At 73.1% G+C, this 55,533-nt stretch carries 53 protein-coding genes and 2 pseudogenes (2 of these 55 running past the window's edge); 27 read left to right on the top strand and 28 right to left on the bottom strand.

Annotated elements, in window-relative coordinates:
* Positions 1–188: the 3' end of a histidine phosphatase family protein gene (locus ACYVAP_RS14995; protein WP_498861295.1), read on the top strand. 376 nt of this gene lie to the left of the window's left edge; 188 of the gene's 564 nt are visible here — the last part of the coding sequence; the start codon falls outside the window, past its left edge; it ends in the stop codon at positions 186–188.
* A gap of 13 nt (positions 189–201) precedes the next feature.
* Here ACYVAP_RS14995 and ACYVAP_RS15000 read toward each other — a convergent pair whose 3' ends face one another.
* The 6 genes from ACYVAP_RS15000 to ACYVAP_RS15025 all read right to left on the bottom strand — a co-directional run bounded on the left by ACYVAP_RS15000 (position 202) and on the right by ACYVAP_RS15025 (position 5,006).
* Positions 202–1,083, bottom strand: coding sequence for an aminoglycoside phosphotransferase family protein (locus ACYVAP_RS15000; RefSeq protein WP_498861296.1), 882 nt, complete (start codon positions 1,081–1,083; stop codon positions 202–204).
* Between the two features lie 31 nt (positions 1,084–1,114).
* Positions 1,115–2,359 carry an MFS transporter gene (locus ACYVAP_RS15005; RefSeq protein WP_498861297.1) on the bottom strand — a complete coding sequence of 415 codons (1,245 nt, stop codon included), beginning with the start codon at positions 2,357–2,359 and terminating at the stop codon, positions 1,115–1,117.
* Positions 2,360–2,412: 53 nt separating this feature from the next.
* A complete protein-coding gene (locus tag ACYVAP_RS15010) occupies positions 2,413–3,033 on the bottom strand; it encodes a histidine phosphatase family protein (protein WP_498861298.1) in 621 nt (206 codons plus the stop codon).
* Between the two features lie 61 nt (positions 3,034–3,094).
* Positions 3,095–3,607 (bottom strand): GNAT family N-acetyltransferase, encoded by a 513-nt coding sequence (locus tag ACYVAP_RS15015; RefSeq protein ID WP_498861299.1) that lies wholly within the window; start codon positions 3,605–3,607, stop codon positions 3,095–3,097.
* Positions 3,608–3,657: 50 nt separating this feature from the next.
* Positions 3,658–4,569: a phosphotransferase gene (locus ACYVAP_RS15020; protein ID WP_498861300.1), complete on the bottom strand. Its 912-nt coding sequence runs from the start codon at positions 4,567–4,569 to the stop codon at positions 3,658–3,660.
* Complete coding sequence (locus ACYVAP_RS15025) at positions 4,566–5,006, bottom strand: hypothetical protein (protein WP_498861301.1); 441 nt, start codon at positions 5,004–5,006, stop codon at positions 4,566–4,568. The genes ACYVAP_RS15020 and ACYVAP_RS15025 overlap by 4 nt, the downstream gene beginning before the upstream one ends.
* 157 nt (positions 5,007–5,163) lie before the next feature.
* On the opposite strand from ACYVAP_RS15025, the gene ACYVAP_RS15030 reads away from it, so the two are divergent.
* Entirely contained in the window at positions 5,164–5,628 is a 465-nt protein-coding gene (locus ACYVAP_RS15030) for a hypothetical protein (RefSeq protein WP_498861302.1), read from the top strand.
* Between the two features lie 144 nt (positions 5,629–5,772).
* Here ACYVAP_RS15030 and ACYVAP_RS15035 read toward each other — a convergent pair whose 3' ends face one another.
* The 5 genes from ACYVAP_RS15035 to ACYVAP_RS15055 are packed head-to-tail and all read right to left on the bottom strand — an operon-like array spanning position 5,773 to position 11,569.
* Complete coding sequence (locus tag ACYVAP_RS15035) at positions 5,773–6,108, bottom strand: hypothetical protein (RefSeq protein WP_498861303.1); 336 nt, start codon at positions 6,106–6,108, stop codon at positions 5,773–5,775.
* Positions 6,105–7,820 carry an ABC transporter ATP-binding protein gene (locus ACYVAP_RS15040; protein ID WP_498861304.1) on the bottom strand — a complete coding sequence of 572 codons (1,716 nt, stop codon included), beginning with the start codon at positions 7,818–7,820 and terminating at the stop codon, positions 6,105–6,107. Before ACYVAP_RS15040 ends, ACYVAP_RS15035 begins: the two co-directional genes overlap by 4 nt.
* Positions 7,817–8,842: an ABC transporter permease gene (locus ACYVAP_RS15045; RefSeq protein ID WP_498861305.1), complete on the bottom strand. Its 1,026-nt coding sequence runs from the start codon at positions 8,840–8,842 to the stop codon at positions 7,817–7,819. The genes ACYVAP_RS15040 and ACYVAP_RS15045 overlap by 4 nt, the downstream gene beginning before the upstream one ends.
* Position 8,843: 1 nt before the next feature.
* A complete protein-coding gene (locus tag ACYVAP_RS15050) occupies positions 8,844–9,935 on the bottom strand; it encodes an ABC transporter permease (RefSeq protein ID WP_498861306.1) in 1,092 nt (363 codons plus the stop codon).
* Entirely contained in the window at positions 9,932–11,569 is a 1,638-nt protein-coding gene (locus ACYVAP_RS15055) for a periplasmic substrate-binding domain-containing protein (RefSeq protein WP_498861307.1), read from the bottom strand. The genes ACYVAP_RS15050 and ACYVAP_RS15055 overlap by 4 nt, the downstream gene beginning before the upstream one ends.
* Before the next feature lie 341 nt (positions 11,570–11,910).
* On the opposite strand from ACYVAP_RS15055, the pseudogene ACYVAP_RS15060 reads away from it, so the two are divergent.
* Positions 11,911–13,059, top strand: a pseudogene (locus ACYVAP_RS15060) (IS3 family transposase).
* Between the two features lie 97 nt (positions 13,060–13,156).
* Here the strand turns inward: ACYVAP_RS15060 and ACYVAP_RS15065 are convergent.
* The gene (locus ACYVAP_RS15065; RefSeq protein WP_498861308.1) at positions 13,157–14,053 is read right to left on the bottom strand and encodes a helix-turn-helix domain-containing protein; all 897 of its coding nucleotides are present in this window, start codon (positions 14,051–14,053) and stop codon (positions 13,157–13,159) included.
* Between the two features lie 111 nt (positions 14,054–14,164).
* Here ACYVAP_RS15065 and ACYVAP_RS15070 point away from each other — a divergent pair, with 111 nt between their 5' ends.
* The 3 genes from ACYVAP_RS15070 to ACYVAP_RS15080 all read left to right on the top strand — a co-directional run bounded on the left by ACYVAP_RS15070 (position 14,165) and on the right by ACYVAP_RS15080 (position 16,773).
* Positions 14,165–15,160 (top strand): aldo-keto reductase family protein, encoded by a 996-nt coding sequence (locus ACYVAP_RS15070; protein ID WP_498861309.1) that lies wholly within the window; start codon positions 14,165–14,167, stop codon positions 15,158–15,160.
* A 96-nt stretch (positions 15,161–15,256) separates the two neighbouring features.
* Positions 15,257–15,922 carry a Rossmann-fold NAD(P)-binding domain-containing protein gene (locus ACYVAP_RS15075; RefSeq protein WP_498861310.1) on the top strand — a complete coding sequence of 222 codons (666 nt, stop codon included), beginning with the start codon at positions 15,257–15,259 and terminating at the stop codon, positions 15,920–15,922.
* Between the two features lie 23 nt (positions 15,923–15,945).
* A complete protein-coding gene (locus ACYVAP_RS15080) occupies positions 15,946–16,773 on the top strand; it encodes an SDR family oxidoreductase (protein ID WP_498861311.1) in 828 nt (275 codons plus the stop codon).
* A 128-nt stretch (positions 16,774–16,901) separates the two neighbouring features.
* On the opposite strand, the gene ACYVAP_RS15085 is transcribed toward ACYVAP_RS15080, so the two are convergent.
* Positions 16,902–17,204 carry a hypothetical protein gene (locus ACYVAP_RS15085; protein WP_498861312.1) on the bottom strand — a complete coding sequence of 101 codons (303 nt, stop codon included), beginning with the start codon at positions 17,202–17,204 and terminating at the stop codon, positions 16,902–16,904.
* Positions 17,205–17,209: 5 nt separating this feature from the next.
* Here ACYVAP_RS15085 and ACYVAP_RS15090 point away from each other — a divergent pair, with 5 nt between their 5' ends.
* Positions 17,210–18,178 (top strand): Rossmann-fold NAD(P)-binding domain-containing protein, encoded by a 969-nt coding sequence (locus ACYVAP_RS15090; RefSeq protein WP_498861313.1) that lies wholly within the window; start codon positions 17,210–17,212, stop codon positions 18,176–18,178.
* Between the two features lie 49 nt (positions 18,179–18,227).
* Positions 18,228–18,905, top strand: coding sequence for a pyridoxine/pyridoxamine 5'-phosphate oxidase (pdxH, locus tag ACYVAP_RS15095; RefSeq protein ID WP_498861314.1), 678 nt, complete (start codon positions 18,228–18,230; stop codon positions 18,903–18,905).
* Between the two features lie 10 nt (positions 18,906–18,915).
* Here pdxH and ACYVAP_RS15100 read toward each other — a convergent pair whose 3' ends face one another.
* A complete protein-coding gene (locus ACYVAP_RS15100) occupies positions 18,916–19,446 on the bottom strand; it encodes a GNAT family N-acetyltransferase (protein WP_498861315.1) in 531 nt (176 codons plus the stop codon).
* Positions 19,447–19,577: 131 nt separating this feature from the next.
* On the opposite strand from ACYVAP_RS15100, the gene ACYVAP_RS15105 reads away from it, so the two are divergent.
* Entirely contained in the window at positions 19,578–20,027 is a 450-nt protein-coding gene (locus tag ACYVAP_RS15105) for an SRPBCC family protein (RefSeq protein WP_259361278.1), read from the top strand.
* Between the two features lie 10 nt (positions 20,028–20,037).
* Here ACYVAP_RS15105 and ACYVAP_RS15110 read toward each other — a convergent pair whose 3' ends face one another.
* Entirely contained in the window at positions 20,038–20,925 is an 888-nt protein-coding gene (locus tag ACYVAP_RS15110) for a glycoside hydrolase family 25 domain-containing protein (RefSeq protein ID WP_498861316.1), read from the bottom strand.
* Positions 20,926–20,988: 63 nt separating this feature from the next.
* Positions 20,989–21,726, bottom strand: a complete 738-nt coding sequence (locus ACYVAP_RS15115) for a glutamine amidotransferase (RefSeq protein ID WP_498861317.1) — start codon at positions 21,724–21,726, stop codon at positions 20,989–20,991.
* Positions 21,727–21,813: 87 nt separating this feature from the next.
* On the opposite strand from ACYVAP_RS15115, the gene ACYVAP_RS15120 reads away from it, so the two are divergent.
* Positions 21,814–23,472: a serine hydrolase domain-containing protein gene (locus ACYVAP_RS15120; protein ID WP_498861318.1), complete on the top strand. Its 1,659-nt coding sequence runs from the start codon at positions 21,814–21,816 to the stop codon at positions 23,470–23,472.
* On the top strand, positions 23,469–24,389 hold the full coding sequence (locus ACYVAP_RS15125) for an aminoglycoside phosphotransferase family protein (protein ID WP_498861319.1): 921 nt from the start codon (positions 23,469–23,471) through the stop codon (positions 24,387–24,389). Before ACYVAP_RS15120 ends, ACYVAP_RS15125 begins: the two co-directional genes overlap by 4 nt.
* A gap of 193 nt (positions 24,390–24,582) precedes the next feature.
* Here the strand turns inward: ACYVAP_RS15125 and ACYVAP_RS15130 are convergent.
* A pseudogene (locus tag ACYVAP_RS15130) lies at positions 24,583–25,797 on the bottom strand (HNH endonuclease signature motif containing protein); the annotation flags it as partial.
* 93 nt (positions 25,798–25,890) lie between these two features.
* Positions 25,891–26,547, bottom strand: a complete 657-nt coding sequence (locus ACYVAP_RS15135) for a GNAT family N-acetyltransferase (protein WP_498861320.1) — start codon at positions 26,545–26,547, stop codon at positions 25,891–25,893.
* A gap of 65 nt (positions 26,548–26,612) precedes the next feature.
* On the opposite strand from ACYVAP_RS15135, the gene pcp reads away from it, so the two are divergent.
* A complete protein-coding gene (gene pcp, locus ACYVAP_RS15140; RefSeq protein WP_498861321.1) occupies positions 26,613–27,251 on the top strand; it encodes a C15 family peptidase in 639 nt (212 codons plus the stop codon).
* Positions 27,252–27,745: 494 nt separating this feature from the next.
* On the opposite strand, the gene ACYVAP_RS15145 is transcribed toward pcp, so the two are convergent.
* Positions 27,746–28,666 carry a rhomboid family intramembrane serine protease gene (locus ACYVAP_RS15145; protein WP_498861322.1) on the bottom strand — a complete coding sequence of 307 codons (921 nt, stop codon included), beginning with the start codon at positions 28,664–28,666 and terminating at the stop codon, positions 27,746–27,748.
* A 40-nt stretch (positions 28,667–28,706) separates the two neighbouring features.
* Positions 28,707–29,900 (bottom strand): winged helix DNA-binding domain-containing protein, encoded by a 1,194-nt coding sequence (locus ACYVAP_RS15150; protein WP_498861323.1) that lies wholly within the window; start codon positions 29,898–29,900, stop codon positions 28,707–28,709.
* Between the two features lie 134 nt (positions 29,901–30,034).
* Between ACYVAP_RS15150 and ACYVAP_RS15155 the strand changes: the two genes are divergently transcribed.
* Complete coding sequence (locus ACYVAP_RS15155; RefSeq protein WP_498861324.1) at positions 30,035–32,053, top strand: MMPL family transporter; 2,019 nt, start codon at positions 30,035–30,037, stop codon at positions 32,051–32,053.
* Between the two features lie 97 nt (positions 32,054–32,150).
* Positions 32,151–32,909, top strand: a complete 759-nt coding sequence (locus tag ACYVAP_RS15160; protein WP_498861325.1) for a VIT1/CCC1 transporter family protein — start codon at positions 32,151–32,153, stop codon at positions 32,907–32,909.
* Between the two features lie 80 nt (positions 32,910–32,989).
* Here the strand turns inward: ACYVAP_RS15160 and ACYVAP_RS15165 are convergent, their stop codons facing one another.
* The gene (locus ACYVAP_RS15165) at positions 32,990–33,526 is read right to left on the bottom strand and encodes a peptidylprolyl isomerase (RefSeq protein WP_137769255.1); all 537 of its coding nucleotides are present in this window, start codon (positions 33,524–33,526) and stop codon (positions 32,990–32,992) included.
* 203 nt (positions 33,527–33,729) lie between these two features.
* Between ACYVAP_RS15165 and ACYVAP_RS15170 the strand changes: the two genes are divergently transcribed.
* The 5 genes from ACYVAP_RS15170 (at position 33,730) to ACYVAP_RS15190 (ending at position 39,979) form a co-directional block, all read left to right on the top strand.
* Positions 33,730–34,497 carry a hypothetical protein gene (locus tag ACYVAP_RS15170; RefSeq protein ID WP_498861326.1) on the top strand — a complete coding sequence of 256 codons (768 nt, stop codon included), beginning with the start codon at positions 33,730–33,732 and terminating at the stop codon, positions 34,495–34,497.
* A gap of 17 nt (positions 34,498–34,514) precedes the next feature.
* On the top strand, positions 34,515–35,081 hold the full coding sequence (locus ACYVAP_RS15175; RefSeq protein WP_498861327.1) for a GNAT family N-acetyltransferase: 567 nt from the start codon (positions 34,515–34,517) through the stop codon (positions 35,079–35,081).
* 14 nt (positions 35,082–35,095) lie between these two features.
* Positions 35,096–36,007 (top strand): glutamyl-Q tRNA(Asp) synthetase, encoded by a 912-nt coding sequence (gene gluQRS, locus ACYVAP_RS15180; RefSeq protein ID WP_498861328.1) that lies wholly within the window; start codon positions 35,096–35,098, stop codon positions 36,005–36,007.
* A gap of 86 nt (positions 36,008–36,093) precedes the next feature.
* The gene (locus ACYVAP_RS15185) at positions 36,094–39,183 is read left to right on the top strand and encodes a YhgE/Pip family protein (RefSeq protein ID WP_498861329.1); all 3,090 of its coding nucleotides are present in this window, start codon (positions 36,094–36,096) and stop codon (positions 39,181–39,183) included.
* Positions 39,184–39,271: 88 nt separating this feature from the next.
* A complete protein-coding gene (locus tag ACYVAP_RS15190; RefSeq protein WP_498861330.1) occupies positions 39,272–39,979 on the top strand; it encodes a DsbA family oxidoreductase in 708 nt (235 codons plus the stop codon).
* A 5-nt stretch (positions 39,980–39,984) separates the two neighbouring features.
* Here ACYVAP_RS15190 and ACYVAP_RS15195 read toward each other — a convergent pair whose 3' ends face one another.
* The 4 genes from ACYVAP_RS15195 to ACYVAP_RS15210 all read right to left on the bottom strand — a co-directional run bounded on the left by ACYVAP_RS15195 (position 39,985) and on the right by ACYVAP_RS15210 (position 43,394).
* Positions 39,985–40,914 carry a VOC family protein gene (locus ACYVAP_RS15195; RefSeq protein ID WP_498861331.1) on the bottom strand — a complete coding sequence of 310 codons (930 nt, stop codon included), beginning with the start codon at positions 40,912–40,914 and terminating at the stop codon, positions 39,985–39,987.
* A 109-nt stretch (positions 40,915–41,023) separates the two neighbouring features.
* Positions 41,024–42,196 carry a M20 family metallopeptidase gene (locus ACYVAP_RS15200; RefSeq protein WP_498861332.1) on the bottom strand — a complete coding sequence of 391 codons (1,173 nt, stop codon included), beginning with the start codon at positions 42,194–42,196 and terminating at the stop codon, positions 41,024–41,026.
* On the bottom strand, positions 42,193–42,900 hold the full coding sequence (locus ACYVAP_RS15205; protein ID WP_498861333.1) for an NUDIX hydrolase: 708 nt from the start codon (positions 42,898–42,900) through the stop codon (positions 42,193–42,195). The genes ACYVAP_RS15200 and ACYVAP_RS15205 overlap by 4 nt, the downstream gene beginning before the upstream one ends.
* Before the next feature lie 23 nt (positions 42,901–42,923).
* Positions 42,924–43,394 (bottom strand): DUF2871 domain-containing protein, encoded by a 471-nt coding sequence (locus tag ACYVAP_RS15210; RefSeq protein ID WP_498861334.1) that lies wholly within the window; start codon positions 43,392–43,394, stop codon positions 42,924–42,926.
* 128 nt (positions 43,395–43,522) lie between these two features.
* Here ACYVAP_RS15210 and ACYVAP_RS15215 point away from each other — a divergent pair, with 128 nt between their 5' ends.
* Positions 43,523–44,458 carry an aldo/keto reductase gene (locus ACYVAP_RS15215; RefSeq protein ID WP_498861335.1) on the top strand — a complete coding sequence of 312 codons (936 nt, stop codon included), beginning with the start codon at positions 43,523–43,525 and terminating at the stop codon, positions 44,456–44,458.
* A 118-nt stretch (positions 44,459–44,576) separates the two neighbouring features.
* Complete coding sequence (locus tag ACYVAP_RS15220; RefSeq protein ID WP_498861336.1) at positions 44,577–45,629, top strand: Gfo/Idh/MocA family protein; 1,053 nt, start codon at positions 44,577–44,579, stop codon at positions 45,627–45,629.
* Here the strand turns inward: ACYVAP_RS15220 and ACYVAP_RS15225 are convergent.
* The 3 genes from ACYVAP_RS15225 to xylA all read right to left on the bottom strand — a co-directional run bounded on the left by ACYVAP_RS15225 (position 45,601) and on the right by xylA (position 49,929).
* Entirely contained in the window at positions 45,601–47,049 is a 1,449-nt protein-coding gene (locus tag ACYVAP_RS15225) for a BNR-4 repeat-containing protein (protein ID WP_498861337.1), read from the bottom strand. The genes ACYVAP_RS15220 and ACYVAP_RS15225 overlap by 29 nt on opposite strands.
* A gap of 258 nt (positions 47,050–47,307) precedes the next feature.
* Positions 47,308–48,696 (bottom strand): xylulokinase, encoded by a 1,389-nt coding sequence (xylB, locus tag ACYVAP_RS15230; protein ID WP_498861338.1) that lies wholly within the window; start codon positions 48,694–48,696, stop codon positions 47,308–47,310.
* A gap of 39 nt (positions 48,697–48,735) precedes the next feature.
* On the bottom strand, positions 48,736–49,929 hold the full coding sequence (xylA, locus tag ACYVAP_RS15235; RefSeq protein ID WP_498861339.1) for an apurinic/apyrimidinic endonuclease family protein: 1,194 nt from the start codon (positions 49,927–49,929) through the stop codon (positions 48,736–48,738).
* Between the two features lie 121 nt (positions 49,930–50,050).
* Between xylA and ACYVAP_RS15240 the strand changes: the two genes are divergently transcribed.
* The 6 genes from ACYVAP_RS15240 to ACYVAP_RS15265 form a co-directional block, all read left to right on the top strand.
* On the top strand, positions 50,051–51,229 hold the full coding sequence (locus ACYVAP_RS15240; RefSeq protein WP_498861340.1) for an ROK family protein: 1,179 nt from the start codon (positions 50,051–50,053) through the stop codon (positions 51,227–51,229).
* A 34-nt stretch (positions 51,230–51,263) separates the two neighbouring features.
* Positions 51,264–52,115, top strand: coding sequence for a carbohydrate ABC transporter permease (locus ACYVAP_RS15245; protein WP_498861394.1), 852 nt, complete (start codon positions 51,264–51,266; stop codon positions 52,113–52,115).
* A 1-nt stretch (position 52,116) separates the two neighbouring features.
* Positions 52,117–52,935, top strand: a complete 819-nt coding sequence (locus ACYVAP_RS15250; RefSeq protein WP_498861341.1) for a carbohydrate ABC transporter permease — start codon at positions 52,117–52,119, stop codon at positions 52,933–52,935.
* 411 nt (positions 52,936–53,346) lie between these two features.
* Entirely contained in the window at positions 53,347–54,501 is a 1,155-nt protein-coding gene (locus ACYVAP_RS15255) for a Gfo/Idh/MocA family protein (protein WP_498861395.1), read from the top strand.
* Positions 54,498–55,226: a ThuA domain-containing protein gene (locus ACYVAP_RS15260; protein ID WP_498861342.1), complete on the top strand. Its 729-nt coding sequence runs from the start codon at positions 54,498–54,500 to the stop codon at positions 55,224–55,226. Before ACYVAP_RS15255 ends, ACYVAP_RS15260 begins: the two co-directional genes overlap by 4 nt.
* On the top strand, positions 55,223–55,533 hold the 5' portion of the coding sequence (locus ACYVAP_RS15265) for a Gfo/Idh/MocA family protein (RefSeq protein WP_498861343.1). 781 nt of this gene lie beyond the right edge of the window; the window shows 311 of its 1,092 coding nt (coding positions 1–311); it begins with the start codon at positions 55,223–55,225; its stop codon lies beyond the right edge, outside the window. Before ACYVAP_RS15260 ends, ACYVAP_RS15265 begins: the two co-directional genes overlap by 4 nt.

Here is a 55,533-nt window from a genome sequence, read left to right on the forward strand (position 1 = left end):
GCACCCTGGTCGCCGTCACGCACGCCTTCGTGGTGGGCTCCTTCGTGGCCCGGGCGCTGGGCGCCCCGCCGGCCGCCTGGATGCAGCTGCCGATCGCGAACGCGAGCCTCACCGCGCTGCGGCGCCGGCCCACGGGCGAGTGGTCCGTGGTGGGCGTGAGCGACGTCGGGCACCTCGTGGGGATCTGAGGAGCGAGTCCCCTCAGGCGAACACGTCGAGCAGGCGACGGCACTTGGGCGGGTCCCGGGTGAGCCCGTGGTCAAGACCCCACAGCAGGTAGGACAGGGAGCGGAGCACGATCCAGGCGCGGGCCCGCTCCCCGGGAACGCCCGTGCGGCGCACGAAGACGTCCACGAGGTGGCGCAGCTCGACGTCGTCCGCCACCTCGTCGAGCCGGGACCAGAGCACCCGCGCGAGATCGTGCTCGAGGTCGCCGCGCAGGAGGACCGGGTCCACCACGAGCCACGGCGCCCGCTCCCCCGCGAGCACCTGCTCGCAGTGCAGGTCCCCGTCCACCGCGTCCCCGCCCGTCGGCAGGGCGGCGAGCTCGGCGGCGAGGCCCAGCGCAATGTCGAGCTGGCGCCTCGGCACGGGGCGGCCCTGCCGCTCCCAGTCGCGGGGGAACTCCTCGAGGTGCGCGGCGGCGATCCCATCGGTCGAGGTCGCACCGGGTGGCGCCGGGACCGCCATCCGCGCGGCAAGCTCCGCGATGATCGGCACGGCCTCCCCCAGCGGCACCGACTGCAGGCTGCGGGCGGAGAGCCGCTCCAGGAGCATCGCGCGGGCCGGGACGTCGGCCTCGAGCAGCCGCACGGTCCCCCGCCCGTCCCACCAGCGCAGCGCCTCCGCCTCGCGGGACACGTCGTCCCCGGGCGGGGCCAGCCGCAGCACGGCCGCCTCGGCGCCGCGCCGCACGGGCACCACGAGGGCGTTCGAGCCGTGGAGCGGGCCGCCGTCGACCTGCAGGTCCCAGCGTCGGCACTGCTCCGCGACAAGGGACGGGAGGCGGTCCAGCCACTCCCGGCCGGCGGCGTCGTGCCACCAGCGGGGCACCTCGCGGAAGGCCACGGGAACGGTGATCATCGCAGCAGACCACCAGGGCGAGCGGCGGGGGTCAAGCGGATTGCCGTCGGCCCGCCCGCCACGGGAGGAACAGGCCGGAGAGGATCAGGCCGACGACGCCAACGAGCAGACCGCCGCGCACCCCGATCCCGGTCGCGACCAGTCCCCCGAGCAGGGCGAACACGGGGGCGGCGCCGCGGGAGGCGAGCGTGAACGCGGTGGTCACCCGGGTCATCACGGCGCCGTCGGTCGCCTCCATGCGGACCGCCGTGTAGACGGGACGGAACACCCCGGCGAAGGTCAGCAGGAGGAAGGTGGAGACGACGTAGACCACGAGGCCCGCGGTGCCGCCCGGCAGGAACGGCAGGGCGAGGACGGGCACGCCGCGCAGGACGGCGGAGCCGACGAGGGTGCGGTGCTCCCCGAGCCGCCTGCTCACCCGCGGTGCGAGCCACGAGCCGAGCAGGCCGCCGAGGCTCGGCAGGGCGAGGGCGATCCCGAACTGCCAGGCGCGCAGGTCCAGGCCGCGCAGCAGCAGCACGAGCTCGAGCGGTCCGATCCAGGCGATGAACGCGGCGAAGAGCGAGGCGTTGATCAGCAGCGGCCGCAGCGTGCGATCCCGGAGGGCGACGGTGAACCCCGCGCCCGCCTCCGCGAGGAAGTGGCGGTCGCCGGGGGCGGGCGGGTCCGGCTCCGGACGTCGGATCCGGCTGATCCCGAGCGCCGAGGCGAGCAGCCCGATAGCCTGAACGCCGAGGGTGACGGTGCTGCCCAGCAGCTGCACGATCGCCCCGCCGAGCATGGGCCCCAGCGAGGTCAGCAGCCAGAACGTGGACTCCAGCTTCCCGAGGGCCTCGGTTCGCCGCTCTTTGGGGACCAGGTTCTTCAGGTGCGCGGCGGAGGCCCCGCCGAAGACGATCCCGCCGAGCGCCCCCACCGCGGAGACGGCGACCAGCTGCCAGAACGTGAGGACGCCGAGCAGGGCCGCGACGGGCACCGAGAGGTACAGCAGCGCCCGGACCACGTCCGCGGTGATCATCACCGGGCGCTTCCGCCGCGCCTCGAGGAACGGCCCGATCGGGAGCGCCAGCGCCGCGCCCACCAGGCCGGCGACGGCGGTGAGCAGGGAGACCTGGAAGGTCGTCGCCTCGAGCGTGCGCACGGCGATCAGCGCGAGGGCGCCCATGGCGATCGCGGTGCCGGCGTCGGACGCGGCCCGCGCGAACCACAGGAGCTGGAAGTCCCGGTCCAGCGGCGGCGCCGTCCCCGCTTCGGCCTCCGTCGTCTCCGTCGTCATCCGCGCCCCTCCGCTCGCCCCGAAGGGCCGATGCTAGGGCGCCGGTGCAGCGATCAAGCCGTCGGCGCGCCGGGCGGGAGCATCCGCCAGGATCCCTCCGCGTGCTCGAGGCAGAACGACGATCCGCCGACGAGATCGCTCTCGAGCCGGTACGGGTCGCCGTCGCTCGGCAGCCCTGTGCGGCCAGGGGCCACGCCGCCCAGGGTCGCGATGATCGCGCCGCCGTGGATGACGACGAGCACGGTCTCCCCAGCGTGCGATCGGGCGAGACCCTCGAGGACGGGCATGGTCCGCTGCACGATCTCGCAGCCGCTCTCGCCGCCGAGGATCCTCGCGTCGAGATCACCGGCCAGCCAGCCGAGCAGGGTCCGGCCGACGGAGAGGACGTCGAAGGGCTCGTCCCCCTGCTCGTACTCGTGCAGTCCGGGGCGCGTCACCGGCTCGAGCCCGAGCTCGTGCGCGACGATCCTCGCCGCCTCCCGTGCGCGGGAGAGCTCCGAGCTGACGACGGCCGTGACGCGCTCGTCCCGGATCCGCGCCGCCAGTGCGCGCGCCTGCTCCTGCCCGAGCTCGGTGAGGACCCCTCCACGGGTCTCCTCCGTCGCAGGACTCGGATAGGCGGCCTCGCCGTGCCGGGCGAGGATGATCTGGGTCCTCCGCTGGTCACCGTACATCGGGTCAGGCTACGGAAACAGCCCCGATGCCGGGCCCGTCGAATAGTCGCCGGCGCTGAGGTCATGCGAGCTCTCTCCCGTACACGCGCAGGATCTCCGGCTCCCCACCCTCGCCTGCCACCGACGCGATGCGGATGTCGCGGAGAAAGGTGAAGCCGGCCTTCTCGGCGACCCGGGTGGAGGCGTGGTTCTGCGCGTCCGCCCGGATCACGGCCCGTCGGCCGACACCCCTCTCGAGGATCTGGTCGCAGACGAGATCGACCGCGCGCACCGCCACGCCTCGGCCGCGCGCCTCGGGCGCGACGCCGTACGCGACGTTGACGTCCCCGGGCTCAAGACCATCCGTCACATCGGGGTCGTAGTCGACCGTTCCCACGCAGCGGCCGTCGAGCCAGATCCCGAAGGCTCGCTTGGCCTTGCCGTTCTCCGCATCGTGCACGAGCTGCGCGATGTAGGCCGCGGTGCCCTCCACGGTGCTCTCACCTCCGCTGAGCCAGTGGATCGTGTGCTCGTCCTCCGCGTCGACGACGGCCCGGGCGTCCTCGATGCGGAGCGGCGCTATCGAGATCTGCATGCCCGGACGGTACGTCGGCCGGCTCCGTCCCGCGATCGGATTATCCCTGGTCAACCGGGTCGTGCGGCGGGGCCGACGTCGGTCTCGGGTTCGTGATCGCCGTCGGGATCGAACAGCGTCTGCTCCGCGATCCGGCGCTCGAAGTTCGCCAGCGCATGGTCGCGGAGCTGCTCGAGCCCCGCCAGCTGAGCGGCGGCGGCGACCTGCAGTGGGAGGGTCGCGCGATGGATCTTCGCCCGTCGGACCTCCTCCGCAGAGGCGAGCGCGCAGAGGGCCGAGGCATCGTGGAAGCTGATCAGCGGCGCGAGGTCGATCGCCGGATCTCCGATGCAGGCGTGGTCCCAGTCGATGACGGAGGCGGCTGCGTCTCCTGCCCAGAGGATGTTGTGGGGCCCGAAGTCACCGTGGCAGAGCATCGGCGCCACGTCGCCTTCGACGTCCAGCACCCGCTGGACCTGCACCTCGGCGACGTCGGCCGCAATCGGTCCCAGCAGGGGCGCCAGCTCGCGGCTCACGATGCTCGGCCACCGGTCTCCTCCGCACCAGGCACGCACGGGCGCGAGGGATCCGCGACGGCCGGGCGTCGACCGGCGGAGCGCGCGGAGCAGCTCTCCGTACTGTGCGAGGCGCTGGCCCGAGCAGGAGGTCAGGTCGTCGGCCGTCCTCCCCGGGACGGTCGACAGGGTCGTCACCCACAGGTCGGCCGACTCGACCCGCCTGGGCTCTGCGAGAACCCGTGGTGTGGCCACCTCGGATAGCACGCCTTCCAGAGCCGCCAGCGAGTCGGCCTCGCGATAGCTCCGGTCGCGACCGTCCCGCCCGAGGGCGGCGCGAAGAGTCGGACTGTCCGGCGCGGTCAGGACGAGGTGGAACGCTCCCCGGCGCAGCTCGGCATCGGCCCATCGGAACTCGGGCCACCAATGGGATCCGGCCTGGATCAGGGCTTCTCGCGTATCCGTCACCGCGCTGCGCCCTGACCGCTGCTTCCACTGAGGAAGGCTCGTCGTGCGTCGTTCGGCCCTTCGAAGGCCTCCCACGCCCGGACGGATTTCGCATTGTCGAGCCATGTCAGCGCGTGGACCGAGCCGGTCTTCTCGTCGACGTACTCACCGCGCTCCCAGGCGTCGATCTCTGCGTCGAGCAATGCTCCCTCGAGCGCCAGATCCTCGAGCCTCCCATCCGAGAACCGGACGTAGAGGAAGACCACGACGTGCGGCTCCGACCACCGGCGCCACCACAGGTGCCCGCCGATCTGCATCCTGGCTATCGACGCGTCCACGTAGAGGAAGCTGTCTGCCCCGTGCGCGTCCGAGAATCGGGCGACGCGATGCTTGAACGGCTCAAGTCGAGCATGGGGGATGTCCGACGGATCAGTCTCGGAGAATGCCCTCCAGGACATCGGTCCCCCTTTCGCGTCCCGCCGGCCCGGAAGTCGTCGGATGCGCAGCAAGTCCGCCGACTCGACCTCCGAGGTTCTCCGCGCATCATCCCACGTGACAACGCGCTCGGCGTGGGGCGCCGAACGCCCAGAATGACGGTGGGCCTATCCTCGGATGATGAGGTCGAAGAAGTATTTCGAGCTGCTCGATCAGCGGCTCTCCGCGTACACCGCGGAGGTGCCTGATGGGCCGTGGCCACCGTCGCAACGGGCCATCGATGCGGGCTGCCGTGCCTTCGCGGGGCGGGCGACCGCAGGGATCACCGCGGGCCACGACGTCCTGGTGACTGACTGGTCGACCACACGGACGGAGAGGACGTTCGTCGAACGCCTTCTCAGAAGGCCGGCCCCGGAGCCGAGAGAGTCGTTCGCCATCGACATCTACTCGCCCGCCAGTGCACCGGAGGAGTGGTCCCCGGAGCTTGATCGTGCGTCGACACAGCTCGGATTGAGCCTCTCCGACGTGATCGCCTGGTGCGAGCCGCTCGACATCAACTGGATGCCTCCGCTCCTCGCGGAGAGGGCAGGCGGCTGGTTCAGCGGTAACTACGACCGCTACTCGCCGAACGGTCTACCTGACTGACGAGGATCCTCCGCCTCGTCGGCGGCCACGCTCACCGGCAGGTGCTCAAGGCATGCAGACAACCCGCGTCTCTTGCTCCGCCTGAACGCTGCTTTCCGCACTTTCCTCCAGGGAGATCCACGTCGAGAACGACTAATCGGAGGCTCACCCGTCCCAGATCTGGGCGATGTGCTCGGGACCGAACTCGACCACCTGATCAGCGCTGAGGAGCCCCGCCAGGTCCACCGGATCGTTGTCGATGTAGCCGGTGAGGCGATCCCCGTCCTTCGCCGTCACCTGCACCCACAGTCGTTCGCCGCGGTCGGAGAGCGGCTCCTCCCAGATGAGCTTCACCGCGTCCCCGACAGCAGCGCCACGGCGCTGCTCGAGCGGCAGGATCCCGAAGGTCTCCGGATGCTCCCGGTGACGCTCGTCCACGTCGACGAGGTGCAGCGCCTCGGCGCTCTTCCAGCGCGGGATGCGCCTCTCCCGCCGTCTCACCGCGCCGCGCCCCCGAACTCCTCCGCGAAGCGCGCCCGCCGCTGGGCCTGCTCGACCGGGTCCGGCACGGGCAGGGAGGCGATGAGGCGGCGCGTGTAGGGGTGCTGCGGGTCGTGGAGAACGTCCGGGCCGTGCCCCTGCTCCACGAGCTCGCCGCGCAGGAGCACGCCGATGCGGTGGGCGAGGGAGTCGACGACTGCGAGGTCGTGGGAGATGAACAGGGCCGCGAAGCCCAGGCGCTCCTGCAGCTCGCGGAACAGCTCGAGCACCGTGGCCTGCACGGACACGTCCAGCGCGCTCGTCGGCTCGTCGGCCACGAGCAGCTCGGGGCCGAGCACGAGGGCGCGGGCGAGGGACACGCGCTGGCGCTGCCCGCCGGAGAGCTCGTGCGGGTAGCGGCGGGCGTAGGCGCCGGGCAGCTCGACAGCGTCCAGCAGCTCCTGCACCTTCGCCTCGCGCTGCGCGGCGCCGAGGCCCTTCTCGTGCACGACGAGCGGCTCGGCGATGCACTCGGCGATCGTGAGGTGCGGGTTGAACGAGGTGGCGGGGTCCTGGAACACGAAGCCGATGCGCCGGCGCACGGGCCGGAACGCCTTCTCGCGGATCCCGTTCATCTCGTGGCCGAGCACCTGCAGGCTGCCGCCGCTCGTGCGCTCGAGCCCGGCGATCGCGCGGCCGATGGTCGTCTTGCCGGAGCCGGACTCCCCCACCAGGCCGTACACCTCGCCGGCGCGGATCTGCAGGTCCACGCCGTGCACGGCGCGGAACGCGGGCCGGCCCAGCCGCCCCGGGTACTCGATGACGAGGTCCTTGGCGGTGACGACGGGCTCCGCCTGCTCGATCGCCTGCTGCCGCTCGGGGTCCAGGGCGCTCCAGGCGCTGTTCCGGCCCAGGTGCGGGACAGCGGCGAGTAGCTGCTTCGTGTAGTCCTGCTGAGGGCTCGCGAACAGCTCGCGGGTGGCGGCCCGCTCGATCACCTTCCCGTGCCGCATGACGGCGACCGAGTCGGAGAGGTCCGCGACGACGCCCATGTTGTGGGTGATGAGGATGATCGAGGTGCCGAAGCGTTCCCGCACGTCGCGCAGCAGGCCCAGGATCTCCGCCTGCACGGTGACGTCGAGGGCGGTGGTGGGCTCGTCGGCGACGATGAGCTCCGCCCCGAGGGCGAGCGCCATCGCGATCATGATGCGCTGCTTCTGACCACCGGAGAACTCGTGCGGGTAGCGGTCGATCCGCTCCTCCGGGTCGGGGACGCCCACGGAGGCGAGCGCCTCGACGGCCTCGGCGCGGATCTGCCGGCGGGTGAGCTTGGGGCGGTGCGCGCGGAGCCCCTCGCCGATCTGCCACCAGATCGGGTAGACGGGGTTCATGGCGCTCGAGGGCTCCTGGAACACCATGGAGACGTCCTCGCCGCGCAGTGCCCGCAGCCGGGCGCCGCGCAGGCCCACGACGTCGGTCCCGGAGACGAGCACGGCCCCGGTCGCGTCGGCCGTCTCGGGGAGCAGGCCGAGGATCGAGCGGGCGGTGACGGACTTGCCGGAGCCGGACTCGCCGACCACGGCGAGGATCTCCCCGGAGGCGACCTCGAGGCTCACGCCGTCCACGGCGTGCACGTCCCCGGCGTCGGTCGCGAAGTGCACGTCGAGGTCGCGGATCGCGAGCCGCGGCTCGACCCGTGCGCGGTCCTCGGCGCGAGGCGTGGCGGCGGTCATCGTCGGGCTCCCTTCCGTCGCCGGCGGGAGCGCAGGCGCGGGTCGTCGAGGTCGTTGACGGACTCGCCCACGAGGGTCACGCCGAGCACGGCGGCGACGATCGCAAGGCCCGGGAACAGGCCGGTCCACCAGATGCCGGAGGTGGCGTCCGCCATCGCCCGGTTGAGGTCGTAGCCCCATTCGGCGGCGCTCGTCGGCTCGATGCCGAAGCCGAGGAAGCCGAGCGCGGCGAGGGTGAGGATCGCCTCGGAGCTGTTGAGGGTGAAGATCAGCGGCAGCGTGCGGGTGGCGTTGCGCAGCAGGTGCGTGCCCATGACCCGCCGGTGCGGGGTGCCGATCACCTTCGCGGCCTCGACGAAGGGCTCCGCCTTCAGCCGCACCACTTCCGCGCGGATCACGCGGAAGTACTGCGGCACGAACACCACGGTGATCGAGAGCGCCGCGGCGAGGATGCCGCCCCAGGCGCTCGACTGCCCGCCGGAGATGACGATGGACATGACGATCGCGAGCAGCAGGGAGGGGAAGGCGTAGATCGCGTCGGCGAGCATGACGAGGATCCGGTCGAGCCAGCCGCCCACGTAGCCGGAGATCAGCCCCAGCAGCACGCCGAGGAACAGGGAGGCGACGACCGCGCAGGCCATGACGGCGACCGCGGTGCGAGTGCCGAAGACGACGCGCGAGAGCACGTCGTAGCCCGCGACGGTGGTGCCGAGCGGGTGCGCGGCCGACGGCGGCTGCTGCGTGCCGAAGGCGGTGCCGCCCGCCGACGTCGCCGCGAAGGGATAGGGCGCGATCAGCGGGGCGAGCAGCGCCGTGAGCAGGAGCCCCGCGACGAGCACGAGGCCCGCGATCAGCATCCCCCGCTGCAGGCCGACGCTGCGGCGCAGGTGGGAGACGATCGGCAGGCGCAGGTACCAGGGGGCGTGGGCGGTCGCGGCGACCGCGCCGGCCTGCACGGCGACGGCCTCGTCGCCCTGGAGGCCGCCGTCGGCGCCGGGAGGGGCCGGGTTCGGGATCGTCATGTCAGTACCTCACGCGGGGATCGATGAGCGCGGCGATCACGTCGACCAGGAAGTTGGAGACGGCGACGATGACGGCGAGCATCATGACGATGCCCTGCACGGCCACGTAGTCGCGGGCCGCCATGTACTCGGCGAGCTGGTAGCCGAGTCCACGCCATTCGAAGGTGGTCTCGGTGAGCACGGCGCCGCCCAGCATCATCGCGACCTGCATGCCCATCACGGTGATGATGGGGATGAGGGCCGGGCGCAGGGCGTGCCGGGTGGTCAGGCGGGACTCGGCGACGCCGCGGGAGCGGGCGGAGTCCACGTACGGCATCTCGAGCGTGCCGATCATGTTCGTGCGCACCAGGCGCAGGAAGATCCCGCCGGTGAGCAGCCCGAGGGCCACGGCGGGCAGCGCGGCATGGCGCAGCACGTCGCCGATCAGCGCCGGGTCCCCCAGCCGGATCGCGTCGAGCAGGTAGAAGGGGCTGGGGTTGAGGATCGCGCCCATGGTGCGCTCGCCGCCCGTGGAGAGGCGGCCCGCGACGGGGAACCAGCCGAGGCCCACGGAGAACACGAGCTTGAGCAGCAGGCCCACGAAGAACACCGGGGTCGCGTAGCCGAGGATCGCGAGGACCCGCAGGGCGAGGTCGCCCCAGCGGTCACGGTTCCGTGCGGCGATCATGCCCAGCGGCACGCCCACCACGAGCGCGACGACGATCGCGTAGAGCACGAGCTCCGCCGTCGCCCCGCCGTACTGCAGCAGGATCGCGGAGACCGGCCGGCCGTCGGTGTAGCTGGTGCCGAAGTCACCGCGCAGCACCCCGCCGAGGTAGTCGAGGTACTGGATGATCAGCGGCCGGTCGTAGCCGGCCTCGGCGCGGCGGGCGGCGAGCTCGGCCGGGGTGAGGCGGCCGCCCAGGGCCGCCGTGATCGGGTCGCCGGTGATCCGCATGAGGAAGAAGACGACCGTCATGAGGATGAGCACGGTCGGGATGATGAGCAGGAACCGGGTCAGCACGTACCGCCCCAGCCCCCCGCCGCTCCGTCGGGAGGAGCGGGAGGGGGCGGAGGCGGCGGGCCCGGGCTGCGTCTCGGCGGCCGCGGTCACTTCGACAGCGGGACGAGGCGGAACTTGAAGGAGGAGTCGAGGGTGACGCCCTGGAGGTCCTTCGTGGACACCGCGATCTGCGAGCCCTGCAGCAGCGGCAGGGTCGAGACGTCCGCGGCGACCTTGTCCTGGATCTCGACGAAGGTCTTCTCCCGCTCGGCGGCGTCGGCGATGCCGCGCTGCTTCGCGATGAGGTCCTGCACCTCCGCGTTGTCGTAGTGGTTGACCAGGAAGTTGTCCTTGCTGAAGAACGGGGAAAGGTAGTTGTCGGCGTCGGAGTAGTCCGGGAACCAGCCCAGCTGGTACGCGGGGTAGACGTCCGCGGTGCGGTCCTTGGAGTACTGCACCCACTCGGTGGACTGCAGGTCCACGGCGAACAGGCCGTCGGCCTCGAGCTGCGACTTCACCGCGGCGTACTCGTCGCCCGAGGAGGAGCCGTAGTGGTCGGGGTTGTACTGCAGGGACAGCTGCACGGGGATCTCGACGCCCGCGTCCTCGAGGCGCTTCTTCGCCTTCGCGGCGTCCGGCCCGCCGGAGCCGTCGCCGTAGAGGTCCTGGAACTGGGTGCCGGCGCCCGGCAGGCCCTCCGGGATGTACGAGTACAGCGGGGTGTAGGTGTCCTTGTAGACGGAGGTCGCGATCGCCTGGCGGTCGATGAGGTCCGCCGCCGCCTGCCGCACGGCGAGCGCCTTCTTCTCGTCGGCCTGCTCCGTCTTCGCGCCGTAGGGCTGGGTGTCGAAGTTGAAGACGATGTAGCGGATCTCGCCGCCGGGGCCGTCGTGCACGGCGACCGCGTCGTCCTTCTTGAGGTCCTCGACGTCCGTCGCGGAGAGCGAGCGGAAGACGGCGTCGACGTTGCCCTGCTGCACGTCGAGCTTCATGTTGTTCTGGTCCGCGTAGTAGGAGATCGCGACGTCGGAGGTCTTGGGCGTGCCGTACAGGCCCTGGTAGCCGTCGAAGGCCTGGAAGGAGGCGAGCTCGTTGAGCTTCCACGAGGTCAGCTGGTACGGGCCGCAGAACGCCTTCGCGGCGACGATCTCGTCGTCGGAGAGCACCGCGTCCGCGGGGAAGACCTCGGAGTCGACGATCGGGCCGGCGGGGCTGGAGAGGATGTACGGGAAGGTCTGGTCGTCGGGCTCCTTGAGGTGGAACTCGACGGTGAGCTCGTCGACCACGTTCACCGAGTCGAGGTTCGCGAGCAGGCTCGAGGGGCCGTTCGGGTCGGCGATCGCGATCTGCCGGTCGAAGGTGTGCTTGACGTCCTCGCTCGTGAGCTCGTTGCCGCTCGCGAAGGTGAGGCCGGACTTGAGCTTCACGGTGTAGACGGTGTCCGAGGTGAACTCGGCGGACTCGGCGAGGTCCGGCTCGGGCTTGCCGTCCGTCGAGCCGATCTTCGTGTTGAGCAGGTAGCCGTAGACCTGGGTCCAGACGACGGAGGAGCCGTTGTCGTACGCGGCGGCCGGGTCGAGGGCGGTGACCTTGTCGGTGGTGCCCACGGTGAGCGCGGAGCCGCCGGCCCCTCCCCCGTCGCTGCCGCCGGACTCCGTGGTCTTCGCGCAGGCGGCGAGCAGCAGCGGCACGCCTCCCATCGCGATCAGCATCGAACGGCGGCGGGGCGTGAGGGCATCGAACATGGGGTTTCCTCCAGGGGACCGTGGCGCGGGGATGACGCACGCGGGGCAGATGGCCGTGTGACGTGGGTCCCACGCCATCGGTGGTGGGGAACGCTAGCACCGGAGCGCGGCGCGGGAGACCGCTGCGGCCTCCTGCGGCACCTTGTTTCCGGATCGTGACGTCCCGTGGCCGTTCATGACATGCGGGGGGTGTTCCACGAAACTCGCTGACTAGGGCAAACGCCGGTGCTCCGGCCAACGCGTGTACATGGGCGGTGAAGATTTTGTACACCTGCGGGGCTGCCGCACGGATAGGTGACATCTGATCTGGCTTGCCCGGGGAGGCTGGAAGGATGTGCACTCTGCCCGCTGCCTACCCCCAGGAGTTCCGCGAAGACGTCGTGCGAGTGGCCCGGTCCCGTGAGGACGGCATCACCATCGCGCAGATCGCGAAGGACTTCGAAGTCCATGAGATGACGCTCCACAAATGGATCCGCCAAGCCGACATCGACGACGGCAACCGCCCCGGCGGGACCCGGGAGGAATCGACCGAGCTGCGCGAGGCCCGCAAGCAGATCCGGCTGCTCCAGCAGGAGAACGAGGTCCTCCGCCGTGCCGCGGCCTACCTGCCCCAGGCGAACCTGCCGGGAAAAGGTTCTACCCGCTCGTGAGCGAGCTCGCCGCTGACGGCATCCCCGTCGCGGTGTCCCTGCGGGTCCTGAAGCTCTCCCGCCAGCCCTACTACCGCTGGCGCCACCAGCAGGTCACCCAGGCTGAGCTGACTGAGGCCTACCGCGCCAACGCGTTACTGGACGCCCACGTCGATGACCCCGAGTATGGCTACTGGTTCCTGGCCGGCGAAGTGATGTGCGAGCGGACGGCATGGAGCATCTGCCGGGACAACCTGTGGTGGTCCGTGTTCGGGAAGAAGCGGGCCAAAGAACGGGAAGCGACCAGGCCCACCGGTCCACGACGACCTTGTCAAGCGCGACTTTACTGCTGATGACGTGAACGAGCTGTGGCTGACCGATATCACCGAGTACTGGACCGGTGAGGGCAAGCTCTACCTCTGTGCGATAAAGGACGTGTTCTCCGGCCGCATTGTCGGCTACTCGATCAGCGACCGTATGAAGGCACGACTGGCGGTGAACGCCCTGGACAACGCCGCTTCCCGCCGCGGTGACGTCGCTGGTTGCATCGTGCATTCGGACCGAGGATCCCAGTTCCGGTCACGCAAATTCGTGCAGACGTTGAACCGTCATCACCTCATCGGGTCGATGGGGAAAGTCGGTGCAGCTGGGGACAACGCCGCGATGGAGTCTTTCTTCTCGCTGCTGCAGAAGAACGTCCTGGATCGTAAGCGGTGGCGGACTCGAGAAGAGCTCCGGATCGCGATCGTTACCTGGATCGAACGCAAGTATCACCGCCGCCGTCGACAGGCCCGTCTGGGTCGATTGACCCCCATCGAATACGAGACCATCATGAACCCCGCCGTGAGCCTCGCGGCCTGACACCTATTCGTGCGGCAGTCCCAAGCAGCCTGGGAACCGACCGGGCTATTGCGCGACAACGTCGCCATCGACCCCAAGACCAGCGTCGAGAACGACGTCAGGTGAGAAGGTCTGGATGCCCCGTCGCGGCACGGCGTTCCTCGTCGCGTGCCCAGATGCCGAGCAGCCGCAGGGCGTCGCCGGACGGTGTGCCCGGTTCAGCGCTGAACGTCAGCAGTGCGACATCGGGGTCGGCGGCGAGATACAGGTTCTCGTAGCTCAGATCCATGCGACCCACGACGGGATGGTTGACTCGCTTGACGCCGCTGGTGTGGCGGCGCACGTCCTGCGACTCCCACCGGGTGCGAAACTCCGGCACTTCGAGCAGCTCCGCGACCAGCGCGTTCAGGGCGGGGTCGTCTTTCGCTGCGCCGACTTCGGCGCGGAGGATCTGCACCCCGTTGTCAGCGATCTCGTCCCAGTCGACCCAGAACGCGCGGGAGTGCTCCTGGCGCATGAACTGGAACCAGGTGTGGTTGATCGGCTCACGTCCGTCTTCATACAGGCGGAGGTAGAACGCCCGCCCGAGAGTGTTACTGGCGACCACGTCACCGACGCGGTTCACGGCGAGTCCGATCACGCCCTCCATCGAATCCAGCAGCCGCTGCACCCCGTCGCGGACTCGATGAACCGTCCGTACGTTCGGCGCCTTGTCTCCCGCGGCGAGCGTCGCGTAGAGACGCCGCAAATGCTCCCGCTCGATGTCGGACAATCGCAGCACCCTGGAGATCGCGTCGATCACCGAGTCCGATGCCCCTGTAGCGTCCCCCCGCTCGAAGCGGGTGTAGTACTCCACGCTGACCCCGGCGAGCATGGCGACCTCCTCGCGCCGCAACCCCTTGACCCGACGACGCGAGTTGCCCTCACGAATGCCTACATCGCCCGGGGTGAGTCGTTCGCGGCGCGTGAGGACGAAGTCGCGGATGCGGCTGCGCAGCTCTAGCTCGTCGGTCATGACTCCAATCGTAGGCAGGCGCTGCCCGATTAGGGGGTCCCTGAGCGTGACTGCCTCGACGCCTCGACGGTTCCTACCGTTGATGGAGCAATGACGGATTTAGGAGAGCACATGCAATACCGCCGACTGGGAACATCCGACCTGGAGGTGTCGGAGATCGGGCTTGGGTCGTGGCTGACGATCGCCGAGGGCGATGCGCTGGAGAAGACCCGTGCCGTCACCGACGCCGCCTTCGACGCGGGGATCACCTTCTTCGACACCGCGAACATCTACGGCCAGGGCGCTGCCGAGACCGCCTGGGGACAGATCCTCTCCACCAGGCCGCGCGACTCCTACGTGCTCGCGACGAAGGTCTGGGGTCCGATGTCGGAGACCGACTCCGGGCTCTCTGCGGCGCAGATCGGCAAGCAGATCGACGCGTCCCTCACCCGACTGCAGACTGACCACGTCGATCTGTATCAGGCGCATCGTTTCGATTCGGCGGTGCCGATTGAGGAGACGCTGGAGGCGTTCGCGAGGGTCGTGGAGCAGGGCAAGGCCCGCTACCTGGGCTTCAGTGAGTGGACGCCCGAGCAGATCGAGACCGCGATCAGCATCGTCGGTGACGGGTTCTTCGTCTCCTCCCAGCCGCAGTACTCGATGCTGTGGCAGGCGCCCCAGGGGGCGGTCTTTCCGCTCACCGCGGCGCACGGGATCTCGCAGGTCGTGTGGTCGCCGTTGGCGCAGGGCATCCTGACCGGCAAGTACAAGCCGGGACAGCCTGCCCCTGCGGGCAGCAGGTTCGCGAACGAGGCAACGAGCGTGACCAAGGATGTGAACTGGAGCGAGGCGGCGCTCGAGGCCGTGCAGCGCCTCGTCCCCATCGCAGACGGTCTCGGGATCACTCTTCCGCAGCTCGCGCTCGCGTGGGTGCTGCGCCGCACCGAGGTCGCCTCCGCGATCATCGGTGCCTCCCGTCCGGAGCAGGTGCACGGCAACGCCGCGGCCTCCGGCATCCGCCTCGACGCCGACGTCCTCGCCGAGATCGACACCGCCCTCGGTGATGCACCCGTCACTGGACCCGTGGTCGCGACCGCGGCCACCGTCGGCATCACCCGCCGTGCCTGACGACGTGAGGATCGCCGCGGTCTGGGTGACCGGACAGACCCTCGTCGCCAACGGCGCCCAGCCCGCTGCCTGAACCATTCACTGAAAGGAATCATCATGACCACGATCGCTATCGTCGGTGCGGGAGCTGGTCTCGGCCTCGCCGTCGCACGCCGCTTCGGGCGCGAAGGATTCGCCGTGGCCCTCATCTCCCGCAACCAGGACCGCCTCGATGAGCTCGCCCGCACGCTCGAGGCGGAGGGCATCACCGCGAAGGGCTACGTCGCCAACGTGAGGGACCAGTCGTCGCTCCGGGCCGCGCTGGTCGCCGCCGACGAGCAGCTGGGCCGCATCGAGGTGCTGCAGTGGAGCCCGCTGCCGGCGAAGGAGTTCATGCGACCCGTGCTGGAGACCGTCGCCGACGATCTCGTGGGTCCGGTCGAGTTCTCGATCTACGGACCTGCCGTCGCCGCCCACCAGGTCATCCCCGGCATGCGGTCCCTCGGCCGCGGCACGATCATCCTCATCAACGGGTCGTCGGCCGTGCGACCGGGAGCGAAGGTGACCGGAACCTCGGTGGCCTTCGCGGGCGAGAGCGCCTACGGGCAGCTGCTCCATGATGCGCTCGCCCCGGAGGACATCCACGTCGCCCAGCTGATCATCCCCCGAGGCATCGGCGGCGGCGAGCCCTCCCACGACCCCGAGGTCCTCGCGGATCGCATCTGGAGCCTCCACACCGACCGCGGCGAGTTCCGGAGCTACGCGGCTCCCCTCGACATCTGACCTACACCTAGGAGAAGCACAGCATGAGCAAGATCTGGTTCGTGACCGGAGCCTCGCGAGGATTCGGCCGACAGTGGACCGAGGCGGCCCTCGGGCGGGGGGACAGCGTCGTCGCCACGGCGCGGGACACCTCCCGGCTGGAGGACCTCGTCGCCGAGCACGGTGACCGGGTCCTCGCCCTTCCGCTCGATGTCACCGACCGAGCCGCGGTGTTCGACACCGTCGCCGCGGCCCACGCCCACTTCGGGCACCTCGACGTCATCGTGAACAACGCCGGCTACGGCCTCTTCGGCACCGTCGAGGAGCTCAGCGAGGCGGATCTGCGCGGCGCGATGGAGACGAACCTGTTCGGCGCCGTCTGGGTGACGCAGGCCGTCCTCCCCTACCTGCGTGAACAGGGCTCGGGGCACATCCTGCAGGTCTCGTCGATCGGCGGCATCACGGCCTACCCCAACGTCGGCGGATACAACGCCTCGAAGTGGGCGCTCGAAGGCATCAGCCAGGCGCTCGCCGGAGAGGTCGCTCCGTTCGGCATCTCGGTGACGCTGATCGAGCCGGACTCGTTCGCCACGGGTTTCGGCGCGACGGCTCACTTTGCCGACCCGCACCCCGCCTACGACCCCCTGCGCGCCGCTCTCGGCGGCGACGACTTCCGGGAAGGTCTCAAGGGCGGTGGGGACCCCGACTCCTCCGCGAAGGCCATGCTCGAGCTCGTCGACCTCGACGAGCCCCCACTGCGCCAGTTCTTCGGCAGCCAGCCCCTGAACACCGCCACCACCGACTACGAGTCCCGCCTCGCCACCTGGCAGGCAGGACAGGACCGCGCCATCCGCGCCGGCGGCGGGTTCTGACCGCGCCAGCCGGCAAGGCGTAAGGAGGGCGTGGCTCGGCGAACGGCCGGGTCACGCCCTCCGCGTGTCTGCTGACGAGGAGCGCCACGCGGCCATGCACCTCGCCGGAGAGCTTGGCGCGGAATGCCTCAGCGGCGTCGGAAAGCGGATAGCTCGCCGCGACACCGTCGCTGGACCGTCGCGTCGGAGAAGAACGCGACCACCAGGGCGGCGAACGCGAAGCCCGCGGTGAGGAAGGCGGCGACCGACGCGGAGTGGAGGTAGGCGGCTCCCTGGGTGGCCGAGGCGAGGATGGCGGCGACCAGGCCGATGCCGAGCGCGGTGCCGGCTCGCTGGGCCGTGCCGAGCAGTCCGCTGGCAACCCCGGCGTCCTGCCTGTCAATGGAGGTGACGGCGATGTTCGAGACCGGGCGCACCACCGCCCACCGCATGGGGGGTGCTCGACGCGATCGGGAACCGGGTCGTCCCCGGCGGGACCACCGACGACGTCAACCGCTCCGGGAGCCGCCGCCGGCCGAGCATGGGCTACAGCGATCTGCCGGGCGACGCGCGGATGATCCTCCGCGGCGACATCGAGTCCGCCCTGCACCCTCAGGTGTCCGAGGTCGCCGAGATCCGCTACGGGACGACCCCTGTCGCCGTCGTCGAGCACGCCGACGGCGTCGACGTGACCCTGCGCAGCACCGTCGACGGGAGCACCGCCGAGACCACCGAGCGCTTCGACCTGCTCGTGGGGGCCGACGGACTCCGCTCGACGATCATCCAGGAGCCCGCGCCGGGCTTCACCGCACGGGATGGGCTCGTCATCGGTGAGGCCGGCCGGTCGGCATGGGTGTTCCCCTTCGCCGACCACGCACCCGGCGCGCTGCTCTCCTACCGCATGGACGACGTCGACGCGCAGTTCGCCATGGACAGGACGGAGGCGCTGCGCAGGGCCTTCGGCCCCGAGCCGCTCGGCCCCGTCCTCCGCCACCTGCTCGAGCAGTACGACGCCGCGGAGGACAAGCTCTTCGACTCCGTCCACCAGGTCGTCATGCCCTCCTGGCACGCCGACCGGGTCGTGCTCGTCGGCGACGCCGCCTGGTGTCTGACTCTCTACTCCGGCATGGGCGCATCCCTGGGCCTGGCGGGCGCGGACCTCCTCGGCACCGTCCTCGCCCGCAACCCGGGCACCACCGGGCGCGCGCTGCGCGAGTGGGAGCAGCAGCTCCGGCCCTTCGTCGAGAAGCAGCAGCTCGCGGGGCGCACCGAGGGGCTCACGATGTTCGTGCCGCAGAACCGCCGCGACCTCGCCAAGCGGGCCGCCATGACCACGGTGACCGGCAACCCGGTGAGCAAGCGGGCCGTGCGCAGGATCATCGCCTCCCGGTTCGAGGAGAAGTCCGTCGACGTGGCCGCACCGTGAGACGGGCGGGAGCGACGAGCCACGCGATCCGAAGCCCTAGGATCCGGGCATGACCGACCCGCTCGCCGACTCCCGCACGGACTACCTCGCCGGAGCCCTCGCCGACGACGCCCCGCCGAGCCCCTCCGCCCTGCTCGGCACCTGGATGCAGGAGGCGCTCGACCGGCACGAGCAGGAGGGCGACCTCCCCGACCCGACGGCCGCCGTGCTCTCCACCGTCGCGCTCGACGCGGACGGCTCCCCGCGGCCCCGCTCCCGGACCGTGCTCGTGAAGGGCCTCGGCGAGGACGGCGAAGCGCTCACCGCGACGCTGTACACGAACCGCGACTCCGCGAAGGGCCGCGAGCTGGCCGCCGTGCCGCGGGCGGCGCTGCTCCTGCCCTGGTACGCCCTGCAGCGGCAGGTGCGGATCGAGGGCACCGTCGCGCAGCTCGACGACGACGCCTCCGACGCCTACTTCGCGCGCCGCCCGCGCGCCTCCCAGCTCGGCGCCTGGGCCTCCCGCCAGTCCGCACCGATCGCTTCGCGCGCGGAGCTCGAGGCGCAGCTCGCAGAGGCCGCCGCGCGCTTCGAGGGGACCGACGTGCCGCGCCCGCCCTTCTGGGGCGGCTACCGGATCACCGCGGAGCGCGTCGAGTTCTGGCAGGGCCGCTCCGGGCGCCTTCACGACCGGATCGCCTACACGCTCGGGGCGGGCGGCTGGACGCGGGAGCGCCTGCAGCCCTGAGCGCGGCCCCTCAGATCCCGAACGCTGCCGGGTAGCCGACGAGGCCCTGCGGCACCGGACGCGCCGGGTCGAGGGCCAGGGACATGAACGCCTCGGGCGGGACGTCGAACGGGGCGAGCACCCCGGCATCGGCCGCAGGGGTGAAGCCGAAGCGCGGGTAGTACTCGGCGTGCCCGAGCACGACGACGAGGTTCTCCCCGCCCTGCTCCGCCCGCCGGGTCGCCGCGGCGAGCGCCGCTCGGATCGCGGCGCTCCCGGCGCCCTGCCGCTGGTGCGCGGGCACCACGGCGCAGGGCGCGAGGGCGAGCGCCGGCTCCCCGCCCACGGTGCAGCGGGTGAGCAGCGCCTGCGCGAGGACGGCTCCGTCCTCGCCGGCGGCGACAAGAGACAGTTCGGGGATCCAGGCGGCGTCGCCGGCCCGCAGCGCGTCCACGAGGTCCGCCTCCTCCGCGGTGGGGAAGGCGGCGAGGAGCACCTCCCGGATCGCCGCGGCGTCACGGGGATCGGCAGGGTCCTCGGGGCGCGTGGTCCAGCTGCTCATACGCTCACGCTACCGGCGCGCGCTCCCATCACGACGCGGGGGTGAAGCCTCGGCGACACCTGCTCGAACACCTGTCGACGCCTCCCCGTCGCCCCTCGCCGCGCCCCGGGGGCGCCCCTAGTGTCGGAGCCATGGAGACCGAGCTCGAGCCCACGCCCCCCGGCCTCACCCGCGACGCCGGCTGGCAGCTCGGGGTGCGCCGCACCGTCCCCGCGCACGTCGACGAGGTGTGGCGGCGCCTGCTCTCCGAGTGGCTCCCCGCCTGGCTGGGCGTCGACTCCGTCCCGCAGATGGTCGGGGCCCCGCTGCGCAGCGGCGGTTCGCTGCACGGGCGGATCGTCGGCTGCCACGTGGGTCGACGGGTGCGGGTGCGCTGGACGCCGCGCACCCTCGACCACGAGACCGTCTTCCAGGTGACGCTGCAGGAGGCCGGCGAGGGCACCGTGCTCGCCGTCCACCAGGAGCGGCTGCTGGGCGCGGCGGAGCGGCAGGCGCTGCTCGAGCACTGGACGACGCTGCTCGACGCGCTCGTGGTGCAGCTGCGCGCCGAGCGCGGGACCAGCCAGGACCTGCGCGGCTGACCCTCCGCGCCTAGCCCTCCGCGGCCGGGGCGTGGGTGAGCGCCCCCTCGCCGTCGGCGATCTCGGCGTGCTCGCGCAGCGACTCGATCCGGGCCACGTCCATGTCGACGCGGCCGTCGATGCCGGCGACCTTCCCGTCGAACCGCAGCTGCCACAGCGACCAGTCCTCCTGGTCGGGGCGGCCGGAGTCGGAGAACAGCCAGTCGGGGCGCGCGTCGGTGACGGGCAGGCCGTAGTGGCGGCGCCAGTCGCTCGAGGAGTAGATGACGAGCCTCCGGCCCCATGCCTTCTCGACCGCCGCGGTGAAGGCGTCGATCTCGCGCTGGGCGTCCTCCGCCGAGGGGCGCTCCTCGCAGGCGCCGTCGAACTCGAGGTCCAGGGCCGGCGGGAGCGCGGCGTCGTCGGGCCGGGCGGCGGCGAGGAAGTCCCGTGCCTGGTCCGCGCCAGGCGAGCACAGGGTGAAGTAGTGGTACGCGCCGGGCGTCACCCCGGCGGCGCGGGCGCCCGCCCAGTTCTCCGCGAAGCGCGAGTCGGTGAATCCGGCGCCCTCGGTGGCCTTGATGTACGCGAAGCCGATCCCGTCCCCGGCGACGGCCTGCCAGTCGATCTCGCCCTGGTGCGCGGAGACGTCCACGCCGAGCACCTCGTCCTCGCCGAGCTCGAGGTCGCCGGGGAGCTGCGCGAGGGCGGCGGCGTCCTGCGCGGTGGCGGGGACGGTCATGGCGGCGTCGTCGGCCGTGTAGGGGACGGGGACGCTCGCCGCCTCCTCGTCACCGCCGCGAAGCGCGCCGACGACCAGCCGGGTGCATCCGCCGACGAGGACCAGGGCGACGACGGCCACGATCGCCGCGGCGATCTGCCGACGCCGCCGGACCTGCTCGCGAGTGAACCGGGGCACGGGTCGACGCTACCCGAGGTCAGGGCCTCGATCGGGGACCCTGTGGGCACGGACAGGATGGTCTCAGCGGGCGAAGTGCTCCGCGAAGCCGCGCAGCAGCAGCGGCGCCTCGTCCGCGTGCTGCTGGCCGAGGGCCCCGAAGAGCTCGTCCATCTGCTCCGGGTCGAAGTAGCCGTGCTCCTGGTAGCGGGCCGCGCGCTCGAGCAGCAGCGGCACGTCCATCTCGGGATGGAACTGGGTCGCGTACTGGCGGGTGCCGATGCGGAACATCTGCACGGGGCACGCCTCTCCCGTGGCCAGCACGGTCGCGGACGCGGGCAGGGTGTGCACGGCCTCCTTGTGGCCGACGAGCCCGGTGAACACCGGCGGCAGCCCCGCGGCGCGCACGAGCGGATCGGCGAGGCCCTCCTCGGTGAGCGTCACGTCCACGGCGGAGAGCTCCTCGCCGTAGGTGCGGTCGATCCGCGCGCCCTGGTGGGTGCCGAGTGCGCCCACGCCGTAACAGGCGCCGAGGAACGGCAGGTCCTGCTCCATGACCTGGTCGAGCACGGAGAACAGCTTCGGCTCGGTCGCGAGCTCGAGCGCGGACTTCGTCTCGGCGGGCTCGGAGACGGTGAAGGGGCTGCCGGCGAGGATGACACCGGAGACCTCGTCCGCGCGGAGCACGGGGGCCTCCTCCTTCTCCAGGCGCACGCGGCGCAGGTCCCGCTCGTCGAGGCCGGTGAAGCGGAGCACGGACTCGTGCTCGCGCTCGGCGACGTCGTCCTCGGGGCGGGTGGAGATCAGCACGAACGGTTTCACGGAAGAATGCTAGTCCCGACGGCGGCATGCACCGTCCCCGCCGCCGTCCCACCCGCCGTCATATCCGCTGCGCCGAAGGAGCCCGCCGTGCCGGAGACCACCCCTCCGTCCCCCTCCACCGTCCCCGAGGGCACGCCCGCACCGTCCCTCGGCAGGGATGCCGTGCGGGACGTCGCCGCGATCCTCCCCGGCTGGCTGGAGACCGTGCGCCACCTGCACCGGCAGTCCGGCATCCAGGCGGCGATCTGGCACGACGGCGAGCTCGTCGCCGAGGTCGCCGTGGGCCCGGCGGACGCCGAGGCCGGCATCGACCTGCTGCCCACGCACCGCCTGCGCATCGCCTCGCACTCCAAGATGATGACCACGCTCGCCGTGCTCCGGCTCGCTGAGGAGGGCGCGCTGCGCCTGGACGACACGCTCGGCGCGCACGTCCCCGAGCTCACCGGCTCCCCCGTCGCCGCCGCGACCCTCCGTGACCTGCTCTCCCATGCGGCGGGACTGTCCCGCGACAGCGCCGACGCCCGCTGGTGGCGGCTCGGCCGCCCCTTCCCCGACCGCGAGCAGCTGCTCGCCATCGCCCGCACCGAGCCGCTCGCGGCACCCGCCGGCACGCACCTGCAGTACTCGAACATCGGCTACGGGCTGGTGGGGCTCGCCATCGAGGCCGTGACCGGGGAGGACTTCGCCGCGGCCGTCACCCGCCTCGTGATCGACCCGCTCGGCGTCGAGGGGATCGGCCCCGACCTCCCCGCGGACGCCCCCGGCCCTGAGACGCCCCACGGCTTCGCGCCCGGGCACACCTCGCTGCTCCACGGCCCGCGGCGGAGCGTCGAGCAGGTCCCCACCGGCGCGCTCGCCGCCGCGACCGGCTTCTGGGCGACGGCCGGCGCGATCGCGACCGTCGCGGGCCGCGCCCTCACCACCGACGCGCTGCTGGGAGAGGACGCCCGGCGCGCCATGCGGCGACGCGTGTGGACCGTCGCCGAGGGGCGGCACTACGCGCTGGGCCTGCAGCAGGGACGCCTGCACGGCTTCGAGGCCGTCGGCCATTCCGGCGGGTTCCCCACCGGCCTGTCCCGCACCTGGGCGGTGCCCTCGGAGCGCCTCGCGGTCTCCGTGATCGGCACCGCCGTGGACGCCCCCACCTCGGAGATCGCTGCCGGGCTGCTGGGCCTGCTCGCCCTCGCCGCGGGCCGGCCCGCCCCGCAGGCCGACGCCGCCGAGGCGCCCGGCGCGCAGGGCGGCGGCGGCTCCGGCCGGCCGCGCCCGCTCCCGCTCGCCGAGCAGGAGGACGCCGAGCAGGAGGGTGTCGGGTCCCTCACCGCCGCCGAGGTCGCCGATCTCGCGGCCGGGACCTACGACTCGCTGTGGGGCCGCACCCGGGTGGCGCGACTGGGCGGGCGGCTCTTCGCGCTCGACGACGCGGCCTTCGACCCCGCCGCGGGCGCCCTCGAGCTCGCGACCGCGGGCGGCGCGGCGGACCCGTACGAGCCCGGCGCGCGCACGATCGCGCTGCGCACCTGGGGAGATCCGGGCTACGGCACCTGGGCGGAGCCGATCCTCGTGCGGCTCGGGACGGTGGACGGGCCCGGTCCGGGAGAAGGCACCGACGGCGCCCCGACGCTCCGCTGCCGCGGCCTGATCCGCAGCGGCCAGCTGCAGACCCCGAGCGCCGAGTTCACGATGCCGGAGCGCGTCACCCGGCCCGTGGAGGGGCAGGGGCCACCTGGGGAGGGACGCCGATGAGCCCGTCCGAGCTGCTCGTGCTGGGCAGGCCGCTGCCGCCGCTGCTCGCCGAGAACACGCACAGCGGGGTCGCCGCCTGGCGTGAGGCCCTGCCCACCCTCGTGCCCACCGTGCTCGAGGAGTGGTCGCTGAGCGCCGGGGTCCCGTACGCCCCCGGCGGCTCCGCCTCGTGGGTGGCGCCGGTGCAGGATGCCGAGGGCCGTCGGCTCACGCTCAAGGTCACCATGTCCCATGACGAGGCCCGGGACGAGGCCGCCGGGATGAGCGCCTGGCAGGGGCACGGCGCCGCGACGGTGCTGCGCAGCGAGCAGCGGGGCTCGACGACGCTGCTGCTCATGGAGGAGGTGCGCCCGGGGACACCGCTCGCCGAGCTCCCCGATCCGGCCGCGCAGGACGAGGTGTTCGCCGGTCTCGTCACGCGGCTCCATGTCCCTGCGCCGACGGGCGGCCCGTTCCGCCCCCTCGCGGACATGTGCGCCTGGTGGGCGGACGAGGCGCAGGAGCGCCTGGACCGCATGCCAGGCCTGCTCCCCGCGGACCTGGTGGCCCACGGGCTCCGCCTCTTCCGCGAGCTGCCCCGGCAGTGGAACGGCGAGCCCGTGCTGCTCGCGACCGATCTGCACCCCCACAACATCCTGCGGCGCGAGCACCGTGGGACGGGCGAGGACGGCGACTGGGTGCTCATCGACCCCAAGCCCTACGTGGGCGATCCGCACTACGACCTGCTCCAGTACCTGCTCAACCACGAGCAGCGACTGCTCACGGACCCCTCGGGACTGGTGAGGGATCTCGCGCGGCGCACGGGTCTGGACCCGCACCGGGCCCGGGACTGGATGTTCGCCCGCTGCGTTCAGGAGGCCGGCGAGATGGACTCGGCCGCAGAGATCGCCCTGCGCCTCGCGGAGGGGGCGGGCTGAGCTGTGGGGGCGTGCCGGCGTCGGCCTTCTGGCCGAGACCCTCGGTCGGCACGGGGGCCGTGAACCGCGTGGGCGTGGTGGTGCGTCGGGTGAGGCTCGCGCTCGTCCAGGTGACGTGGTGCCCCGCGCCGACATCCGCGAGTCCGGGCTCGACGGGCTCCCGCTCGACCGACACCGCGTCCTCCTCCTTCCGCTGGCAGCGTGCGCACAGCCCCTCCCCGTTGGCGAGGGTGGTCGGGCCGCCGGCGGCGACGGGCAGGATGTGGTCGTACTGCCGCACGGGGGCGTCGCAGAACGGGGCCCGGCAGGTCGTGTCCCGCCAGTGGAGGAACCGCCGCATCGACCTCGGGAACAGCCGCGCCCGGGACTCGCCCGCCACCAGCTCCCCCGTGACCGGATGGGTGAACAGCCGACGGAGCAGGGCGCCGCGCTCGGTTCCCTCGGCGAGCGCCTCCCGCAGGGGTCCCCGGAGGGCATCGGCGGGGACCGCCCCGTAGCCCTCGATGTGCGCGACGTCCCCGTGGTCCGGCGAGAGCAGCGCCCGTTCGGTGATGATCACGCCGACGTCCAGCACGACGGGATCCATGGCGTCCTCGCGGCCCAGCAGGGTGGCGACCAGGGACTGCGCCATGATCCGGCCGTGACCGCGACGGTCGCCCTGAGCGCGCAGGCCCTCCGCCTCGAGGGAGAGGCGCTTGCGGATCGCGGCGGCCTCGAGGCCGGGCAGCCGGGCGGAGAGGGTCGCCATGCCGTGCTCCCCCGGCGTGACGCGCACGTGCTGCTCGTCGAGCGCGCGGGCGTGCCGCCGGCCCGCGGCGAGCGGCTCGATCTGCTCCACGAGCGTGGAGATCTCGCGCCGCCAGCGGCGGTGCCCGGCCCCGTCGAGGTAGGGCGCACGCTCGGCGAGGGCCGCGTCGAGGTCGCGCCGCTGCTCGGGCTCCAGCACCCGGGCCACGGTCGCGGCGTCCCCGGCCACGCGGGCGGTGACGGCGCCGGAGCCGAGGGCGTGGAGCATCTGCGGCATGTCCTCGACCAGGCGGCGGGCCGCGGCGAGCGAGAGCGCGGCCTGCGCCGGGGAGCTGCGCAGGATCATCGAGGCGTCGCGCACGGCCGCCCGCTCCGCCCCGGCGGCGACCGCCTCGAGATCCGCCGGTCCTTCCTGCTCCCGCGCCGCCCATTCCCGGGACTCCGCGAGCCGCTCACGCCGCAGGGCGTCCGCATGGATCACGCGGGCGCGCACGTCGAGCGCGTCGAGCCGGGCGCGGACCTGCGCGGAGGCCCCGAGCAGCTGCGCCGCCCCGGCGGAGGTCATCCCCGCGGCGACGTCGGGCAGGGGGGACCCCAGGGTGTGGGCGAGGTCCACGAGGACCTCGGTCACGGGCTGCACAGGAGTGGTCATGTCCCCCATCCCACGCCTGGCGGGGAGAGGAGGGAAGCACGATTCCCGGACGGTGGACCGAGGGGCGATGGGGAGGAACGATCGCGCCGCCCGGGCCCGCCCTCAGGCGCCGAGCAGCGCCCGCAGCTCCGGGCCGATCCCCTCGACCTCCACCTCGACGGCGGGGCGCACGACGGTCCCGGGCGTGACGACGAAGCGCTGCTGGGTGAGGGCGCGGTCGCCCTCCGCCGTCACCTGGGTGCCGTTGTCGACGTAGCCGCACGCCCGGGAGACGCCGAAGGAGCGGTCGTTGCCGAGCACGGCGGAGGACTCCGCGCGCACCGCGCCCAGGTGGTCGAAGGCGAGCACGAGCATCGCCTGCCGCATGAGCTTGCCGTAGCCCCTGCCGTGCTGGTCGAGGGTGAGCCACGAGCCGGAGCCCACGGTGCGCCGCACGGCGAAGTCCCTCGCCGCGAGGTCCTGGCAGCCGATCATCTCGTCCCCGGCCCACACACCGAGCGGCAGCGACCAGTTCTCGGCGCTCAGCTGGGCGCGCAGCCGCCACTGGAAGCGCACGGCCTCGCGCACCCGGGTCTCCGGGTCCACCGCGTACCAGGGGAAGACCTGGTCGGACTGCGGGTCCTCGAAGATCGGCCGACGCAGCAGCGCCGTGTACTCCTCGAGGTCCGCATCGCGCAGCACCCGCAGCGTGAGGTCGCCGGCGCGCACCGTCAGCGCGAAGGGCGGGTGGAGGAGGGCGAGGGCGTCGGGCTGCGTCATCGCGCCAGGGTACGGACCTCGGCCCCGGGCGGCGAGCGGATTCCGGTCCCGGCTACGGTGCCGTCATGAGCTCCTCCCCCGCATCCCCCGCGTCCCCTGTTCTCCTCACGGGCTTCGCGCCCTTCGACGGGGCCGCGAGCAACCCCTCCTGGGACGCCGTGCAGGAGGCGGCCGCGCAGCTGCGCGGGCGCGGCGTCGCGGTCGAGGCGCGGGAGCTGCCGGTGGTCTTCGACCGTGCGGGGGATCTGCTCGTCGCCGCGATCGAGGAGCTCGCGCCGCGGCTCGTCATCGCCGTCGGGCTCGCCGACGGTCGCGCGGCGATCACCCCCGAGCGGGTCGCGATCAACGTGCGTGACGCGCGCATCGCCGACGAATCCGGGGCCGCGCCGGTGGACGAGCCGGTCGTCGCGGGCGGGCCCGTCGGCCGCTTCTCGACGCTGCCGATCAAGGCGATGGTCGCCGCGGCGGCCGCGACCGGCGTCCCGGCCGCCGTCTCGCAGACCGCCGGCACCTTCGTGTGCAACGACGTCTTCTACCGGGTCCTCGAGGCGCTCGGGGGGACCGGGGTGCGGGGCGGCTTCGTCCACGTCCCCGCGGCCCGCACGGTGCCCGTGCCGCAGGCCGCGAGGGCGCTCGTCGCGATGGTCGAGACCGCCCTGTCCACGACGGTGGATCTCGACCGCAGCGGCGGCGCCGTCCACTGAGGAGGGGTCGTCGAGGGGTGATCGTCCACACCCGCAGCAGTTGTCCACAATCTTCTCCACAGTGGTGGACGAATGACAGACCTGTAGTTCCGCAGGTGCGAGGGGTGGGGACGACGACGGCCGGGCGTGTCGCGATCGAGGTGGTGCATCGTCCGTCCACAACCCCGACAGGACGCGGCTTGACAGGGCGCCGCGCGCAGTCCCAGCAGGTCACGACCGCTTTCCAGGCACAAACCCTGAAGTGGGGCTTGATGGTCCGGCACGGTGGAGCGCGCTCCGGATCACGCCGGTGACGCTGTGGAGGAACGGATCGGGCGCGGTGAGGGCGACCCCAGGGGCCGTTCGTCCCCACCGTCCGTCCACAATGGAGGCCGGTTCGTCCACACTCGCAGCCGGTCATCCCCCGACCTCGCGCAGTTGTCCACAATCGTGTCCACACTCTGGGGATGATCACACCGTTGTGATTCCCCAGGTGGCCGGGAGAGGGCCAGCGCTCAGGCGAGCGCGCTCACCATCGCGACGCGCACGATGACGAGCAGCACGCACACGAGCACACCCGCACCGATCACGGCGGCGTGCACGAAGGCGGAGCGCCGCGCGATCGAGGCGCGGTCCGCGACGGGGCTGAGCTTGGGGCGCAGGGCGAACATCGCCGCGGTGAGCGCACCGCCCATGACGAGGCCGCCCAGGTGCCCCTGCCACGAGATCCCGGGGTTGAGGAAGGTGACGGCGAGGTTCAGGCCGATCAGCACGAGGATCTGCGCGACCTGCCCGCCGAGCTTGCGGTTCACCACGAACATGGCCGCGAACAGGCCGAACACGCCGCCGCTCGCCCCCACGGTGCCGCTGTACCAGGACTGCGAGAGCGGGTCCGTCAGCATCAGCACGGCCGTGTGGCCCGCGAGGATCGAGACGAGGTAGACCGCGGTGAAGCGGGCGCGGCCCATGGTGCGCTCGAGGTACTGCCCGCACACGTAGAGCGCCCACATGTTCAGGGCGAGATGCAGGATCCCGCCGTGCAGGAAGCCGGACGTGAGGAAGGTCCACGGCATGGCGATCGCGCGGAACGGGGCGAACATCGCCCACTGCTCGACGAGCCCTCCGGAGAGCGCCTGACCGGCGTAGGCGAGCACGCACAGCGCCATGATCGTGTAGGTGACGATCGGGGTCTGCGGGCCCATCCGGCCGCCGAGGGCGTTGCGCGGGCGGGTCTGCGCCTGCTGGCGCTCCACGTCGCGGGCGCAGTCCACGCACAGCACGCCCACGGAGGTGGGCCGCTGGCAGTCGGGGCAGGCGGGACGGTCGCACCGCTTGCACCGCACGTAGCTCACCCGGTCGGGGTGACGGGGGCAGACGGGCTGGTCCTGCGGCTGCGAGGCATCGTCGGCGCTGTAGCCGTAGGTCGGTCGCTCCATGGGGACATTCTCCACGAGCGGCCTGGACGCGGAGTGGGCCTCAGCCGCCGACGGCGGGGAAGCGCTCGTGGAGCCGCGTGAAGCGCGTGAGCTGCGGGGCGGTGAGCGGCGTGAGCTCCTCGATCTCGAGCCGGCGCCGGGCGCCGCTGCCCGCCCGCTTCCAGGTCCCCACGATCTCGCCGCGTCGGATCGCCGGCCGACGGAACACCCCGTTGCCGCCGGGCACGAGCGCCTCCACGCGCGACTCGTCCCCGAGGAATCCGCGGTCCCGGTAGCCGAGCACGAGCTCGTCGAAGCCGGGCAGCAGCAGCTCGGCCATCGCCTCCTTCTCCCGCTCGGCGTACTCCTCGACGAGGCCGGGGCGGAACCAGCGCCGCTCCCCGTCCCCGCCGCGCGCGTCCTCGGCGCGGGCGTGGAGGCGGCCGTCGCGGTCCGCGAAGCCGCTCTCGAGATCGCGCGTGGCCGCGGGCCAGGCCGCGCGGATCTCGCCGAGGGTGAGCTTGCTCCACCAGGCGAGGTCCCGCTCGGTCACGGGGCCGCGGCTCGTGACGTACCGGCGGGCGAGCTCCGCGACCGCGGCGACCCGGTCCCCGCCGAAGGCGCCCTCGAGGTCGCTGCCCGCGGGCAGCCAGCGGCGCGCGAGGACGACGGCGGTGTCCCCGTCCCGCCAGGGCCCGTAGGCGGCGACGCCGAGCGCGACGAGGTGGGAGAGCAGGTGGTAGCCGCGGCCCTTCGCCGGCTCCAGCCCCGCCGCCTCCCATGCCGCGAGGAGCTCCGTGCGGGGCACGCCGCGGCCGGCCTCGGGATCGGCGCGGGGGTCGGAGCGCGGCCCCGCGACCTCCTCGAGCACCGCGCGGGCGCGGTCCACCTGCTCCTGGTCGAGCCCGAGCGCGGGGCGCCGCGCGACCTGGGCGCGCAGGGGCCCCGCGGCGCACAGCTCCGTGATCCAGGCGAGCGAGTCCGCGGCGACCACGAAGACGGTGCCGCGCATCGGGTAGCCGCGCACGATCCCGCCGCGGTCGAAGGCGTCGAGCACCTGCTGCACGGCGGCCGTCCCGGTCCGGGCGCGCGGCTCACGGCTGCGCAGGGCGAGGGAGGAGACGGCGCCGTGGAGGTCCTGACCCTGGTGGGCGGCGAAGGAGCGCGCGACCTCGACGGGGGTGGGCGGGGGCCCGTCGGGGGCGAGGAGCCCCTGGGCGAGCAGGCGTGCTCCGACGAGGTGGCGCGGGGTCATGCCCGGAGGCTACCCGCGGCGCCTCGCGCGCGCCCCGTCACAGGGCGGATCCATCGAAGGATTGATCCGCTCCGACCTGCACGTTCCTAGCCTCGAAGGGTCGCTTCACCGCTCGCTCGCCCGGAGGTCCCCTCGTGTCCCGTCTGCTCACCGGCCGCCGCTCCGCCCCCGTGGTGGTCGGCCTGTTCCTGCTGCTCGCCCTCGCGGCGATCGGTCTGCTGAAGGGCTCCGGCCCGGTCGCGGGCATGGACGCCGTCCCCGACTCCTTCGAGTCCTCCCGCGCGGCGGCGCTCGTCGCCGAGGCGGATGCCGACGGCCGCGACCAGCTGCTCGTGGTCCTCTCGCGGGCCGACGGCGGCGAGCTCACCAGCGAGGACGCCGCGGACGTCGAGACCCTCCGGACCGCCCTCGCCGAGGAGACCGGCGCCGAGGCCCTCGGCCCGATGCCGTCGGAGGACGGGAAGGCAGATCTCCTCGTCGCCTCGATCCCCTCGGACGCGTCGAAGGACGCCGCCGATGCCCAGGTGGAGGAGCTGCGCACCCTCGCCGGCTCCACGGCCCCGGAGTCCCTGCGCGTCGAGATCACGGGCGGCCCGGCCGTCGCGGCCGACGTGCGCGGCGCCTTCGCCGGGGCGAACTTCACGCTGCTCGCCGTGACCATCGCGGTGGTCGCCGTGCTGCTCCTGCTCACCTACCGCTCCCCCGTGCTGTGGATCCTGCCGCTCGCGGTGGTGGGTCTCGCCGAGCGCGTCACGATGGGCCTGCTCGACGTGCTCGGTGAGCGTGCCTCCCTGGCCTTCGACGCGGGCGTGGTGAGCGTGCTGGTGTTCGGCGCGGGCACGAACTACGCGCTGCTGCTCATCTCCCGCTACCGCGAGGAGCTGCACCGGCACGAGGACCACCGCGCGGCTCTCGCGGCCGCCTGGCGCGGCACCGTGCCCGCGATCCTCGCCTCGAACGCGACGGTCGTCATCGCCCTGCTGAGCCTGCTGCTCGCCGTCATGCCCGCCGCTCGCGGCATCGGCATCGCCGCCGCCTGCGGCCTGGTCATCTCCCTGGTCGCGGTGCTGTTCCCGCTCACGGCGCTGCTCGCCGTGGCCGGCCGCCGGGTGTTCTGGCCGCTCGTCCCCCGCCCCTCCGACGAGGCCCCCGACGCCGCCCCGCACGGGGTCTTCGCCCGTGCGGCCCGCGGCGTGGTGCGCCGCCCTCTGATCAGCGTGCTCGGCAGCCTGCTCGTGCTCGGCGTGCTCTCCACGGGCCTGATCGGCATGCGGGTGGGTCTCGCGCAGGACGAGCAGTTCGCGACCGCGACCGAGGCGCAGGCCGGCTTCGACACCCTCGCCGCGCACTACGGCGCCGGCCAGGGATCCCCGCACACGGTCGTCTTGCCCACCGCGGAGCTGGACGCGGTGACGACGGCCGCCGAGGGCTCCGCGGGCGTCGTGAGCGTCTCCCCCACCGGGACGACGCCCGAGGACAGCACCGTGCTCAGCGTCGTCGGCACGGCGTCGCCGGGCTCCGCCGCGGCGCTCACCGAGGTGCGGGAGCTGCGCGCCGCGGTGCACGGGGTCGCGCCGGACGCCCTCGTGGGCGGGCCGAGCGCCGAGGCGCTCGACGTGCGCGAGGCGTCCTTCCGGGATCTCGCCGTGGTCGCCCCGGCGATCCTGCTGGTGGTGCTCGTGGTCCTCGCGCTGCTGGTCCGGGCCGTGGTCGCGCCTGTGCTGCTCATGCTCGTGAACCTCCTCAGCGCGGTGGCCTCGATCGGCCTCGGGCTGGGGGTGGGGCGCGCGCTGCTCGGCGTGGAGGCGCTCGACGTCACGGTCCCGCTGCTCGCCTTCCTGTTCCTCGTGGCGCTCGGCGTGGACTACACGATGTTCCTCGTCCACCGCGCCCGGCACGAGACCGCCGGGCACGGCACGGCGGAGGGCATGGTGCGGGCGGTCGGCGCGACGGGCGTCGTCATCACGAGTGCGGGGGTGGTGCTCGCGGCGGTGTTCGCGGCGCTCGGCGTGCTGCCGCTCGTGGTGCTCGGTCAGCTGGGGCTGATCGTGGGGCTCGGGGTGCTGCTGGACACCCTGCTCGTGAGGACCGTGCTGGTGCCGGCCCTGTTCGCCCTCGTCGGCGACCGGATGTGGTGGCCCTCGCGACCCTGAGCGTCGAGTGGGTTCCGCGCGGCCCGAGTGATCATCGCAGGCCAGGGCAGGCTTACCTTGCTTGTCTGGACCGAGTCCAGATAACTACTCTGTCCACATGAGCCTCGTCGACAACATCCGCCCCCTCGGCGCCGCGCATCCCGCCGGCCCCACCTCCACCGCGCAGGCCGACGAGCGCTCCCGGCGCGCCGGCCGTCTGAACCGGCTGCGCGCCGGGGTGCTCGGCGCGAACGACGGCATCGTCTCCGTCGCCGGCCTCGCCGTGGGCGTCGCCGGCGCCACCACGGACACCCGCTGGCTGCTCGTCGCGGGCCTCGCCTCGCTCGTCGCGGGCGCCCTGTCCATGGCGATGGGCGAGTACGTCTCGGTCTCGACCCAGCGGGACACCGAGCGCGCCCTCATCGCTCGCACCCGCCGCGACCTCGCCGCGCAGCCCGAGGTCGAGCACCGCGCCCTCGTCTCCGCGCTCGAGGACACCGGCATCCCGTCGGACGTCGTCGAGCCCGTGGCCCGCTCGATGGAGCGCCACGACGCGCTCGAGGCGCACACGCGCTTCCGTCACGGCGTCGAGGACGACGCGGTCGCCTCGCCCGTCGGGGCGGCGCTCGCCTCGCTCGTCTCCTTCACCCTCGGCGGGGTGGTGCCGCTCGCGGCGATCCTGCTGACCCCGCCCGCGCTGCGCCTGCCGGCGACGCTCGCCGCGGTCGTGCTCGCCCTCGCCGCCCTCGGCGTGGTCAGCGCCCGCCTGGGCGAGGCGGACGCCCGCCGCGCGACCGTCCGCACCATCATCGGCGGCGTGCTCGCCCTGCTCGTCACCTACGGACTGGGCTCCGCCCTCGGCGTCGCGATCGGCTGACCCAGCGGGAGGAGACGGCAGCACAGAAGAGCAGCGGCCCGCCCCCTTCCCCAGGGACGGGCCGCTGCAGTCTCAGTATGTCACCTCTCGACGGTGACCTTCTCGATGACGACGTCCTCGAGGGGACGGTCGCGCATGTCGGTGCGCACGGAGCCGATCTCGTCGACGACCTTCTTCGACTCGTCGTCCGCGACGACGCCGAACACGGTGTGCTTGCCCTGCAGGTGCGGGGTGGGGCCGACGGTGATGAAGAACTGCGAGCCGTTGGTGCCCGCGGGCTGGCCGGTGATCGCGTTGCGGCGCTTGCCGGCGTTGGCCATGGCGAGCACGTAGGGCTCGTTGAAGTTCTTCTCGGAGATCTCGTCGTCGAAGGTGTAGCCCGGGCCGCCGGTGCCGGTGCCCAGGGGGTCGCCGCCCTGGATCATGAAGCCGGAGATGATGCGGTGGAAGACGACGCCGTCGTAGAAGGGGCGCGTCACCTTCTCGCCGGACTCGGCGTCCGTGAACTCCTTGGTGCCCTCGGCGAGGCCCACGAAGTTCTCGACGGTCTTCGGCGCGTGGTCCGGGAACAGCTCGAGGCGGACGTCCCCGTGGTTGGTGTGCAGAGTTGCGAACATGCGCGCAATCCTCGCACACGGGCGGCGCCGGGCGCGGGGTCGACCGTCGGGTCGGAATCCCCTGGGAGCCCCGTCACCCCCGCGCGTTAGAGTTGTGGCACACGGGCCGCGTCACCCCGGGAGATCCTCGGATCCCCCGGCGGATCACGGCCCAGGGACCACCGTCGGCCCGACCCGGCGGATACACCGAAAGGGGAACGACCATGGCGCTGACCACCAAGCGTGAGGCCAAGAAGGCCGAGAAGCACGCCCAGAAGGCCGCCGATGCCGTGTCCGGCACCGGCCAGAAGGCGGAGCAGGCCGTCCAGGAGCTGCAGAAGCTGGCCGCGCAGGCCGGCCCCGTCGCCTCCGAGGCGGCCCGCGAGGCGCGCGCCCGCGCGACCGAGCTCTACGGGCAGTACGCCCCCGCCGTCGAGGAGCGCCTCCGCGCCCAGGGCGACAAGCTCTCCCAGAACCTCGGCCCCCGTGCGGACAAGATCGTCCAGGACGTGCAGGAGGACTACCTCCCCCGTGCGCGCCGGACCGCCGAGACCACCGGCACCGTGCTCAAGGCCGCCGTGGACGCGGCCCGCAAGGAGCTCGCCACCGGCCAGGACGACATCAAGGCCGCCGCCCTCACCGCCCCGGCCCCCGCGAAGAAGAACCGCGCCGGCAAGGTGCTGCTCGTGCTGGGCCTGGCCGCCGCCGGCGCCGCCGCGGGCTACATCGCCTGGAAGAAGACCCGCCCCGTCGAGGACCCCTGGGCCCCGCCGGCGGACTTCGCCCGCGCGCACTACCCCGCCTCCGCCGGGGACGACTCCGACTCCTCGACCGTCTCCGACACCGTCGGCGCGGCCGACGCCGGCGACGTCGCCTCCTCGCTCAAGGGCGACTCCCACGGCGCGGACACCACGCCCAAGGAGGTCAAGGTCGAGTCCGCGGACTCCACCGAGGCCGAGGAGAAGCGCGGCAACCACCGCGGCGACGCCTGAGCGTCCCGATCGCAGCCATGAACGGCGCGGCACCCCCGTCCCCGGACGGTGAGGGCCGCGCCGTTCTGCGCACCCCGCGCCTGCGGCTCCCGCTCGTCACCGAGCAGGACCTCGAGGAGCTCTGGCGCCTGCACTCCGATCCCGCCGCCTTCCTCCACGACTCCACGGCCCCGCTCACCGCGAAGGGCCAGATGGCCTGGGTGCTGCGGCAGTGGGTGGCGCACGCCGAGTCCGGCGGAGCGGCCGGGTACCGCCGCGTGCTCCCGGCGGGCGGCGGGGACCTGCTGGGGATCGTGGGCCTCGCCCCGCTCGACTCAGCCGCCGGCCCGCTGCTGAGCGCCTACTGGAGGCTGCACCCCGCGGCGCAGGGGCAGGGTCTCGCGACCGAGGCCCTGCGCGCCGTGCTCGGCATGCTGCGCCCCGGGGATCCCGAGGTGATCGCGGTGACCGCCGCCCGCAACGCCCCCTCCCTCGCCCTCGCCCGCCGGCTCGGCTTCCACCCCGGCCCGCCCGAGCGCGAGGTGCCGGGCGGCCGCGCCGGGGACGTGCTGCTCGTCCTCGATCGCCCCGCGGCCCGCGGCTGACGGAGACTGGGGCCATGACCGCACTCCCTCCGGCCGGGCGCTACGCCCCCTCCCCGAGCGGCGACCTGCACCTGGGGAACCTGCGCACCGCGATCCTCGCCTGGGCCCTCGCCCGCGGGACCGGCCGCGCCTTCCGTCTGCGCGTCGAGGACCTCGACCGCGTGCGCGAGGGCGCGGAGGCCCGCCAGCTCGAGGACCTCGCCGCCGTGGGCCAGGACCATGACGGCGAGATCGTGCGGCAGTCGGAGCGCGGCGACGCCCACGCCGCCGCGATCGCGGAGCTCACCGCGCGGGGCCTCGTCTACGAGTGCTACTGCACCCGCCGCGAGGTCCTCGAGGCGCCGAGCGCCCCGCACGCCCCGCCCGGCGCCTATCCCGGGACCTGCCGCGACCTCACCGCGCGCGAGCGGGAGGCAGGACGGGAGCGCATGCGCGCGCTGCGCCGCGAGCCCGCGCTGCGGCTGCGCGCGGAGGTGAGCACCTGGAGCGTGCGGGACCGCTTCGCCGGGGAGGTCACCGGGGCCGTCGACGACCTCGTGCTGCGCCGCGGCGACGGGGTGGTCGCCTACAACCTCGCCGTGGTCGTCGACGACGCCGCGCAGGGCGTGGACCAGGTCGTCCGCGCCGACGACCTGCTCTCCTCCGCGCCGCGGCAGGCGCACCTCGCCCAGCTGCTGGGACTTCCCGTGCCCGAGTACGCGCACGTGCCGCTCGCCGTGAACGCCCGCGGGGAGCGGCTCGCCAAGCGGGACGGCGCGGTCACCCTCCGTGACCGCCTCGCGCGCGGTGAGAGCGCGGAGCAGGTCGTCGAGCGGATCGGGGAGTCGCTGGGCCTCCCCGGCTGCCGGAGCGCGCGCGACGTGCTCGAGCGCTGGGACCTGCGGAGCCTGCCGTCGGAGCCGTGGGTCGTGGACCTGCCCGCCTGACCTCGGGCGACGCGAGGCGGAGTTCGGCCCGCCACAGTGCGACCCGGGCGCTTCCCGATCTCGATACATGAATGTATCGTGGCCGCGTGCACCGAATCTCCTCCGCGCTGCGCGCATTCGTCGACCTCTTCCCCTCCGAGTGGAAGAAGCCCATCGCGGCTCTCTTCGTCACCGGGCTCGCCCTGGTGCCGCTCATCTATGCCGGGAACCTCACCTGGTCCTTCTCCGACCCCTCGGGCCGGATGGACGGGATCACCGCGGCCGTCGTCGACCTCGACGAGGGCGCGACCTCGACCTCCACGGACGGCACGAAGACCCAGCTGCACGTCGGCGAGGACTTCACCGAGGAGGTGCTCGACATCGACAAGAACACCTCCTTCCGCTTCGTCGAGGTGAGCGAGGCGGAGGCGGAGCGCGGGCTCGAGGACGGCACCTACGGGGCGACCGTCGTGATCCCGAAGGACTTCTCGGCGAACGTGGCCTCGCTGGGCGGCGACGCGGAGGACGCCACCCCCGCGCTGCTCACCGTCACCACGAACGACACGATCAACTACGTGGGCGGCAACTTCTCGAAGTCCGTGGGCGCGGCCCTCACCGACACGCTGCGCACGAGCGTGCTCGACGAGTACCTCGACAACATCTACGTCGGCTTCACCTCGATCCACGACGGCCTGGGGGACGCCGTCGACGGCTCCGGCGACCTCGAGGACGGCGCGACCGAGCTGCACGACGGCGCCGGTGACCTCACCGACGGCGCGACCACCCTCGACGAGGGCGCGACCGAGCTGCACGACGGCACCGGCCAGCTGGCCGACGGCGCCGACACCCTCGCCGACGGCACCGCGCAGCTCGCCGACGGCTCCTACGACCTCGTTGTGGGCCTCGACCAGCTCACCGCGGGCGCCGTGACCCTGCACGACGGCACCGCGACCCTCGACGCGGGCGCCCAGCAGCTCTCCGCCGGGCTCGACACCCTCGACTCGAAGAGCACCACGCTCCAGGACGGCGCCGACTCCCTCGCGAGCGGCACCTCGCAGATCGCGGACGGCGCGAGCTCCCTCGCCGACGGCGCCTCCCAGGTGGCCGACGGCACCGCGCAGCTCGACCGGACGATCACGGACGCGCGGGACAAGGCGAAGGACCTCGGCGTCACCGAGGACTCCGTCGACCAGGCGAGCCAGGACCTGCAGGACGGCATCACCGCGCTCCAGCAGGCCGTCGAGGACGCCGGCACCGCGCTCGACGCCCCCGCCACGGACTCCACGACCCTCTCCGACGCCGCGACCGCCCTCGACGACACGGCCACCTCCGCCGACGACGCCGCCCAGGCCCTCGCGAAGGACACCGCGGACGGCTCCGAGGACGCGACGACGATCCGCGACGGCGCCTCGAGCATCCAGGACGAGATCGGCACCCTCACCGACGCCGCCGCGAGCGCCGCCGACGCGGCCTCCACCGCGAAGGACAGCGCCGCGACCTCCGACGACGCCGTGCAGACCTACACCGGCAGCGTCGACGACCTCGCCGCCCGGTGCGAGGACTCCGGGGCCGACGAGGCCTTCTGCTCGCAGCTCTCCGAGGTCGCGGGCACCTCCGGCGACACCCGCGACGCCTCCTCCACCGCCCTCGAGGACGCGAAGGCCACGGACACCGCGGCCGCGGGCGCCGCCTCCGCCGGCACCGACGTCTCCGACACCGCGGACTCCGTGGCCGAGGCCGCGGACCGGGTGGGCACCACGCTCGACGACCTCGCCACGACCACCTCGACCGTCGCCGACGGCACCTCGAAGGTCGCCGACGCGACCGGTTCCCTCGCCGAGGACGCCTCCTCCCTCGAGGACACCATCACGAGCGCTCGCCAGGACGCCCGCGACGCCGCCGAGGCCGCGACCGGCTCGGACGAGGACACCTCCACCGCAGACCTCGCCTCCCGGCTCGCCCAGCAGGCGAAGGACGCCGCCGCGGCGCTGCCCGACGCCTACGACACGCTCTCCCAGGGCGCGGACGACGTGGACCGTCTGAACGACGGGGCCCAGCAGGTCTCCGACGGCGCGGACCTCCTCGCCGAGTCCACCCGCACCGCGGCCGACGGCGCCGCGACGCTCTCCTCCGGGATCGGCCAGTACACCGACGGCGTCTCCACCGCGGGCGACGGCGCGGACCAGCTCGCCGCCGGCACCGGGAAGCTCGAGAGCGGCAGCGCGCAGCTCGTGAGCGGCCTGTACTCCGCGGACTCGGGCGCCCGCACCCTCGCGAGCGGCCTCTCCCAGGGGCAGACCGGCGCGGAGAAGCTCGCCGCGGCCGCGCACCAGGTCGACTCCGGCGCCGGGCAGCTCGAGGACGGCACGGGCCAGCTCGTGGACGGCTCCGAGAAGCTCGAGGACGGCGCCCAGCAGCTGCAGGACGGCTCCGGCGAGCTGCACGACGGCCTCGTCGACGCCCAGGACGAGGTCCCCTCGTACACCGACACGGAGCGCGCGGACCTCACCGACGCCGCCTCCGACCCGGTGCAGATGGACTTCGTGCGCGACCACGGCCTGGACCGCTTCGGCGAGGGCCTCGCCCCGCTGTTCCTGGGCATCGGCCTCTGGGTGGGCGGCATGTCGATCTTCCTCATGATGCCGCCGTTCTCCCGCGAGGCCGCAGCCCGCGGCGCGGGCGCCCTGAAGCTCCTCGTGGGCGGCCTCGTGCCCTCCTTCGCCCTCGCGCTCGTGCAGACGGCGATCACGGTCGCGGTGCTCCACCTCGCGATCGACATCACCGCGGTGCACCTCGTGCAGTTCACCCTCATGGCGGCCCTGACGAGCATCGTCTTCGTGGGCCTGAACCACGGTTTCGGCGCCCTGTTCGGGCCGATCGGCAAGTTCGTGGCGCTCGTGCTCATCGCCCTCCAGGTGGCGGGGGCCGGAGGCACCTACCCCGTCGGCACGCTGCCGCAGTTCTTCCAGACGGTCCACCCGTTCCTGCCGATGACCCACGCGGTGGACGCGTTCCGCGGCACGATCGGCGGTGGCTGGGTGGATCCGGTCGGGGACATCACCTGGCTGTGCGGCTGGCTCGTGCTCGCGCTCGTGCTCGGCTTCCTGGGCGCGCGGAAGCTGCGCCGCGAGGTCGACGCCGACGGCGCGGAGGACCCGGAGGACGCACCGGCGGACGCGGAGCCCGCGGCCGCCTGATCCCCGGCCCGGGATGATCCGCGGGTCCCCGGGCGTTGTGCCCGGGGACCCGCGGGCACCGCCCGCACCCCACGGAACGGACGGACCGATGACCGCAGCAGCCCCCACCCCCGCCACCCCCACGCCGCTGTTCGGCATCGACGTCTGGACCGACGTCGTGTGCCCCTGGTGCTACGTGGGCGAGGCGCGCCTGCTCGAGGCGATCGAGGCGGAGGGGCTCACGGGACGCGTCACGCTGCGCGCCCACTCCTTCGAGCTGGACCCCACCGCGCCCACCGGCTCCACGGAGGACAACGTCACGGGCCTCGCCCGCCGCAAGGGCATCCCCGTGGAGAAGGTGCAGGAGATGGAGGCGCAGATCGGCGACCTCTCCCGCGAGGTGGGCCGCGAGTACGTCTCCCCGCGCCCCATGGGGAACACGCGCGGCGTGCACCGGGTCCTGCAGGCCGTGCAGGAGGCGCGCGGCGCGGAGGTCGCCACGGAGTTCTTCCTCGAGCTCCAGCGCGGGCACTTCACCGACACGGTGAACCCCTTCGACGAGGAGGTCGTCGTGGCCCGTGCGGTCGCCGCCGGCCTCGAGGAGGCCGACGCGCGCGCCGCCTGGTCGGGCACCACGCATGACGACGCGGTCGAGGAGGACGTGCGCGAGGCCGTGTCGATGGGGGCGCGGGGCGTGCCCTTCTTCCTCTTCGACGACCGCTACACCGCGCCCGGCGCGCTGCCCACCGAGACCTTCCGGCAGGCGCTGCGCCAGATCGCGGCGGAGGCCGAGGAGCGGGCCTCGACGGAGGCCTGAGCCTCTCAGCGGGCGAGGACCTGCTCGGCGCTCGTGCCGGGCAGGCTCACCGTGACGGGGGTGCCCCAGGGGTCGGTGAGGCGCACCGCGCGGCCGTCGTCGGCGAGCGGCAGGGCGGCGGCGCGGGCCCGGGCGACGAGCGCGTCGAGGTCCTCGCGGCCGGGCACGGTGATGGCGACGTCGGCGAGTCCCAGGCTCGTGGCGCGCGGGCCCGCGCCGCGGCTGTTCCACGAGTTCATGGCGACGTGGTGGTGGTAGCCGCCCGCGGCGGCGAAGAGCGCGCCGGGGTGCGATCCCACGGTGACCTCGAAGCCGAGCGCGTCGATGTAGAAGGCCCGCGCGGCCTGCACGTCCCCCACCTGCAGGTGCACGTGTCCGACGATCCCGGGCAGCGCGCCCGGCTCTCCCGCGGTGGCCTCGGTGAGGTGCTGCTCGAGGTAGGCGTTGGGGTCGAGGTAGAGGGTGTCCATCGCGACCTGGCCGTTCGTCCAGGTCCACTCCTCGCGGGGCCGGTCGCGGTACAGCTCGATGCCGTTGCCCTCGGGGTCCGCGAAGTAGAAGGCCTCGGAGACGAGGTGGTCGCCGCTGCCCGCGAAGCGCGAGCGGGGGTCCTGGGCGGCGCGCAGCAGGGTCGCGGCGAGGGAGGCCTCGTCCTCGAAGAGGAAGGCGGTGTGGAACAGCCCGGCCTCGCCGCGGCCGGGCACGGGCAGGCCGGGGGTGGAGACGAGCCGCACGAAGGGCACGTCGCCGCGGCCGAGCACGCGGTGGATCTCGCCGCCGGTGCGGGCGGTCTCCTCGATCGGGCTGAGGGCGAGGGCGTCCGCGTAGTAGGAGCTCATGAGCTCGAGGTCGCCCACCCGGAGGGTGACGGCGTCCATCGCGAGATCGGCGGAGAGGTGCTGCTCGTCCACGGGGGTGGCAGGGGTGGCGGTCATGAGGGGTCGGTCCTTCCGGGGCGGTGCGTCGATGACCCCAGCATGCCCCATTTTGGTTGACTGTTCAACCAAATGGCGGCGGGGTGTGCCCCACCGGACAGCCCTGCCCTCAGCGCGCCGCGAGCTCCTGCGCCCGCGCGAGCACCTGCGACCGCAGGTCGCCGTCGGCAGCGACCCGGCGCACCACGTGCGCCATCGCCGCCGCCGCGTCGTCCAGCAGCCGGTAGCCCTCCGCCCCGGCGGACTGCGCGGCGAAGTCCGCCGTGTGCAGCGCCGCGTCCGCACCCGTGATGCCCACGAAGGGATGCAGGGAGGGCACGTGCTGGGACACGTTGCCCATGTCCGTCGAAGCGGCCATGACCCCCGTCGACCCCGCGAGCGGGCGGCCGCGCTCGACCATCGCCTCGTTCCACAGGCCGCCCAGCAGGTCGTCCTGGCGCAGCGGCTCGTAGAGCGGCTCGAGCGCCTCCACCTCGAGCGTGCACCCGGTCGCGAGGGCGCCCGCCCGCAGGCAGTCCAGCAGGGCCTCGTGCAGGGCGTGGAACTCCTCGAGGTCCGGCGCGCGGCACTCGAAGTCCACGACCGCGCTCGCCGGGATGATGTTCGTGACCCCGGACTGCTGCGGCACGAGGGCCAGGCGCCGGCCGTCCTTCACCCGCTGGCGCAGCAGCCCGGCCGCGACCTGGGCGATCACGGCAGCGTCGTTCGCGTTGACGCCCTCGGAGGGGTTCGCGGCGGCGTGCGCGCCGCGTCCCGTGTAGGTCGCCCGCCAACGGCCCACGGCCTGGCTCGTCGAGCCCACCGGGTCGTAGGTGTCCGTGTGCGGGGTCGGGTGGGTCATGAGGGCGAGGTGCACGCCCGCGAAGACGCCCCGCTCGATGAGCAGCTGCTTGCCGCCGCCGTGCTCCTCCGCCGGGGTGCCGATCACCTGCACCGTGACGTCCAGGGAGGGGTCCGCGGCGAGCGCGTCCGCGAGCAGTAGGGCCGCCCCCACGGAGGCGCCCGCGATGAGGTGGTGGCCGCAGCCGTGGCCGATCCCCGGCAGCGCGTCGTACTCCACGCACAGCGCCGCGACGAGCGAGCCGGAGCCCCTGCTCGCGCGCAGAGCAGTGGGCAGCTCCCCCACGCCCCGCTCGACCGCGAAGCCCTCCGCTTCGAGCAGCGCGGCGACCCGCTGCGCGGAGCGGTGCTCCTCGAAGGCGAGCTCGGGATCCGCGTGCAGCTCCCGGGCGAGGGTGTGGACCCGCTCACGGCGGTCCCCCTCGAGCAGCGGCAGGCTCATGCGCTCTCCTCCCCCGAGCGCAGCAGCGGCGGCTGCAGCGTGGTGCCGGTCCCCGCGCGGTACAGGCGCGCGGGCCGGCCGCCCGTCGGCGCGGCGAAGCGGTCGAGCTCCTCGACGAAGCCCGGCGTGCGGGTCGCCTTGCGGTGGAAGTTCCCGGCGTCGAGGCTGCTCCCCCACACGGCCTCGTAGACGCCGCGCAGCTGGGACACGGTGAACTCCGCGGGCAGGAAGGTCACGGCGAGCGTCGAGTACTCGAGCTTCGCGCGGGCCCGCTCGAGCGCGCAGTCGAGCACCTCGCGGTGGTCGAAGCCGAGCTCGACGCCAGCGAGCTCCTCGACGGCCCACCAGCGGGCGTCGGCGACGTCGGCCCCGCGGCGCGGGGCGGGGAGATCCGCGCCGAGGGCCATGAAGGCCACGGAGACCACGCGCCCGCGCGGGTCGCGGCCCGGGGCGCCGAAGGTGCGCAGCTGCTCGACGTGCACCGACTCCTCGCCGATCATCGCCTCGTCCTCGAGCACCCGGTAGGCGGCCTGGTCGAGGTCCTCGTGCTCCCCCACGGGCCCGCCGGGCAGCGCCCACGTGCCCGCGAAGGGCTCCTCCCCGCGCTGCACGAGCGCGACGCTGAGCCGCCCCTCGTGCAGGGTGAGGATGACGAGGTCGACGGCGACGCCGACCCCGCTGCCCGGCGCCGCGGAGGTGTCCATGGCGCCACCCTATGGCGCCGCGGTCAGCGCGCAGGAATCGCCGGCACCTGGTGGGACGCGCCCGCCCCGGCGAGGGCCGCGCGCTCGCGCACGGCGGCGCGGAGGGCGACGAACAGGGAGACGAGGCCGACGCTCAGCAGCAGGTGACCGAGGCCCGCGATCCCGGGGATCGCGGCGCTCGTCGTCGCCGGGTCGTGGCCGCCGAGGGTGAGGACGCCCCGCACGGCCTGCATCGCGACCGTCACCACGAGGCCGATGTTGTAGGTCCACCAGAACACGGAGAAGGAGCGGCGGCCGCTCAGGCCGAGGGTCGCGTCGAGCGCGAGGACCACCAGGAACACGATCATGCCGAGGGTCAGCAGGTGCGTGTGCAGGGTGTTCAGCGGGGTGTGGCTGAGCAGGGCGTCGGTGTGCTTCGTGAACTCGCGGTAGAAGACCCCCGAGGCGAGGCCGAGGATGAGGTAGGTCAGGGCGGTGTGCAGGGATCGCGTCATGCCCTCGATCCTGCTCGCCGGGCCGCGGCGACGGATCAACCCTTCGATGGATCGTCCCCCGGCGTAGGCTCGGGCGGCGCCGGCCGCAGCGGTCCGGCGAGCCCCCCTCCCCTGCCGGAAGGCCTGCGATGAAGCACTTCGACCTGCCCCGCACCGACATCTCCGCCCCGAACGTGGTCCTGGGCCTCATGCGGATCGCGGAGAAGACGGACGACGAGATCCGCACCCTCGTGCGCACCGCCCGGGACGCGGGCATCGACTACCTCGACCACGCCGACATCTACGGCGGCGAGCTGCACCGCTGCGAGGAGCGCTTCGCCCGAGCCCTCGCGCTCTCCCCCGCCGAGCGCGACCAGGTGACGATCCAGACCAAGGCCGGGATCGTCCCGGACGGCCCGTACTTCGACTTCTCCTACGAGCACATCGTCGAGTCCGTCGAGGGCTCGCTGAGGGCGCTGGACACCGACCGGATCGACGTGCTGCTCCTGCACCGCCCCGACGCGCTCGTCGAGCCCGAGGAGGTCGCCCGCGCCTTCGACGAGCTCCACGAGGCCGGGAAGGTCCTGCACTTCGGCGTCTCCAACCACACGCCCCGCCAGATCGACCTGCTCGCGAAGCACGTGCGCCAGCCGATCGTCGCGAACCAGCTGCAGCTGTCCATCACCCACTCGACCGTCATCGCCCAGGGCATCGCCTCGAACATGCAGGGCGAGGAGCAGTCCGCGACGCTCGACGGCGGCGGCATCCTCGACTACTGCCGCCTGCACGACATCACCGTGCAGGCCTGGTCCCCGTTCCAGGCGCGGTTCTTCGACGGCGTGTTCCTCGGGCACCCCGCGTACCCCGAGCTGAACGCCGTGATCGACCGCCTCGCCGCGCAGTACGAGGTCACCCCCGAGGCGATCGCGACCGCGTGGATCACCCGCCACCCCGCGCAGATGCAGGTGGTGCTCGGCACGACCACCCCGCAGCGGGTCACGGACGCCGCCGCCGGCTCCGAGCTGCCGCTCACCCGCGCCGAGTGGTACGAGCTGTTCCGCGCCGCCGGCTGGCGCGTGCCCTGATCCCTCCCCGGGCCCGGCACCGCGCGGCAACCGCTTCCGCCGCGGGCCGGGACCCGCGAGGATGACCCACCCACTCCCCCGTCCACGCGCCGCGCCGTCGCGGCAGGAGGCAGCACAGATGACCCAGCGCGCCCGCCGCATCGGCCTCGTCGGATACGGCGACGTCTCCGTCGTCCACGTGGACGCGATCGCCGCGATCGACGGCCTCGAGCTCGTCGCCGTGGCCGACGCCGACCCCGCCGCCCGGGAGCGCGCCGCGACCGCCCTCGGCGTGCCCGTCCACGACTCCGTCGAGTCGATGCTCGACGCCGAGCGGCTCGACGCGATCCACGTGACCACCCCGCACCACGAGCACGTGAGCCCGAGCCTCGCGGCGATCGCCCGCGGCGTGCACGTGCTCCAGGAGAAGCCCGTCGCGCACACCCTCGCCGAGGCCGAGCGACTCGTCGCGGGCCTCGCCGCCGCCCCCGCGCGGGCAGACGGCGGCGCGGGCGCCCCGCACGTCGCGATCTGCTTCCAGAACCGCTACAACCGGGCGAGCCAGGAGCTGAGGCGGCTGCTCACGAGCGGCGAGCTGGGCGCCGTGCAGGGCGCCTACGCCTCCGTGGTGTGGACCCGCACCGCCGAGTACTACGCCGCGAAGCCGTGGCGCGGGCGCCAGGAGACCTCCGGCGGCGGCCTCCTCATCAACCAGGCGATCCACACCCTCGACCTCGTGCAGTGGCTGCTCGGGCCGGTCGAGCGCACCGACGGTCTGGTCTCGCAGCGCAAGTTCGCGGGGGTCACGGAGGTCGAGGACACCGCGGAGCTGCTCCTGCACCACGAGGGCGGCGCCACGACGACCTTCTTCGCGACGCTCACCGCCCCCGTCGCCCGGCCCGTCGAGCTCGAGGTGGCGACGGAGAACGCGTACCTCGAGCTGCGCTCCGGCGCGGGCGGCGGCCTCACGGTGCGCTGGGCCGACGGCCGCGTCGACACCTTCTCCGACCGGGTCGCGACCGCGGGCGGCCGCTCCTACTGGGGCGTCTCCCACGAGGAGCTCATCGCGGACTTCTACGCGACCCTCGACGGGGCCGAGCCGTTCTGGATCGGCCCCGCGGAGGGCATGGCGTCCCTGCGGATCCTCAAGGACGCCTACGCGATCAGCGGCCCGGCGTTCGCGGGCTGCTGAGCAGCACCACCTCGGTGTCGAGGTCCTGGGAGCGGCGCATGGTGCCGCGGAACCAGGTGACGGTCGCGCGGGCCGGGTCCCCGGGGATCGCGACGGGGCGCAGGTTGTCCCCCGCCGAGTCCTCGGTGAGCGGGGTCCACGCGATCGTGGCGCCGCCGTCGGCCGTGCGGCCGTGGAAGATCTCGTGCACGCCGAGCGCCCGGCCGTCCCGCGGGTCCGTCTCGAGCGAGGCCCAGAGGGCGCCGAGGTCGTCCGGGTCGATCGCGCCGAGGCCCGTGTAGTCCTCCTCGTGGGGCATGAGCTGGGGCCCGGCGACGGCGATCTCGCGGACATCCCACGTGCTCGCCCCGGGTGCGAGCTCGGCGCGGAAGAGCCGGTGGTCGATCGCGGGGACCTCGTGCGCGGGGGCGTCCCAGGCGTGGCGGGCGGTGTCGGTCCCGAGGGCGTCGTCCGCCCGGGCGGTGAACAGGGCGACGAGGCGGCCGTCGGCCCCGCGCCGCAGGTCCGTGGTCCACGCGTGGGTCATGACGGACCCGCCCCACGTGCTGCCGCTCGTGAACAGGGGCGTGAGGTCCTCCGCGCGCGGGGTCGTCTCCTCGATGCCGCGGCCGAGGGCGGAGACGACGGTGCCGTCCGCCCGGTGCAGGGAGCCGCCCGCGAGGTAGCCGTGCCAGATCGAGGTCGCGTAGTCGCGCGGGTGGTGCTCGGTGATGATCAGGTCGATGCGATCGTCGGTGCCGTGCTGTGTGCCCGAGGCGTAGCGGGCGTAGCCGTTGACATAGCCGATCTTGGGCCTCGTGAGCAGGCGCCCGCCGAACTCCCAGGTGCTGCCGTCGTCGTCGGAGACGAGGTAGCAGGGGTCGTCGTTCACGGCGCGCACGAAGCAGTACAGGCGGCCGTCCAGGGGATGCACGTTCTGGTAGGTGACGCCGCGGCCGGGGGTGTGCGGCGGCGCGGGCTCGGTCGCGCCGAACAGCGGGGTCCACGAGTACGCCTGCTCGGGGCCCCACTCCCCGGCCGGGTCCGCGGTCTCGCTGATGCGCCAGCGGGTGAGCTCGTCGGTCTTGTGCCGCGAGTAGACGGCGAGCCAGCGGCCGTCGGCCCGGCGCCACAGGGCCGGGTCGTCGTGGTCGTCGGACTCGAGGCCCGCATGGAGCACGACGCGCGAGGAGCTGCCGTCCTCGCGGCCGACGGCCAGCTGCACGTCCCCGCCGCGCGTGGCGCCGTCCTTCCCACCCGCGGAGGCGACGGAGCCGACGACGACGGTGCCGGTCTCCGGATCGGCGAGGGAGCGCTCGTCCTGGAACCAGCACCAGGAGCCGTTGTCGTCGACGATGCGGATCTCCGGGGCGGGCTCGGCGGAGGTGGCCGGCGCGGTGCTGGGGGCGGCGTCGGCGATGACGCGCTGCTCGGTGCTCATGCGTCCATCCTCCCCGAATGGAATGCGCTTGCCAAGACCTGTGCGCGGGCGATCTGTGCGCGCGATACGCCGGCCACCGTCCATCAGCCGCCGCCCCCAGCCGCGAGTCGCCGCGCCCCCTCCCCCGATGGCCCGATTCCGTTCCACACCAGACTCGGATCTGGAACGAAATCGGACCATCGACGGGGGCGTGGCGGGCGGCTGGTGGGCAGGGCGGCGGGTGGGCGGGGCGGCGAGGGCTGAGCAGGCAGCCCGGGCTCAGCCCCAGCCCTCGGTGCGCTCCTTGAGCGCGCGGTAGGCGTCCAGCACCTCGGGCGTGGCCTCGGCCTCGAGGGTGCGCGCACCGCCGAGCTCCCAGGCGGGCGGCTCATCGGTGCCGGCGAGGGCCCAGGCGGCCTGGCGGGCGGCGCCGAGGGCGACGTACTCGCCGTCCGGGGCGAGGGTGACGGGGCGGCCCAGCACGGCGGGGGCGAGCTCCTGCACGGCGCGGCTGCGGGCGCCGCCGCCGATGAGGGTGACGCGCGCCGGGGAGACCCCGGTGACCTGCTCGAGCGCGGCGACGCCGTCGGCCAGCGAGCACAGGAGCGCCTCGACGTAGGCGCGGGCGAGGTCCTCGCGGGTGGTCGAGGTGGTGAGGCCGGTGAGGGTGCCGCGCGCGTCGGGGCGGTTCGGGGTGCGCTCCCCCTCGAAGTAGGGCAGGAGGCTCACGCCGTGGGCGCCGGGCACGGAGGCGAGGGCGAGGGCGGAGAGCTGCTCGTGGGTGACGCCGAGCAGCGCGCGGCCCGCCTCGAGGATGCGGGAGGCGTTGATCGTCGTGGTCATGGGGAGGAAGCGGCCGGTCGCGTCGGCGAAGCCGGTGACGGTGCCGGAGGGGTCGTCCGGGCGCACGTCGCTCACCATCGCGCACACGCCGGAGGTGCCGATCGAGATCGACACGTCCCCCGGCTGCTGCCCGAGCCCCAGGGCCGCGCCCATGTTGTCGCCGGTGCCCGCGGCGATGACCGCGCCGCTGGCGGTGCGGGCCATGGCCTCCTGCGGCGCACCGGGGAGGCGTGGCAGGTCGAGGGAGCGCCCGATCGCGGCCTCGGCGAGCTCGGGCCGCCAGGCCTCGGCGGCGGTCGAGTAGTAGCCGGTGCCCGAGGCGTCGCCGCGGTCGGTGAAGGGCTCCGTGCCCGGCGCCGCGAGGTGCAGGGACACGTAGTCGTGCGGGAGCAGCACGGAGCGGGCGCGCTCGGCCGCCTCGGGCTCCTCGTCCCGCACCCAGCGCAGCTTGCTCGAGGTGAAGGAGGCGACGAGCAGGCTACCGAGCTCGCCGACGCTCGCCCCCGCCCCGCCCTGCTCCTCGATCAGGGCCGCGGCCTGCGGGGCGGAGCGGGTGTCGTTCCACAGCAGCGCCGGGCGCACCACCTCGCCCGCCCCGTCCAGGAGCACCATGCCGTGCTGCTGGCCGCCCACGGCGACGGCCTCGGCCCGCTCGAGCAGCGGCCCGGCCGCCTCGTCCACCGCCGCGAGCCAGGACCGCGGGTCCACCTCGGTGCCGTCCGGGTGGGCGGCGCGGCGCTCCTCGACGACCTCGCCGGTGGCGGCGTTGACGAGCAGGGCCTTGGTGGACTGGGTGGACGAGTCGATGCCGAGCACGAGCGTCATGAGCGGGAGCCTTTCACGGAGCGGGCGAGGTGGTGAGGCTCAGGCGCGGAAGCCGAGCAGGTGCTGCATGGCGAGCTGCTGGAGGCGCACGAAGCCGAAGTTGCGCTCCCCGGCCGTGTCCGCGTCGAACTCCTCGAAGGTCGAGCGGTCCGCGAGGAGGTCCTCGAGGGTCTCGCCCTCGGCGATCGTGGGCTGCGCGAGCTCGTCGATGCCGGAGTAGGTCAGGGCCTCCTGCACCTCGGGATCCTGGCGGAACGCGAGGGCGCGCTCCTTGAGCATCAGGTACATCTCCATGTTCGCGGCGGCCGCGTCGTACTGGCCCTGCTCGTGCTCGGTGCGCGAAGGCTTGTAGTCGAAGTGGCGGGCGCCGTCGTAGGCGCCGGGCTTGGACGGGAAGCCGTTCTCGAGCAGGTCCACGGTGAAGAAGGCGCTGATGAGGTCGCCGTGGCCGAACACGAGGTCCTGGTCGTACATGGGGCCGTGCTGGCCGTTGAGGTCGATGTGGAAGAGCTTCTCGCTCCACAGCGCCTGGGCGAGGCCGTGCGTGTAGTTCAGGGTGGCCATCTGCTCGTGCCCGGTCTCGGGGTTGATGCCGACGATGTCGCCGTGCTCGAGCTGCTCGATGAAGGCGAGGGCGTGGCCGACGGTGGGCAGGAAGATGTTGCCGCGGGGCTCGTTGGGCTTGGGCTCGAGGCCGATCCGCAGGTCGTAGCCCTTGTCCTTGATGTAGCCGGCGACGGTGTCGAGGCCCTCGCGGTAGCGCTCGAGCGCGGCGAAGAGGTCCTTGGAGCCGTCGTACTCGGCGCCCTCGCGGCCGCCCCACATGACGAAGGTGCTCGCGCCGAGCTCGGCGGCGAGGTCGACGTTCGCGAGGACCTTGCGCAGACCGAAGCGGCGCACCGAGCGGTCGTTCGAGGTGAAGGCGCCGTCCTTGAAGACAGGGTGGGCGAAGGTGTCGGTGGTGACCATCTCGATCTCGAGGCCGGTCTCCGAAGTGACGGACTTCAGCTGGTCGATGATCTTCTGGCGCTCGGCGGGGGTGGCGTCGAAGGGGACGACGTCGTTGTCGTGGAAGGTGAAGCCCCAGGCGCCGAGCTCGGCGAGGCGGCGGATGTGGGCGCTCAGCTCGAGGGCGGGGCGGGTGGCGAGGCCGAACTGGTCGCGGGCCTCCCAGCCGGTGGTCCAGAGGCCGAAGGAGAAGCGGTCATCGCGGGTGGGGGTGGGTGCGGTCACGGTGTGCTCCTGGGGTGATGTCGGCGGTGACGGGTTCGCTTAGTAAGTTTCCATTACTAACCGCGAAATGGCAAGCTGACCCCCACGATCCCCACCCCGACCGAGGACAGGACGGCCCGGCATGCAGTCCACCCACCTGCGCGAGCACAACCTCTCCGCCGTGCTCCGCGCCCTGCAGGCCGCCGGCGAGCCCACCTCCCGCGCGGGCCTCGCCTCCCTCACGCGGCTCACCAAGCCCACCGTCTCCAAGCTCGTCGAGGAGCTCATCGGGGCGGGGCTCATCAGCGAGGGCGATCCGATCTCCGCGGGCGCCGGGCGCCCCATGGTCCCGCTGCGCCCCGCGGCCGGGACGCTGCTCGCGATCGGCCTCGAGATCGCCGCGGACCACGTCTCCTGCCTCGGCGTGGACCTCACCGGGGGCGAGCTCTCCCGCCGCACCGCCTACGGCCGCGCGGCCTCCGCCGAGGAGGCGATCGCGCGCGCCGCGCAGCTCGTGCGCGAGGTCCGGGCCGACGCCCCCGACCTCCCCGTCGTCGGCGTCGTCGCCGCCGTGCCCGGCCGAATCTCGCCCGACGGTCGCCTCGTGCTCTCCGCCCCCAACCTCGACTGGGCCGACGTCCCCCTCGTCGAGGGACTGCGCACCCAGCTCGCGCCCGAGGCCGGGGACATCGTCGCCCTCAACGACAACCGCCTCTCCGTGCTCACCGAGATCGACCGTCGGCCCGGCGAGTCCTTCCTCTACGTGCGCGGCTCGACCGGCGTGGGCGGCGCCGTCGTCCTCGAGGGCTCCGTGCTCGAGGGCACGCACGGCTGGGCCGGGGAGCTCGGCCACACCGTCGTCGAGCCGGGCGGCCTCACCTGCCGCTGCGGCCGCCGCGGCTGCCTCGAGGCGTACATCTCCTACCACGCCCTCGTCGAGCAGGCCGGCCTGGGCCCCGAGGTGCGGATCGAGGACCTCGTCGACGAGCTCTCCCGTTCCTCGAGCCGCGCCGAGGTGATCGGCGTGATCGGCCGCTCCCTGGGCCTCGCGATCGCGAACGCGCTGAACGTGCTGGACCTCTCGACCGTCGTGCTCTCCGGCTACCTCGCCCCGATCGCGGAGGAGATCACCCCCGTGGTGCGCGAGACCGTCACCGCCCACGCCCTCGCAGCGGAGGCCGGGCCGATCTCGATCGAGCGCTCCGACACGACCCCCGACCCCGCCCTTCGCGGCGCCGCGCGGGCCGCGCTCCAGCCCGTCTTCGACGCCCCCGGGGCGTGGATCACCCGAGCGGCCGTCCCCGCCGCGAGGACCGCATGATCACCCGCACGGCGAGCGCCTTCAGGTCTCGCACCTGCTGTTCGCCCTGCCGGCGCTGCTGTTCTTCACTGTCCTCGCCCTGCTGCCCCCGCTCGGCGTGGTGGCCCTGTCCTTCACCTCGTGGAACGGGATCGCGGCGATCCAGTTCACGCGGCTGACCAGCTGGACCGCGGCGCTGAGCCGCGAGACGACGTGGCACAGCCTCGCCCTGGTGCTGCTCATGATCGTCGCGACCTGGGTCCTGCAGACCCCGCTCAGCATCCTGCTGGGGACCTTCCTGGCGGGGCGGCAGCGGTACCGCGGCGTGCTCGCGGTGCTCTACTTCCTGCCGCTGCTGCTGTCCTCCTCGGCGATCGCGATCACCTTCAAGTCCCTCATGGACCCGAACTTCGGGCTCGCGAGCGGGCTGGGCCTGCCCTTCCTCAAGCAGAACTGGCTGGGCGACTCGACCCTCGTGTGGATCGTGCTGCTCGTGATCATCGCGTGGCAGTTCATCCCCTTCCACACGCTCATCTACCAGGGCGCCGTGCGGCAGATCCCGCAGAGCATGTACGAGGCGGCGCAGATCGACGGCGCGGGCCGCGTGCGCCAGTTCTTCTCGATCACGCTGCCGCAGCTGAAGTACACGCTCATCACGAGCTCGACGCTCATGGTGGTGGGCGCCCTGACCTACTTCGACATCATCTTCGTGCTCACCCAGGGCGGTCCCGGCGTCTCCACCCGGATCCTGCCGCTGGACATGTACCTCACGGGCTTCCGCGGGAACGAGATGGGCGTCGCGAGCGCCCTCGCGGTGATCCTCGTGGTGCTCGGCCTGGGCCTCGCCCTCGGGGTGCAGCGGCTCGGCGGCAAGGACGCCTCCGCGAGCCAGACGGAAGGAGCCTGACATGAAGCGCAACTGGATCGGCGGCACCTTCGGGTGGCTGTGGCTGTGGCTGCTGGCCGTGCTCCTGCCCCTCTACTTCGTGGCGATCACGAGCCTGAAGTCGATCAGCACGTACTTCGGCTCGAACCCGGTGCTGCCCTCCCCGCAGCTCGCGTTCGAGAACTTCACCGCCGTGCTCGAGGCGGACTTCACGACCTACCTGCTCAACAGCGTGCTCGTCGCGCTCGGGACCGTGGTGCCGCTCGTGCTCATGGCCTTCATGGCCTCGTACGCGACGGTGCGCAGCCGGCACCGGCTGTTCCGCCCGGTGCGGAGCCTGTTCCTGCTGGGCCTCGCGATCCCCGTGCAGGCCACGATCGTGCCGATCTACCTGCTGATCATCCGCATGCACATGTACGACTCGCTCGCGGCGCTCATGCTGCCGGGCATCGCGTTCGGCCTGCCGCTGAGCATCCTCATCATCTCCAACGCCCTGCGGGACGTGCCCGGGGAGCTGTTCGAGGCGATGGACATCGACGGCTGCACCGAGTGGCAGAAGATGTGGCGCCTGGCCTTCCCGATCGTGCGCCCCGCGCTCGTCACGGTCGCCGTCTACCAGGCGCTCATGTCCTGGAACGGCTTCCTGTTCCCGCTGATCCTCACGCAGAGCCCGGACATGCGCACGCTGCCGCTCGCGCTGTGGAGCTTCCAGGGCGAGTACGCGACGAACGTCCCTGTCGTCATGGCCGCGGTGGTGCTCTCCTCGATCCCGATCGTGCTGCTCTACATCGTGGGCCGGCGCTACCTGGTGAGCGGCATGACCGCCGGGTCCGGCAAGTGAGCGGCGGGATCAACGGCTGCCCGGCCGACGGCCGAGGTGGTCACGACGGGGTCACGGCCGGTGACCGGCGGGTCACCGTCGGCCGGCCGATGGCGAGGGTGGTGGCGAGCGACGGAACCCCTCCGTCCCTGCGAAAGGACACACCATGGACCTCGTCGGGGGTCTCCTCGGCGGCATCCTCTGACCTCATCCCCACCCGGGGGACGGGGGGAGCCGCGGCGACGGCTCCCCCGTCTTTCTGTTCCCTGACCTGCGCGACCATGATAAGTTCGAGATGTTAACCAGTGGTCGGCGCCCCGCGCGGCCGCACTCACCTCACCGCCACCGTCCGCTCACCGAGGAGCCGTGACCCCTGCCGTGACCACCCAGACACCCCGCCCGCTGCGCGTCGGCCTCATCGGCCACGGCTTCATGGGCGCCGCCCACTCCCACGCCTGGCGCACCGCGCACCGCTTCTTCGACCTCCCGCTCACGCCGGAGCTGCGCACCCTCGCCGGCCGCAACCCCGAGACCCTCGCCGCGGCCGCCGAGCGCTACGGCTTCGCCGGCACCACGACCCGCTGGCATGACGTGGTCGAGGACCCGGAGATCGACGTCGTCGACATCTGCACCCCCGGCGACACGCACCGCGAGATCACCCTCGCGGCGCTCGCCGCCGGCAAGCACGTGCTGTGCGAGAAGCCGCTCGCGAACTCTGTCGCCGAGGCGGAGGAGATGGCCGCCGCGGCCCGCGAGGCCGCAGCCCGCGGGATCCGCTCGATCTGCGGCTTCAGCTACCGCCGCACCCCGGCCCTCGCCTACGCCCGCCGACTCGTCGAGGAGGGCTTCGTGGGCGAGATCCGCCAGGTGCGCGCCCAGTACCTGCAGGACTGGCTCGCGGACGCCGACGCCCCCATGACCTGGCGTCTGGACAGGGAGAAGGCCGGCTCCGGCGCGCTCGGCGACATCGGCGCGCACGTCGTCGACCTCGTCCAGTGGATCACCGGCACCCCGATCGAGGCGGTCTCCGGCACCCTCGCGACCGTCGTCCCCACGCGGCCCGCGGCCGGGGACATGCAGGGCCTCGGCGGCAAGGGCGACGTCTCCGGCGAGCGCCGGCAGGTCACGGTCGACGACACCGCGTTGTTCTCCGCGCGCCTCGCCGGCGGCGTGCTCGGCTCCTTCGAGGCGACCCGCATGGCGCAGGGCCGCAAGAACGCGATGCGCGTCGAGATCAACGGGGCCGCGGGCTCCGTCGCCTTCGACTTCGAGCGCATGAACGAGCTCGAGATCTACGACGCGACCGCCCGTGCGGGCCGCCAGGGCTTCACCCGCGTGCTGACCACGGAGCCCGAGCACCCCTACGCCGCGGCGTGGTGGCCCACCGGTCACGGCCTGGGCTACGAGCACACCTTCACCCACGAGGTCGTGGACCTCGTGCGTGCGATCGGCGAGGGCTGCGACCCCTCCCCCTCCTTCGACGACGCCCTGCACGTCCAGCGCGTGCTCGCCGCCGTCGAGGCCAGCCATGACGACGGCTCCCGCTGGACCGCCGTCTCCCCCACCGAGCAGGAGCAGGACCGATGACCACCACCCCCACCCGCGAGGCCCTCGTCGTGCGCGGCGGCTGGGACGGGCACCAGCCCGTCGAGGCGACGGACCTCTTCATCCCCTTCCTCGCGGAGCACGGCTTCCACGTGCGGATCGAGGAGTCCCCCGCGGTCTACGCGGACGCCGCGTACATGGCGACCGTGGACCTCATCGTCCAGTGCATGACCATGTCCACGATCGAGCGCCCCCAGTTCGAGGGGCTGCGCGCCGCCGTCGAGGCGGGCACCGGCCTCGCCGGCTGGCACGGCGGCATCGCGGACTCCTACCGCAACGAGTCGGACTACCTCACGCTCATCGGCGGCCAGTTCGGCTGCCACCCGGGCAAGCACCCGGACGAGCGCCGGGGCGAGCAGGCGGACAACTACGTCCCCTACACGGTGACCATGCTCCCCGAGGCCGCCGATCACCCCATCACCCAGGGCATCTCCGACTTCGACCTCGTCACCGAGCAGTACTGGGTGCTCGCGGACTCCTACATCGACGTGCTCGCGACGACCACGCAGAAGGTGCGCGAGTGGGACCCGTGGCACCGCGAGGTGACGTCCCCCGCGATCTGGACGCGGCAGTGGGGCGAGGGCCGCATCTTCGTCTCGACGCCCGGCCACCGGGTCGAGGTGCTCGAGGACCCGAACGTCCGCACGATCATCGAGCGGGGCCTGCTCTGGGCCGCCCGCACCACCGAGGAGGAGACCACCCGATGAAGGTCGGCATGATCGGCTGCGGGAACATCTCCGCGCAGTACCTCGCCACGTTCCCCTCCCTGCCCGACGTCGAGCTCGTCGCCGTCGCGGACATCGACCTCGAGCGGGCCCGCACGGTCGCCGCCGCCCACGAGGGCGTGCGTGCCCTGAGCGTGGACGAGCTGCTCGCCGACCCGGAGGTCGAGACGGTCCTGAACCTCACGATCCCCGCCGCCCATGCGGAGATCGACCGGCGCGCGATCGCGGCCGGCAAGAACGTCTACTCGGAGAAGCCCTTCGCGGTCGCCACGGCCGACGGCGCCGCCGT

This window comes from Brachybacterium horti, assembly GCF_054777615.1.

Coding starts and splice junctions, on each gene's coding strand:
- pdxH (WP_498861314.1), top strand. CDS start 18,228: ATGACCGACCCGCTCGCCGACTCCCGCACGGACTACCTCGCCGGAGCC.
- ACYVAP_RS15000 (WP_498861296.1), bottom strand. CDS start 1,083: ATGATCACCGTTCCCGTGGCCTTCCGCGAGGTGCCCCGCTGGTGGCAC.
- pcp (WP_498861321.1), top strand. CDS start 26,613: ATGAGCTCCTCCCCCGCATCCCCCGCGTCCCCTGTTCTCCTCACGGGC.
- ACYVAP_RS15240 (WP_498861340.1), top strand. CDS start 50,051: ATGCAGTCCACCCACCTGCGCGAGCACAACCTCTCCGCCGTGCTCCGC.
- ACYVAP_RS15055 (WP_498861307.1), bottom strand. CDS start 11,569: ATGTTCGATGCCCTCACGCCCCGCCGCCGTTCGATGCTGATCGCGATG.
- ACYVAP_RS15010 (WP_498861298.1), bottom strand. CDS start 3,033: ATGTACGGTGACCAGCGGAGGACCCAGATCATCCTCGCCCGGCACGGC.
- ACYVAP_RS15015 (WP_498861299.1), bottom strand. CDS start 3,607: ATGCAGATCTCGATAGCGCCGCTCCGCATCGAGGACGCCCGGGCCGTC.
- ACYVAP_RS15030 (WP_498861302.1), top strand. CDS start 5,164: ATGAGGTCGAAGAAGTATTTCGAGCTGCTCGATCAGCGGCTCTCCGCG.
- ACYVAP_RS15200 (WP_498861332.1), bottom strand. CDS start 42,196: ATGAGCCTGCCGCTGCTCGAGGGGGACCGCCGTGAGCGGGTCCACACC.
- ACYVAP_RS15220 (WP_498861336.1), top strand. CDS start 44,577: ATGACCCAGCGCGCCCGCCGCATCGGCCTCGTCGGATACGGCGACGTC.
- ACYVAP_RS15160 (WP_498861325.1), top strand. CDS start 32,151: ATGAGCCTCGTCGACAACATCCGCCCCCTCGGCGCCGCGCATCCCGCC.
- ACYVAP_RS15260 (WP_498861342.1), top strand. CDS start 54,498: ATGACCACCACCCCCACCCGCGAGGCCCTCGTCGTGCGCGGCGGCTGG.
- ACYVAP_RS15215 (WP_498861335.1), top strand. CDS start 43,523: ATGAAGCACTTCGACCTGCCCCGCACCGACATCTCCGCCCCGAACGTG.
- ACYVAP_RS15085 (WP_498861312.1), bottom strand. CDS start 17,204: ATGCGGTGGGCGGTGGTGCGCCCGGTCTCGAACATCGCCGTCACCTCC.
- ACYVAP_RS15080 (WP_498861311.1), top strand. CDS start 15,946: ATGAGCAAGATCTGGTTCGTGACCGGAGCCTCGCGAGGATTCGGCCGA.
- ACYVAP_RS15145 (WP_498861322.1), bottom strand. CDS start 28,666: ATGGAGCGACCGACCTACGGCTACAGCGCCGACGATGCCTCGCAGCCG.
- ACYVAP_RS15210 (WP_498861334.1), bottom strand. CDS start 43,394: ATGACGCGATCCCTGCACACCGCCCTGACCTACCTCATCCTCGGCCTC.
- ACYVAP_RS15190 (WP_498861330.1), top strand. CDS start 39,272: ATGACCGCAGCAGCCCCCACCCCCGCCACCCCCACGCCGCTGTTCGGC.
- ACYVAP_RS15195 (WP_498861331.1), bottom strand. CDS start 40,914: ATGACCGCCACCCCTGCCACCCCCGTGGACGAGCAGCACCTCTCCGCC.
- ACYVAP_RS15150 (WP_498861323.1), bottom strand. CDS start 29,900: ATGACCCCGCGCCACCTCGTCGGAGCACGCCTGCTCGCCCAGGGGCTC.
- ACYVAP_RS15250 (WP_498861341.1), top strand. CDS start 52,117: ATGAAGCGCAACTGGATCGGCGGCACCTTCGGGTGGCTGTGGCTGTGG.
- ACYVAP_RS15255 (WP_498861395.1), top strand. CDS start 53,347: ATGGGCGCCGCCCACTCCCACGCCTGGCGCACCGCGCACCGCTTCTTC.
- ACYVAP_RS15175 (WP_498861327.1), top strand. CDS start 34,515: ATGAACGGCGCGGCACCCCCGTCCCCGGACGGTGAGGGCCGCGCCGTT.
- xylB (WP_498861338.1), bottom strand. CDS start 48,696: ATGACGCTCGTGCTCGGCATCGACTCGTCCACCCAGTCCACCAAGGCC.
- ACYVAP_RS15165 (WP_137769255.1), bottom strand. CDS start 33,526: ATGTTCGCAACTCTGCACACCAACCACGGGGACGTCCGCCTCGAGCTG.
- ACYVAP_RS15170 (WP_498861326.1), top strand. CDS start 33,730: ATGGCGCTGACCACCAAGCGTGAGGCCAAGAAGGCCGAGAAGCACGCC.
- ACYVAP_RS15105 (WP_259361278.1), top strand. CDS start 19,578: ATGGAGACCGAGCTCGAGCCCACGCCCCCCGGCCTCACCCGCGACGCC.
- gluQRS (WP_498861328.1), top strand. CDS start 35,096: ATGACCGCACTCCCTCCGGCCGGGCGCTACGCCCCCTCCCCGAGCGGC.
- ACYVAP_RS15065 (WP_498861308.1), bottom strand. CDS start 14,053: ATGACCGACGAGCTAGAGCTGCGCAGCCGCATCCGCGACTTCGTCCTC.
- ACYVAP_RS15025 (WP_498861301.1), bottom strand. CDS start 5,006: ATGTCCTGGAGGGCATTCTCCGAGACTGATCCGTCGGACATCCCCCAT.
- ACYVAP_RS15040 (WP_498861304.1), bottom strand. CDS start 7,820: ATGACCGCCGCCACGCCTCGCGCCGAGGACCGCGCACGGGTCGAGCCG.
- ACYVAP_RS15135 (WP_498861320.1), bottom strand. CDS start 26,547: ATGACGCAGCCCGACGCCCTCGCCCTCCTCCACCCGCCCTTCGCGCTG.
- ACYVAP_RS15225 (WP_498861337.1), bottom strand. CDS start 47,049: ATGAGCACCGAGCAGCGCGTCATCGCCGACGCCGCCCCCAGCACCGCG.
- ACYVAP_RS15125 (WP_498861319.1), top strand. CDS start 23,469: ATGAGCCCGTCCGAGCTGCTCGTGCTGGGCAGGCCGCTGCCGCCGCTG.
- ACYVAP_RS15005 (WP_498861297.1), bottom strand. CDS start 2,359: ATGACGACGGAGACGACGGAGGCCGAAGCGGGGACGGCGCCGCCGCTG.
- ACYVAP_RS15205 (WP_498861333.1), bottom strand. CDS start 42,900: ATGGACACCTCCGCGGCGCCGGGCAGCGGGGTCGGCGTCGCCGTCGAC.
- ACYVAP_RS15045 (WP_498861305.1), bottom strand. CDS start 8,842: ATGACGATCCCGAACCCGGCCCCTCCCGGCGCCGACGGCGGCCTCCAG.
- ACYVAP_RS15100 (WP_498861315.1), bottom strand. CDS start 19,446: ATGAGCAGCTGGACCACGCGCCCCGAGGACCCTGCCGATCCCCGTGAC.
- ACYVAP_RS15075 (WP_498861310.1), top strand. CDS start 15,257: ATGACCACGATCGCTATCGTCGGTGCGGGAGCTGGTCTCGGCCTCGCC.
- ACYVAP_RS15070 (WP_498861309.1), top strand. CDS start 14,165: ATGCAATACCGCCGACTGGGAACATCCGACCTGGAGGTGTCGGAGATC.